This is a genomic window from Nonomuraea sp. NPDC005983 (genome assembly GCF_040614375.1).
In the GTDB taxonomy this organism is placed as follows: Bacteria; Actinomycetota; Actinomycetes; order Streptosporangiales; family Streptosporangiaceae; genus Nonomuraea.
In genome coordinates, this window is record NZ_JBEXUP010000022.1 from 1 (window position 1) to 54,933 (window position 54,933).

At 69.4% G+C, this 54,933-nt stretch carries 58 protein-coding genes (1 of these 58 only partly in view); 26 read left to right on the forward strand and 32 right to left on the reverse strand.

Annotated elements, in window-relative coordinates:
- Positions 1 to 786: 786 nt before the first annotated feature.
- Positions 787 to 1,239, reverse strand: coding sequence for an Lrp/AsnC family transcriptional regulator (locus ABZ297_RS12990; protein WP_355344021.1), 453 nt, complete (start codon positions 1,237 to 1,239; stop codon positions 787 to 789).
- Positions 1,240 to 1,368: 129 nt separating this feature from the next.
- On the opposite strand from ABZ297_RS12990, the gene ABZ297_RS12995 reads away from it, so the two are divergent.
- Positions 1,369 to 2,256, forward strand: a complete 888-nt coding sequence (locus ABZ297_RS12995; protein ID WP_355344024.1) for a phenylalanine 4-monooxygenase — start codon at positions 1,369 to 1,371, stop codon at positions 2,254 to 2,256.
- Positions 2,257 to 2,627: 371 nt separating this feature from the next.
- Positions 2,628 to 3,362, forward strand: coding sequence for a serine hydrolase (locus ABZ297_RS13000; protein ID WP_355344027.1), 735 nt, complete (start codon positions 2,628 to 2,630; stop codon positions 3,360 to 3,362).
- On the opposite strand, the gene ABZ297_RS13005 is transcribed toward ABZ297_RS13000, so the two are convergent.
- The 5 genes from ABZ297_RS13005 to pstS are packed head-to-tail and all read right to left on the reverse strand — an operon-like array spanning position 3,331 to position 7,807.
- Positions 3,331 to 4,029 carry a response regulator transcription factor gene (locus ABZ297_RS13005; RefSeq protein ID WP_355344030.1) on the reverse strand — a complete coding sequence of 233 codons (699 nt, stop codon included), beginning with the start codon at positions 4,027 to 4,029 and terminating at the stop codon, positions 3,331 to 3,333. The two genes, ABZ297_RS13000 and ABZ297_RS13005, sit on opposite strands and share 32 nt — an antisense overlap.
- A gap of 26 nt (positions 4,030 to 4,055) precedes the next feature.
- Entirely contained in the window at positions 4,056 to 4,832 is a 777-nt protein-coding gene (gene pstB / locus ABZ297_RS13010; RefSeq protein ID WP_355344033.1) for a phosphate ABC transporter ATP-binding protein PstB, read from the reverse strand.
- A 15-nt stretch (positions 4,833 to 4,847) separates the two neighbouring features.
- Positions 4,848 to 5,723, reverse strand: a complete 876-nt coding sequence (gene pstA, locus ABZ297_RS13015) for a phosphate ABC transporter permease PstA (RefSeq protein ID WP_355344036.1) — start codon at positions 5,721 to 5,723, stop codon at positions 4,848 to 4,850.
- The gene (gene pstC, locus ABZ297_RS13020; protein WP_355344039.1) at positions 5,720 to 6,700 is read right to left on the reverse strand and encodes a phosphate ABC transporter permease subunit PstC; all 981 of its coding nucleotides are present in this window, start codon (positions 6,698 to 6,700) and stop codon (positions 5,720 to 5,722) included. The genes pstA and pstC overlap by 4 nt, the downstream gene beginning before the upstream one ends.
- Before the next feature lie 6 nt (positions 6,701 to 6,706).
- Entirely contained in the window at positions 6,707 to 7,807 is a 1,101-nt protein-coding gene (gene pstS / locus ABZ297_RS13025) for a phosphate ABC transporter substrate-binding protein PstS (RefSeq protein WP_355344042.1), read from the reverse strand.
- A gap of 121 nt (positions 7,808 to 7,928) precedes the next feature.
- On the opposite strand from pstS, the gene ABZ297_RS13030 reads away from it, so the two are divergent.
- Both ABZ297_RS13030 and ABZ297_RS13035 read left to right on the forward strand, forming a co-directional pair.
- Entirely contained in the window at positions 7,929 to 8,402 is a 474-nt protein-coding gene (locus tag ABZ297_RS13030; protein WP_350808221.1) for a low molecular weight protein-tyrosine-phosphatase, read from the forward strand.
- Entirely contained in the window at positions 8,389 to 9,174 is a 786-nt protein-coding gene (locus tag ABZ297_RS13035) for a fructosamine kinase family protein (protein ID WP_355344046.1), read from the forward strand. The genes ABZ297_RS13030 and ABZ297_RS13035 overlap by 14 nt, the downstream gene beginning before the upstream one ends.
- Here ABZ297_RS13035 and ABZ297_RS13040 read toward each other — a convergent pair.
- Entirely contained in the window at positions 9,171 to 10,004 is an 834-nt protein-coding gene (locus ABZ297_RS13040; RefSeq protein WP_355344049.1) for a TetR/AcrR family transcriptional regulator, read from the reverse strand. The two genes, ABZ297_RS13035 and ABZ297_RS13040, sit on opposite strands and share 4 nt — an antisense overlap.
- A gap of 68 nt (positions 10,005 to 10,072) precedes the next feature.
- On the opposite strand from ABZ297_RS13040, the gene ABZ297_RS13045 reads away from it, so the two are divergent.
- Entirely contained in the window at positions 10,073 to 11,776 is a 1,704-nt protein-coding gene (locus tag ABZ297_RS13045; protein WP_355344246.1) for a right-handed parallel beta-helix repeat-containing protein, read from the forward strand.
- A 7-nt stretch (positions 11,777 to 11,783) separates the two neighbouring features.
- Here the strand turns inward: ABZ297_RS13045 and hisN are convergent, their stop codons facing one another.
- Positions 11,784 to 12,575 carry a histidinol-phosphatase gene (gene hisN / locus ABZ297_RS13050; RefSeq protein ID WP_355344052.1) on the reverse strand — a complete coding sequence of 264 codons (792 nt, stop codon included), beginning with the start codon at positions 12,573 to 12,575 and terminating at the stop codon, positions 11,784 to 11,786.
- A gap of 90 nt (positions 12,576 to 12,665) precedes the next feature.
- Between hisN and ABZ297_RS13055 the strand changes: the two genes are divergently transcribed.
- Positions 12,666 to 13,121: a DUF4442 domain-containing protein gene (locus ABZ297_RS13055; protein ID WP_355344055.1), complete on the forward strand. Its 456-nt coding sequence runs from the start codon at positions 12,666 to 12,668 to the stop codon at positions 13,119 to 13,121.
- Positions 13,122 to 13,155: 34 nt separating this feature from the next.
- Positions 13,156 to 13,662 carry a GNAT family N-acetyltransferase gene (locus ABZ297_RS13060; protein ID WP_355344058.1) on the forward strand — a complete coding sequence of 169 codons (507 nt, stop codon included), beginning with the start codon at positions 13,156 to 13,158 and terminating at the stop codon, positions 13,660 to 13,662.
- A 3-nt stretch (positions 13,663 to 13,665) separates the two neighbouring features.
- Here ABZ297_RS13060 and rsgA read toward each other — a convergent pair whose 3' ends face one another.
- Both rsgA and aroA read right to left on the reverse strand, forming a co-directional pair.
- A complete protein-coding gene (gene rsgA / locus ABZ297_RS13065; protein ID WP_355344249.1) occupies positions 13,666 to 14,727 on the reverse strand; it encodes a ribosome small subunit-dependent GTPase A in 1,062 nt (353 codons plus the stop codon).
- A gap of 163 nt (positions 14,728 to 14,890) precedes the next feature.
- Positions 14,891 to 16,180 (reverse strand): 3-phosphoshikimate 1-carboxyvinyltransferase, encoded by a 1,290-nt coding sequence (gene aroA, locus ABZ297_RS13070; RefSeq protein WP_355344061.1) that lies wholly within the window; start codon positions 16,178 to 16,180, stop codon positions 14,891 to 14,893.
- A gap of 127 nt (positions 16,181 to 16,307) precedes the next feature.
- Here aroA and ABZ297_RS13075 point away from each other — a divergent pair, with 127 nt between their 5' ends.
- Complete coding sequence (locus ABZ297_RS13075; protein ID WP_355344064.1) at positions 16,308 to 17,123, forward strand: SOS response-associated peptidase; 816 nt, start codon at positions 16,308 to 16,310, stop codon at positions 17,121 to 17,123.
- Positions 17,124 to 17,273: 150 nt separating this feature from the next.
- Positions 17,274 to 17,606 (forward strand): TraR/DksA family transcriptional regulator, encoded by a 333-nt coding sequence (locus ABZ297_RS13080; protein WP_355344067.1) that lies wholly within the window; start codon positions 17,274 to 17,276, stop codon positions 17,604 to 17,606.
- 46 nt (positions 17,607 to 17,652) lie between these two features.
- Here ABZ297_RS13080 and ABZ297_RS13085 read toward each other — a convergent pair whose 3' ends face one another.
- Positions 17,653 to 18,393, reverse strand: a complete 741-nt coding sequence (locus ABZ297_RS13085; RefSeq protein ID WP_355344070.1) for a methyltransferase domain-containing protein — start codon at positions 18,391 to 18,393, stop codon at positions 17,653 to 17,655.
- A gap of 121 nt (positions 18,394 to 18,514) precedes the next feature.
- On the opposite strand from ABZ297_RS13085, the gene ABZ297_RS13090 reads away from it, so the two are divergent.
- The 7 genes from ABZ297_RS13090 to ABZ297_RS13120 all read left to right on the forward strand — a co-directional run bounded on the left by ABZ297_RS13090 (position 18,515) and on the right by ABZ297_RS13120 (position 24,992).
- Positions 18,515 to 19,231: a sigma-70 family RNA polymerase sigma factor gene (locus tag ABZ297_RS13090; RefSeq protein ID WP_350808231.1), complete on the forward strand. Its 717-nt coding sequence runs from the start codon at positions 18,515 to 18,517 to the stop codon at positions 19,229 to 19,231.
- The gene (gene rsrA / locus ABZ297_RS13095; protein ID WP_355344073.1) at positions 19,228 to 19,494 is read left to right on the forward strand and encodes a mycothiol system anti-sigma-R factor; all 267 of its coding nucleotides are present in this window, start codon (positions 19,228 to 19,230) and stop codon (positions 19,492 to 19,494) included. Before ABZ297_RS13090 ends, rsrA begins: the two co-directional genes overlap by 4 nt.
- Positions 19,495 to 19,503: 9 nt before the next feature.
- The gene (locus ABZ297_RS13100) at positions 19,504 to 20,442 is read left to right on the forward strand and encodes an NAD-dependent epimerase/dehydratase family protein (protein ID WP_355344076.1); all 939 of its coding nucleotides are present in this window, start codon (positions 19,504 to 19,506) and stop codon (positions 20,440 to 20,442) included.
- A gap of 227 nt (positions 20,443 to 20,669) precedes the next feature.
- Positions 20,670 to 22,019, forward strand: coding sequence for an HD-GYP domain-containing protein (locus ABZ297_RS13105; RefSeq protein ID WP_355344079.1), 1,350 nt, complete (start codon positions 20,670 to 20,672; stop codon positions 22,017 to 22,019).
- A complete protein-coding gene (locus tag ABZ297_RS13110; protein WP_355344081.1) occupies positions 22,016 to 23,272 on the forward strand; it encodes an HD domain-containing phosphohydrolase in 1,257 nt (418 codons plus the stop codon). Before ABZ297_RS13105 ends, ABZ297_RS13110 begins: the two co-directional genes overlap by 4 nt.
- A 91-nt stretch (positions 23,273 to 23,363) precedes the next feature.
- Positions 23,364 to 24,737, forward strand: coding sequence for a biotin carboxylase N-terminal domain-containing protein (locus ABZ297_RS13115; RefSeq protein WP_355344084.1), 1,374 nt, complete (start codon positions 23,364 to 23,366; stop codon positions 24,735 to 24,737).
- 42 nt (positions 24,738 to 24,779) lie between these two features.
- Positions 24,780 to 24,992: a biotin/lipoyl-binding carrier protein gene (locus ABZ297_RS13120; protein ID WP_355344087.1), complete on the forward strand. Its 213-nt coding sequence runs from the start codon at positions 24,780 to 24,782 to the stop codon at positions 24,990 to 24,992.
- Here ABZ297_RS13120 and ABZ297_RS13125 read toward each other — a convergent pair.
- A complete protein-coding gene (locus ABZ297_RS13125) occupies positions 24,982 to 25,362 on the reverse strand; it encodes a thioesterase family protein (protein ID WP_355344090.1) in 381 nt (126 codons plus the stop codon). The two genes, ABZ297_RS13120 and ABZ297_RS13125, sit on opposite strands and share 11 nt — an antisense overlap.
- Positions 25,363 to 25,597: 235 nt before the next feature.
- Between ABZ297_RS13125 and ABZ297_RS13130 the strand changes: the two genes are divergently transcribed.
- Positions 25,598 to 27,193, forward strand: a complete 1,596-nt coding sequence (locus tag ABZ297_RS13130; protein ID WP_355344093.1) for a protein kinase — start codon at positions 25,598 to 25,600, stop codon at positions 27,191 to 27,193.
- 3 nt (positions 27,194 to 27,196) lie between these two features.
- Here ABZ297_RS13130 and ABZ297_RS13135 read toward each other — a convergent pair whose 3' ends face one another.
- The 6 genes from ABZ297_RS13135 to ABZ297_RS13160 form a co-directional block, all read right to left on the reverse strand.
- The gene (locus tag ABZ297_RS13135) at positions 27,197 to 28,843 is read right to left on the reverse strand and encodes an acetolactate synthase (protein ID WP_355344096.1); all 1,647 of its coding nucleotides are present in this window, start codon (positions 28,841 to 28,843) and stop codon (positions 27,197 to 27,199) included.
- Between the two features lie 40 nt (positions 28,844 to 28,883).
- A complete protein-coding gene (locus ABZ297_RS13140; RefSeq protein ID WP_355344099.1) occupies positions 28,884 to 29,663 on the reverse strand; it encodes an SAM-dependent methyltransferase in 780 nt (259 codons plus the stop codon).
- Between the two features lie 39 nt (positions 29,664 to 29,702).
- Positions 29,703 to 30,476, reverse strand: a complete 774-nt coding sequence (locus tag ABZ297_RS13145; RefSeq protein WP_355344102.1) for a hypothetical protein — start codon at positions 30,474 to 30,476, stop codon at positions 29,703 to 29,705.
- Positions 30,473 to 31,126 (reverse strand): response regulator transcription factor, encoded by a 654-nt coding sequence (locus ABZ297_RS13150; protein WP_355344105.1) that lies wholly within the window; start codon positions 31,124 to 31,126, stop codon positions 30,473 to 30,475. Before ABZ297_RS13150 ends, ABZ297_RS13145 begins: the two co-directional genes overlap by 4 nt.
- Positions 31,117 to 32,277: a histidine kinase gene (locus ABZ297_RS13155; protein WP_355344108.1), complete on the reverse strand. Its 1,161-nt coding sequence runs from the start codon at positions 32,275 to 32,277 to the stop codon at positions 31,117 to 31,119. The genes ABZ297_RS13150 and ABZ297_RS13155 overlap by 10 nt, the downstream gene beginning before the upstream one ends.
- Before the next feature lie 89 nt (positions 32,278 to 32,366).
- Positions 32,367 to 33,335: a hypothetical protein gene (locus ABZ297_RS13160; RefSeq protein ID WP_355344111.1), complete on the reverse strand. Its 969-nt coding sequence runs from the start codon at positions 33,333 to 33,335 to the stop codon at positions 32,367 to 32,369.
- Between the two features lie 98 nt (positions 33,336 to 33,433).
- Between ABZ297_RS13160 and ABZ297_RS13165 the strand changes: the two genes are divergently transcribed.
- Entirely contained in the window at positions 33,434 to 34,015 is a 582-nt protein-coding gene (locus ABZ297_RS13165) for a hypothetical protein (RefSeq protein ID WP_355344114.1), read from the forward strand.
- Positions 34,016 to 34,116: 101 nt separating this feature from the next.
- On the opposite strand, the gene ABZ297_RS13170 is transcribed toward ABZ297_RS13165, so the two are convergent.
- Positions 34,117 to 34,836 (reverse strand): GntR family transcriptional regulator, encoded by a 720-nt coding sequence (locus ABZ297_RS13170; RefSeq protein ID WP_350808247.1) that lies wholly within the window; start codon positions 34,834 to 34,836, stop codon positions 34,117 to 34,119.
- A gap of 437 nt (positions 34,837 to 35,273) precedes the next feature.
- Between ABZ297_RS13170 and ABZ297_RS13175 the strand changes: the two genes are divergently transcribed.
- Positions 35,274 to 36,743, forward strand: coding sequence for a histidine kinase N-terminal domain-containing protein (locus tag ABZ297_RS13175; protein ID WP_355344118.1), 1,470 nt, complete (start codon positions 35,274 to 35,276; stop codon positions 36,741 to 36,743).
- Between the two features lie 80 nt (positions 36,744 to 36,823).
- Here ABZ297_RS13175 and ABZ297_RS13180 read toward each other — a convergent pair whose 3' ends face one another.
- The 3 genes from ABZ297_RS13180 to ABZ297_RS13190 form a co-directional block, all read right to left on the reverse strand.
- Positions 36,824 to 37,078 (reverse strand): WhiB family transcriptional regulator, encoded by a 255-nt coding sequence (locus ABZ297_RS13180; RefSeq protein WP_350808249.1) that lies wholly within the window; start codon positions 37,076 to 37,078, stop codon positions 36,824 to 36,826.
- 276 nt (positions 37,079 to 37,354) lie between these two features.
- Positions 37,355 to 38,314: a diacylglycerol kinase family protein gene (locus ABZ297_RS13185; RefSeq protein ID WP_355344121.1), complete on the reverse strand. Its 960-nt coding sequence runs from the start codon at positions 38,312 to 38,314 to the stop codon at positions 37,355 to 37,357.
- A gap of 35 nt (positions 38,315 to 38,349) precedes the next feature.
- A complete protein-coding gene (locus ABZ297_RS13190) occupies positions 38,350 to 39,639 on the reverse strand; it encodes a hypothetical protein (protein WP_355344124.1) in 1,290 nt (429 codons plus the stop codon).
- An 88-nt stretch (positions 39,640 to 39,727) separates the two neighbouring features.
- Between ABZ297_RS13190 and ABZ297_RS13195 the strand changes: the two genes are divergently transcribed.
- The gene (locus ABZ297_RS13195) at positions 39,728 to 40,111 is read left to right on the forward strand and encodes a hypothetical protein (protein WP_355344127.1); all 384 of its coding nucleotides are present in this window, start codon (positions 39,728 to 39,730) and stop codon (positions 40,109 to 40,111) included.
- On the opposite strand, the gene ABZ297_RS13200 is transcribed toward ABZ297_RS13195, so the two are convergent.
- The 3 genes from ABZ297_RS13200 to sodN all read right to left on the reverse strand — a co-directional run bounded on the left by ABZ297_RS13200 (position 40,108) and on the right by sodN (position 41,860).
- On the reverse strand, positions 40,108 to 40,887 hold the full coding sequence (locus ABZ297_RS13200; protein ID WP_355344130.1) for an RNA polymerase sigma factor SigF: 780 nt from the start codon (positions 40,885 to 40,887) through the stop codon (positions 40,108 to 40,110). The two genes, ABZ297_RS13195 and ABZ297_RS13200, sit on opposite strands and share 4 nt — an antisense overlap.
- A gap of 17 nt (positions 40,888 to 40,904) precedes the next feature.
- Positions 40,905 to 41,279 carry an anti-sigma factor gene (locus ABZ297_RS13205; protein WP_355344252.1) on the reverse strand — a complete coding sequence of 125 codons (375 nt, stop codon included), beginning with the start codon at positions 41,277 to 41,279 and terminating at the stop codon, positions 40,905 to 40,907.
- A gap of 179 nt (positions 41,280 to 41,458) precedes the next feature.
- Positions 41,459 to 41,860, reverse strand: a complete 402-nt coding sequence (gene sodN / locus ABZ297_RS13210; RefSeq protein ID WP_355344132.1) for a superoxide dismutase, Ni — start codon at positions 41,858 to 41,860, stop codon at positions 41,459 to 41,461.
- Positions 41,861 to 41,877: 17 nt separating this feature from the next.
- Here sodN and ABZ297_RS13215 point away from each other — a divergent pair, with 17 nt between their 5' ends.
- Positions 41,878 to 42,246 carry a S24 family peptidase gene (locus ABZ297_RS13215; protein WP_355344134.1) on the forward strand — a complete coding sequence of 123 codons (369 nt, stop codon included), beginning with the start codon at positions 41,878 to 41,880 and terminating at the stop codon, positions 42,244 to 42,246.
- Here ABZ297_RS13215 and ABZ297_RS13220 read toward each other — a convergent pair.
- The 4 genes from ABZ297_RS13220 to ABZ297_RS13235 form a co-directional block, all read right to left on the reverse strand.
- Positions 42,216 to 42,638 (reverse strand): CGNR zinc finger domain-containing protein, encoded by a 423-nt coding sequence (locus ABZ297_RS13220; RefSeq protein WP_355344137.1) that lies wholly within the window; start codon positions 42,636 to 42,638, stop codon positions 42,216 to 42,218. The genes ABZ297_RS13215 and ABZ297_RS13220 overlap by 31 nt on opposite strands.
- Positions 42,639 to 42,714: 76 nt before the next feature.
- The gene (locus tag ABZ297_RS13225; RefSeq protein WP_355344140.1) at positions 42,715 to 43,458 is read right to left on the reverse strand and encodes an amino acid ABC transporter ATP-binding protein; all 744 of its coding nucleotides are present in this window, start codon (positions 43,456 to 43,458) and stop codon (positions 42,715 to 42,717) included.
- Complete coding sequence (locus tag ABZ297_RS13230; protein WP_355344143.1) at positions 43,455 to 44,282, reverse strand: amino acid ABC transporter permease; 828 nt, start codon at positions 44,280 to 44,282, stop codon at positions 43,455 to 43,457. Before ABZ297_RS13230 ends, ABZ297_RS13225 begins: the two co-directional genes overlap by 4 nt.
- Before the next feature lie 3 nt (positions 44,283 to 44,285).
- Positions 44,286 to 45,131 (reverse strand): ABC transporter substrate-binding protein, encoded by an 846-nt coding sequence (locus ABZ297_RS13235; protein ID WP_355344146.1) that lies wholly within the window; start codon positions 45,129 to 45,131, stop codon positions 44,286 to 44,288.
- Positions 45,132 to 45,407: 276 nt separating this feature from the next.
- Between ABZ297_RS13235 and ABZ297_RS13240 the strand changes: the two genes are divergently transcribed.
- The 4 genes from ABZ297_RS13240 to ABZ297_RS13255 all read left to right on the forward strand — a co-directional run bounded on the left by ABZ297_RS13240 (position 45,408) and on the right by ABZ297_RS13255 (position 48,580).
- Positions 45,408 to 46,589, forward strand: a complete 1,182-nt coding sequence (locus ABZ297_RS13240) for an NADP-dependent malic enzyme (RefSeq protein WP_355344149.1) — start codon at positions 45,408 to 45,410, stop codon at positions 46,587 to 46,589.
- A gap of 119 nt (positions 46,590 to 46,708) precedes the next feature.
- Positions 46,709 to 48,058 (forward strand): hypothetical protein, encoded by a 1,350-nt coding sequence (locus ABZ297_RS13245; RefSeq protein WP_355344152.1) that lies wholly within the window; start codon positions 46,709 to 46,711, stop codon positions 48,056 to 48,058.
- Between the two features lie 41 nt (positions 48,059 to 48,099).
- Positions 48,100 to 48,330: a type II toxin-antitoxin system prevent-host-death family antitoxin gene (locus tag ABZ297_RS13250; protein WP_355344155.1), complete on the forward strand. Its 231-nt coding sequence runs from the start codon at positions 48,100 to 48,102 to the stop codon at positions 48,328 to 48,330.
- A gap of 43 nt (positions 48,331 to 48,373) precedes the next feature.
- On the forward strand, positions 48,374 to 48,580 hold the full coding sequence (locus tag ABZ297_RS13255) for a hypothetical protein (protein ID WP_355344158.1): 207 nt from the start codon (positions 48,374 to 48,376) through the stop codon (positions 48,578 to 48,580).
- Between the two features lie 12 nt (positions 48,581 to 48,592).
- On the opposite strand, the gene ABZ297_RS13260 is transcribed toward ABZ297_RS13255, so the two are convergent.
- The 3 genes from ABZ297_RS13260 to ABZ297_RS13270 form a co-directional block, all read right to left on the reverse strand.
- Entirely contained in the window at positions 48,593 to 50,077 is a 1,485-nt protein-coding gene (locus ABZ297_RS13260) for a hypothetical protein (RefSeq protein WP_355344161.1), read from the reverse strand.
- Positions 50,078 to 50,259: 182 nt separating this feature from the next.
- Positions 50,260 to 51,801: a hypothetical protein gene (locus tag ABZ297_RS13265; RefSeq protein WP_355344164.1), complete on the reverse strand. Its 1,542-nt coding sequence runs from the start codon at positions 51,799 to 51,801 to the stop codon at positions 50,260 to 50,262.
- Positions 51,802 to 52,238: 437 nt separating this feature from the next.
- Positions 52,239 to 53,768, reverse strand: a complete 1,530-nt coding sequence (locus tag ABZ297_RS13270) for a hypothetical protein (RefSeq protein ID WP_355344166.1) — start codon at positions 53,766 to 53,768, stop codon at positions 52,239 to 52,241.
- Between the two features lie 616 nt (positions 53,769 to 54,384).
- Here ABZ297_RS13270 and ABZ297_RS13275 point away from each other — a divergent pair.
- Positions 54,385 to 54,933, forward strand: the 5' portion of a protein-coding gene (locus ABZ297_RS13275; protein ID WP_355344169.1) for a LysR family transcriptional regulator. The gene runs 375 nt beyond the window's last position; only the first 549 of its 924 coding nucleotides appear in the window; it begins with the start codon at positions 54,385 to 54,387; its stop codon lies off the right edge, out of view.

The following is a 54,933-nucleotide window of genomic DNA, read 5'->3' on the forward strand; positions in this document are numbered from 1 at the left end:
CCGGAAGTTAAGCTTCCCTGCGCCGATGGTACTGCACTCGGGAGGGTGTGGGAGAGTAGGTCACCGCCGGACAATCTTTTGGTGAGGGCGGGAAGGGGATCCCTTTGTGGGGTTCTCTTCCCGCCCTTTCTGCTTTGCGGGGAAGTCCGGTTCTCAGGCGAGGAGCCGTGGCCCCAGTTGGCAGGTATCCCGCTGCTCGTAGCCGGCGCCGCACTTGATGTCGGCCCTGGCTGACATCAACGTCTCGGCCCTGGTCTCCACCATTCGGCCATGGGTTTCGCCATGGATCGCGACAGGTCGGCTGGGGAGCGCAACAGGTCACGAGCGCTGCGCCGCCCTCTGATGCGCGGCGGTGGTGCCGTCCCTCGTGCATGGAGTCCCAACACCACTGTCGGCAGGGCGTGTTGCGTGGTCGCCGTGTAAGCCCCCCCATGGTGCTCACGGCAGCCTGAGTGCGCTTGAGGCAGGCCACGAGCGCACGGTGTGACTAGGTAGGGGGCGCGTTGGCCCCGTGCTGTGTGTTGTGGGCGAGGGCCCGTGACGGCGCTCTGCTCTTCGGCTAGGCGTGCATGTGGAGCGCCCGCAGCAGCGTCACGTCGTTCGGCAGGTGCCGTCCAGGGCGACGCGCGGGCTGTGGGCTCTTCGAGGCTGCGGTGGTCTTTGTGTGGCCGTTGCGCGTGTGTCGTTTCAGCGGGTTGAAGATGTCCGCTCGTCATCGGGTAGCCGCGGCTCGGTCGGAAGGGCGGGTTACTGGCCGAGGCCAGGCGCGGGTGGGTGCGTTGGTGGTCAGCGGGACGTCAGCAGGGGTTCGACGCGGTACGGGATCTGGGTTGAGAGCGCGATCGTGGTGTCCGTCCGCTGGACGGCGGGGGAGGCCAGGATGCGCGCGATGACCTCCTGGAGGTGGTCGGTGCTGCGGGCGACCACCCGGCAGAGCAGGTCATGCTGGCCGCTCGTGCCGTACACCTCCAGGATCTGCGGGACGGCGCGAAGGGCCTGGACGGCTTCGTCCAGGCGTCCCTGGGCGATTTGCAGGGACACGAACGAGAGGATCGGGTACCCGGCCGCGGTGGTGGAAACGGTCGGGCCGAAGTCGGTGATCACGCCGCGCGCCGTCAGCTTCTCCACGCGGGCCTGGACAGTGCCTCTGGCTACGCCGAGCAGCCGGGCCAGTTCGGTGAGCCCGATGCGCGGGTGAGCCCGCATGGTCACGAGCAACTTGGCGTCCAACTCGTCCATGGGCGGCCTCCCTCGAGACTGTGCGATTCGACCAGGAGAATGGGGTTATAGGCGTACCTGAGCTAGCGTATCGCTCAGGAGAACTGGGCGCTCTTGCCAGGAAATTTCGGATTTGCTGTTATCTGCTCCATGTTCGAGGAAGCACAGTACTTCGCCCCGGTCGCGGCCAAGGATGACGGTTCGGTGGTGGTCGAGCTGGCCGCGTCGCACCCTGGTTTCGCCGACCCGGTCTACCGGGCCAGGCGCAACGCGATCGCGGGGCTGGCGGTGAACTACCGACGCGGGACGCCGATCCCGGTCGCCGAGTACACCGAGCAGGAGCACGGCATCTGGGCGCTGGTCACCAGGGAACTGGCGGTCAAGCACGACAAGTACGCCACGGCGGAGTACCTCGACGGCGCCGCCAGGCTCGGGCTGCCTCAGGACAGGATCCCGCAGTTGGAGGAGGTCAGCCGGCTGCTCGAGCCGCTGACGGGCTTCCGGTACCTGCCGGCCGCCGGGCTCGTCCCGCTGCGCGACTTCTACGGCGTGCTCGCCGACGGCTACTTCCACTCGACGCAGTACATCCGCCACCATTCCGTGCCGTTCTACACGCCCGAGCCGGACGTGATCCACGAGGTGATCGGGCACGCCAACGCGCTGGCCAACGACCGGTACGCAGCCCTCTACCGGCTGGCAGGGGAGGCGGCACGGCGGGTGGAGAGCGAGGAGGCGCTGGAGATCGTCTCGAAGGTGTTCTGGTTCACGCTGGAGTTCGGCGTGATGTCGGAGGGGGCCGAGCTCAAGGCGTACGGGGCCGGGATCCTGTCGTCGTACGGGGAGATCGAGGAGTTCTGCGGCATGGACATCAGGCCGCTGGACCTGCGGGCCATGAGCACCACCAAGTACGACATCACGAAATATCAGGATGTGCTGTTCCGGGCGGACTCGCTCCAGCACCTGGAGGATGTCGTGGGCGGCTTCTGGGCCACCTGCGACGACGAGTCGATCGCGAAAATGGTGCACGTTTCCCGCTAGCACCGATGTCTGGTTTCTCGCGATAATTCGCGGAAAATCATGAGAAGGGCGGGGACGTGTTATCGCGATTGATCACTGCTGTGGCCCTTCTCCTGCCGATGACCGGGTGTGGCAGCGGCGCCCAGGCGACGGTCGGGCAGCCTGGGGCCGCCGGCCTCCAGCACGCATCGCCCGTCGAGGGGGAGACACGGGCTGAGGAGTTGATCACAAGCCAGGTAGGTGTGAAAAGGGCCGATGGGGCGAAAAGCCCTGAGAGCCTGATGAGGGCTGTGGAAGCGGAGAACCCTGAAGGGCTGACGACAGCTGAGGGGGCCAGGAGCCCAGGGGTGATGGAGGGGGCCGGAGGGCTTGTGGCGAGGGTGGCGCCCGGCGTGCCCAAGAAGATCACCGAGCGTCTGAACCACTACCTGGCAGGACGTCCGGGGCCTGTCACCGCCATGGTCCAGGACCTGGGCACCGGCCGCCTGTATCGCTATCACCGCAACGAGCGTCTGATCACCGCGAGCACCGCCAAGGTGCAGATCCTGATGGCCCTGCTGCTCAGAACGCCGTGGCGCAAGCTCTCCAGGGCGACCAGGCACGACGCCGACCTGATGATCCGCTACAGCGACAACCACGCCGCCGACCGGCTCTGGCTCCGGGTCGGCGGCGCCTCCGGTTTCACCAGGGCGGGCAGGCGGTTCGGCCTGCGCCACACCCAGGGTGTCCCCGGCGACTGCCTGGACCTGTACTGCTGGGGCATCACCAGGACGTCAGCGGAGGACCAGGTCCGCCTGATGAAGGCGCTGGTGTCGAAGAAGAGCCCGCTCCCGGCCAAGGACCGGGCGCAGGTGCTCAGGCTGATGGGCAAGGTCGTCGACGGCCAGAACTGGGGCGTCAGCGCCGCCGCCTGCAAGGGCGACCGGGTGGCGCTCAAGAACGGCTGGCTGAAGCGCGTGTCGACCAAGCGGTGGGCCGTGGTCAGCGTCGGGGTGATACGTGGCCACGGCCATGACTACGCGGTCGCCGTCCTCAGCGAGGGGAGTGCCGAGGTGGGGTACGGCATAGCGACGGTGGAGGGCGTCGCCACGCGCATTATGCGGTCGTTCCGGAAATGCCGGGCGTGACGAGGCGGTAGCCCACGCCGCGGACGGTCTGGATGAGCTGGTCGTCGTTGTCACCGAGCCGGTGACGCAGCCGTTTGACGTGCACCGCGATCGTGTTCGTCGAGGTGTTGGCCGCCGCGTGCCAGACGTGCCGCATGATCTGCTCGCGGGTCACCGTCCGGTCGGCGTTGCGCATCAGGTAGTGCAGCAGCTCGAACTCGCGCAGCGGCAGGTGCACGGCCCGCCCGTCCACCCTGACCTGGTAGGCCTGGATGTCCAGCTCGACGGGGCCGACCGCGAGCACCTTGCGCCCCTCGGGGGAGGCGGCCTGGATGAACGGGAGCAGTTCGGGCACCCGGTACGGGCGGGCGACGCAGGCCGCGGCTCCGGCCGCGAGGGCCGCCACGGCCTGCTCCGCGTGCCCTTCACCGACGCCCAGGAGCACCGGTACGGCTCGTGAGAGCCGCACCGCGCGGACGAACTCCACCGCGTCGATGACCGGCAGGGTGGCGGCGACCAGTACCACGTCGGGCTGCAGCGCTCCTGCTTGCAGCAGCCCCTGGGCGCCGTCGCCGACGCCCGTCACGGCCACGCCCTCGCGTTCGAGAACCGCGGCCACCTCCTCCACGACGGCCCAGTCGGGGTCGGCGATGAGCAGTACGGGCTTGGTCCTCGTGTCCCCGTTCACCGTGGATGCCGCCTGCTGGTGGATCATCAGCCGAAGCGCCCGGTGATGTAGTCCTCGGTCGCCTTCTGGGTGGGGTTGGTGAACATGCGGGAGGTCTCGTCCATCTCGATGACCTTGCCGGGCTTGCCCTGCGCGGCGAGGTTGAAGAAGGCGGTCCTGTCGCTGACCCGGGCGGCCTGCTGCATGTTGTGGGTGACGATGACGATCGTGAACTCGTCCTTGAGCTTGGCCATCAGGTCCTCGATGGCCAGCGTGGAGATCGGGTCGAGGGCGGAGCACGGCTCGTCCATGAGCAGCACCTCCGGCTTGACGGCGATCGCGCGGGCGATGCAGAGCCGCTGCTGCTGGCCGCCCGACAGCCCGGCGCCGGGCTTGTTGAGGCGGTCCTTGACCTCGTTCCAGAGGTTGGCGCCCTTGAGCGACTCCTCCACGACGCCGTCGAGCTGCGACTTGGCGACGCGGCCGTTGAGCCGGAGCCCGGCGGCGACGTTCTCGTAGATCGACATCGTGGGGAACGGGTTTGGACGCTGGAAGACCATGCCGATCATCCTGCGTACCGAGACCGGTTCGATGCTGGGGGCGTACAGGTCCTCGCCGTCGAGCAGCACCTTGCCCTCCACCCGCGCGCCCGGGATGACCTCGTGCATCCGGTTGAGCGTGCGCAGGAACGTCGACTTGCCGCATCCGGACGGGCCGATGAAGGCGGTGATCGAGCGCGGCTCGATGGTCATCGAGACGTCCTCGATGGCCTTGTGCGACCCGTAGTAGGCGTCGAGGCCCGAGACCTGGATCTGCTTAGACATTTCTGCGGATACCCCCTATCGGCCCCTGGACGGCGCTCGCCACCGGGCGATGAGGCGCGCCACCAGGTTCAGCAGCATGACGATCAGGATGAGCGTGAGGGCTCCGGTCCACGCCCGGTCCACGGCGGTGTCGTTGGGACGTCCTGCCTGGTCGAAGACGAAGAGGGGAAGCCCCATCTGCGGCCCGTTGAACGGGTCGTTGTTGATGGAGTCGGTGAAGAACACGGTCAGCAGCAGCGGCGCGGTCTCGCCCGCGACCCTGGCCACCGCGAGCATGACACCGGTGACGATGCCGGTGAAGGCGGTCGGCAGGACGACCCGCACGATCGTTCGCCACTTGGCGACGCCCAGCGCGTACGAGGCTTCGCGCAGGTCGTTGGGGACCAGGCGGAGCATCTCCTCGGCCGATCTGACCACGGTCGGCATCATCAGGATCGACAGGGCGAGCGCGCCGGCGAAGCCGGAGAACGGCATCCCGAGGAACAGGATCCAGAACGCCAGGATGAACAGGCCGGAAACGACAGAAGGGACGCCGGTCATGACGTCCACGAAGAAGCTGATGTATCGGCTCAGCCGGTCGCCGTTGCCGTACTCGACCAGGTAGATCGCGGTGAGCAGGCCGATCGGGACGGAGATGAGTGAGGCCAGCAGGACCTGTTCGAGCGTGCCGATGATCGCGTGGTAGGCGCCGCCGCCCGCGTCCCGCGCGCCGATGTTGCGCATCGAGTGGGTGAGGAACTCCAGGTCGAAGCGGGCCAGGCCGTTCTTGATGACGAGCCAGAGCACCGAGACGAGCGGCACCACCGCCAGCGCGAACGCGAGGTAGACCAGCCCTTGGACGATGCGGTCCTTGATGCGTCGGCTGGTCGAGATGTGCTGGATCGTGGTCATGCGCCGGCCCTCGCGAACTCCTTGCGGCGGTTGATGACGAAGCGCGCGCCCATGTTCACGAGCAGGGTGATCAGGAACAGCACCAGGCCGGAGGCGATCAGCGCGCCACGGCCGATCGGGGTGGCCTCGCCGAAGCCGTTGGCGATGTTGGCTGCGATGCTGTTGGCGTGCGGGGTGAGGATCTCGAAGGTGATGTCGAAGGTGGCGGGGAAGATCAGCGCGACCGCGATGGTCTCGCCCATCGCCCGGCCCAGGCCGAGCATCGCGGCGCTGATGACGCCGGGGCGGCCGAACGGCAGCACGGCCATTCTGATCATTTCCCAGCGGGTGGCGCCGAGTGCGAGCGCCGCCTCCTCGTTCATCTTGGGGGCCTGGAGGAAGACCTCGCGGGAGATGGCCGCGATGATCGGCAGGATCATGATCGCCAGCACGATCGCGCCCGCGATCATGGTCTTGCCGCCGACGGCGCCCTCGCCGGCGAACAGCGGGAACCAGCCGAGGGTGTCGTTCAGCCACTGCGACGGCGTCTTGAGCAGGGGAACCAGGAAGGTGATGCCCCACAGGCCGTAGACCACGCTGGGGACGGCGGCGAGCAGGTCCACCAGGTAGCCGAGCGGGCCGGCCAGGCGGCGGGGCGCGTAGTGGGAGATGAACAGGGCCACGCCGACCGCGATCGGGGTCGCGATGACGAGCGCGAGTGCCGAGCTGAGGATCGTGCCGAACGCCAGCGCGGCGATGCCGAACACCTGGCTGCCGTTGGGGTCCCAGATCAGCTCGGTGAAGAAGGAGCCCTTGTTCGCCTGCAGGGCGGGGATGGCCTCGCTGATGAGGAAGACGGCGATGGCCGCCATGATCGCCAGCAGGACGATGCCCGCGCCGGTGGCCGCGAACCGGAAGGGACCTTCACCATGGCTGCGCCGCGAGGCGGGCCGGCCCGTGGCCGGCCCGCCCCCGCGGGTACGGACGTTTGTCGTCATGAGTTGTTAGGAGATCGCCTCGACAGCGGAACGAACCTTGGTGAGCAGGGTGCCTGAGAGCGGGGCGTAACCCAGGTCCTTCAGCGCGGCCTGGCCCTCGTCGCTGGCGGTGTAGGTGAGGAAGGACTTGACCAGCTTGGCCTGGTCGGCCGGCAGGCCCTTCTCGCAGGTGATCTCGTACGTGACCAGGACGATCGGGTAGGCGCCCGGGGTCTTGGTGGCGTAGTCGATGCTCAGCTTGAGGTCGTTGCCGGTGCCCTTGATCTCGGCGGTCTCGACCGTCTTGGCCGCGCTTTCGGGCGACAGCTCGACGAACTCGCCGGCGCCGTTGGAGACCTTGGCCTTCTGCAGCTGGGAGTTCTCGGCGTAGGCGAGGTCGACGTAGCTGATGGCGCCCTCGCCGCCCTTGACGCTGGACGCGATCTGGTCGGAGCCCTTGGCGCCCTGGCCCTTGGCCTCGGCGGGCCACGCCTTGGCCGGCTCGTACGGCCAGTCAGCGGTCGCCTTGAGGAACTTGGTGAAGTTGTCGCTGGTGCCGGACTCGTCCGAGCGGTGGAACGCCTGGATCGGCGTGGAAGGCAGCTTGGCCTGCGGATTGTCGGCCTTGATGGCCGCGTCGTCCCACTTGGTGATCTTGCCGTTGAAGATGGCGCTGAGCGTCTTGGGCGACAGCTGCAGGCCCTCGACACCGGGCAGGTTGTAAACGATCGCGATGGGGCCGGTCACCATCGGGATGTTGATGGCCTTGCCGGTCTTGCACCGGGCGTCGGCCTGGGCGGGCTCGCCCTTGTCGTCCTTGAGGGCCGAGTCGGAGCCCGCGAAGGCGACCGTTCCCTGGATGAAGGCCTGCACGCCCGCGCCGGAGCCGCTGGGCTGGTAGTTCAGGCTGACCCCAGGGTTCTTGGCCTGGAAGTCCTTCTTCCACTGGTCGATCGCGGGGCCCTGGGCAGAGGAGCCCGCGGCGTTGATCGTGCCGCCGTTGTCGTTGCCCTGGGCGGTAGCGGCAGAGGTGCTCGTGCCACCAGTGCCGTTGTTGTCTGTGCCGCACGCAGCGAGCGAGAGCGCGCCGACTACGGCGACGGCGGCGAGCCGGCCTGCATACTTCACGGTTGGGTTCCTCCCACTTGGTCCTTAGTCGACTCAGAAATTACGCAGGCAAAGTGACTCAAGCCCCCCATCGAGGGTGAACGTTCGGTGAACGCGCCCGGTCACCGTCATGATGGGCTCTATGACCTACCGCGTGATCCTGGTGTGCATGGGAAACATCTGCCGTTCACCCATGGCCGAGGTGGTGCTCCGCAGGAAGCTGGCCGACCACGGGCTCGGGGACCGGGTTCTGGTCGAGAGCGCCGGAACCGGCGGTTGGCACGCCGGCGACCCGATGGACGAGCGGGCCCTGCAGACCTTGTCCGAGCACGGATACGACGGCTCGGCGCATCGGGCCAGGCAGTTCACCGACGACTGGTTCGACCGCTACGACCTCGTGCTGGCCATGGACCGCGACAACCTGCGGTTTCTGCGGCGGATCGCGCCCGGCGACGCCGAGGTGCGGCTGCTGCGGTCGTTCGACCCTGACGCCCCCGAAGGGGCCGAGGTGCCCGATCCGTACTACGGCGGGCGGGAGGGCTTCGAAGAGGTGCTGCGCCTCGTGGAGGCCGCGTGCGAGGGCGTCGCCAAGCATGTCGCCGATGAGATCGACTGAGGATCTTGGCTCGTCGCACGGCTGGCGGCTGCGGCGCGGCGTGCTGGACGACGGTCGCGAGGTGTTCGTCAAGGACGGGGCCCCGCCGCCGCTGATCGCGTCCGAGGCCGCGGGGCTGCGTTGGCTGGGTGAGGCGATCGCGGTGCCCGAGGTGGTCGAGGCCGACGGTGACCGGCTGGTGCTGTCGTGGGTGGCGGAGGAGCCGCCGACCGCCGCCGCTGCCGAGCGGTTCGGGCGTGATCTCGCGCGGCTGCACCTCGCGGGCGCGCCCGCCTTCGGCGCGCCCTGGCAGGGGTTCATCGCGGAGCTGCCGATGGACAACTCGCCCGCCGATGACTGGCCGGACTTCTACGCCTCCCGCCGCGTCCTGCCGTTCCTTCGGCGGGCGCGCCTGTCGTCCGGGGACGCCGGCCTGGTCGAACGGGCTGTGGAGCGGTTCGCCGAGGTCGCGGGGCCGCCGGAACCGGCGGCGCGCGTCCACGGCGACCTGTGGAGCGGCAACGTGCTGTGGTCGGGCGGCACCGGGGTGGTCGTTGACCCGGCGGCGCACGGGGGGCACCGGGAGACCGACCTGGCGATGCTCGCGCTGTTCGGTGCGCCGTTCCTGGACCGGGTGCTGGGGGCCTACCAGGAGGTGGCGCCACTGGCCGACGGGTGGCGGGATCGGGTGCCTTTGCACCAGTTGCACCCGCTGCTCGTCCACGTCGTGCTGTACGGCGGGACGTACCGGTCGAGCCTGATGCGGGCGGTCTCGCAGGTGCTCGCCCTCTAGGGGGTGGCGCGCTTGCGGTAGGCGCGCTGCTGGCAGGCGCGCGAGCAGTACCGGCGGGGCCGTCCGGACGGGGCGCCCTCCAGAACCGTGCCACAAACCCGGCAGGTTTCATCACGCTTTTCATCACGCTCTTTGATGAGCACCTCGATGCCGTCCAGCACGCGCCGCAGGCCGAACTCGAAGGAGTCCTCGGGCTGGTCGTACCCGCCCGCCTCCCACAGGTAGGAGAGCGTCGGGTAGCGGTCGAGCCGCTCGTAGAGCGAGTCGCGGGCGCCCCACCACTCCTCCTCGCTGACCCCGCTGTGCCGCTCCTCCCTGGACGTCTCCACCAGCACCAGGGCCTCGGCGTCGATGAAGCGGCCGACCAGGCCCACCACGGCGATCATCTCGGCGGGTCTCAGCCCGGTGCCGGCGACCGTGCTCAGCATGTACTCGTAGAGCGCGACGGCGTTGGGGCCGGGCACGTGACGGGTGCCGCGCACCTCGGCCAGCCACGGGTGCCGCCTGCGCAGGTCCCAGGCCGCGCGGGCGCACGCCTCCAGCCGGGCCCGCCAGCCGCCCTCCTGCGGGCCCGTCAGGGGCTGCTCGCCAAGGACCGCGTCGCGCATGAGGTCGACGAGCTGGTCGCGGCCGGGGACGTGGCGGTAGAGCGACATCGTGGTGAAGCCGAGCCGGTCGGCCACCTTGCGCATGGACAGGCCCTCCAGGCCCTCGGCGTCGGCCAGCTCGATGCCGGCGCACACGATCCGGGCCAGGCTCAGCCCTGGGCGGGGCTCGCGGCCGCCTTCGTGCCACAGCAGCTCGACGACGCGGTCCGGATCTCTCGTCATGTGTGCGCTCCTCTCGTTTATGGTGCACTACTACGTGTACGCCATATACAGCAAAGGTGATGTCTGTGATGTTCCATTTCCACGTCGCCCCTTCGGGTGACGACTCCTGGCAGGGAACCCAGGAGCGGCCCTTCGCCACCCTGGAGCGCGCCCAGGCCGCGGCCCGTGAGGTTACCGGTGACGTCGTCGTCCACCTCGGGGCGGGTACGTACGCGCTGTCCGCGCCCCTGGAGTTGACCGAGGCCGACTCCGGGGTCGTCTACCAGGGCGACGAGCGCGGCGAGAGCGTCATCAGCGGCGGGCGGGAGATCGGCGGCTGGCGGGAGCGCGACGGCGTGTGGCTGGCCGACGTCGGCGACCTCGAAACCCGCCAGCTCTACGTCGACGGCCGCAGGGCCGAGCGGGCGGCCGTCGACGCCCTCCCCGGCACGGTCGCCGTAACCGAGACGGGCTACACGACCGACAGCACGGACCCGCAGGGCTGGCACAGCCCTGGCGACGTCGAGTTCGTCTACCGGGGCGTCTACCCCTGGACCGAGGCCCGCTGCGGCGTGGCCGCCGTCACCGGCGACGCGCGCTCCACCGTGATCACCATGGCGCAGCCCGCCTTCGGCTGGGCGGCCGAGCTGTACAACGCGGTCTGGGGTGGCCAGTCGTCACGCGGCTTCGGCCTGCCCACCAGGGTGGAGAACGACGCGAGCTTCCTGACCGAGCCCGGCACGTTCGTCCTGGACCGCTCGTGTCCCGGGCGGCACGTCCTGCGCTATCTTCCCCGGCCAGGCGAGCACCCCGAGCGCACCCGGGTGGTCGCGCCGGTGCTGGAAACGCTGCTCCGCGCCGCCGGCACCCGGAACGTCCGCTTCGAGGGGCTGATGTTCGCGGACGCCACCTGGTTGCGGCCGAGCCGCCCGGAGGGCTTCCTGCACTACCACGGGAGCGGCTACTACGACGGCGGCGCCATCGACCGGGTGACCTTCGGCGAGGACGCGTCCGTGACGATTCCCGTCGAATCGTCTACCATCCCGGCCTGTGTGGTGCTGGAGGACACCGCCGGGATGGGGTTCGAGGGGTGCCACTTCACCCGGCTGGGCGCCACCGGGCTGGGCCTGTCCGGGGGCGGCGACGTCACGGTGCGCGGGTGCGACTTCGACACCCTCTCCGCGTCCGCCGTGGCCGTCATCCGGAGCCGTGACGTGCTGATCGAGGACAACCGGATCCGCCGGATCGGCCTCGACTACCCCGGCTCTCCCGGCATCACGCTCTTGGGCACACGCCGATGCACCGTCGCACAGAACGAGGTCAGCGACGTGCCTTACTGCGGGATCGTGGCGGGCCCCGGCGAAGGCACCCGCATCCTGCGCAACCTCACCGCCGACACCATGACGGTGCTGGCCGACGGCGGCGGCGTCTACCTGTCCGGCCCCCAGGGCGACTCCCACGACAACGGCGCCGTCATCCGGGGGAACGTGATCAAGGACACGCGCACGCCGTACAACTTCGCCCTCTACACCGACTACGGCGCCTCCTGGGTCACGGTGGAGGAGAACGTGGTCATGCGCGCAGACAACACCTCGGTGCTGCAGGTCAGCCCGCCGTTGGAGCACGTCGTCTACCGGGGCAACTTCTGGGACGCCGACCCGCTCGGGCACGACAGCCCGCCGGAAGGCGTCACCTACGAGGGCAACACCACGATCGCCGACGAGCGGAAGCTGAACGACGTCACGGCCGCCATCCAGGAGCGTGCCGGGCTGTTGCGGCGCCGGGAGCCGTGAGCCGGGCCTAGTGCGCGGTGCCGCCGAGCCGCTTCAGCACCTCGTCGTGCAAGGAGCCGTTGGTGCAGACCAGGCTGCCGCCCTCCAGGCTGGGGACGCCCGCGACGTCGGTCCAGACGCCACCGGCCTCCTCGACGATCACGGTGAGCGCCGCCATGTCCCACGGCGACAGCTCGGGCTCCGCGGACACGTCCACGGAGCCCTCGGCGACCATCATGTGCGACCAGAAGTCGCCGTACGCCCGGGTACGCCAGCAAGCGCGGCCGAGGTCGAGGAAGTTGCCGAGCTTGCCGGCCTTCTCCCAGCCGCCGAAGCTGGAGTAGGAGAAGGACGCGTCCTCCAGGGCGGCGACCGAGGACACCTGCATGCGGCTGGCCTTGGTCAGGCTCTTCCCGGTCCAGGCACCCCCCTCGGCCACGGCCCACCAGCGCCGCCCGAGCGCCGGGGCCGACACCAGGCCCACCACGACCTTGCCGTGCTCCATCAACGCGATCAGGGTCGCCCACACGGGGACGCCGCGCACGTAGTTCTTGGTGCCGTCGATCGGGTCGATGATCCACGACCTGGCGCCCCAGCCGGTCTTGCCGAACTCCTCGCCTACGACGGCGTCCCTGGGACGGGCGCGCCGCAGCGTTCCGCGGATCGCCTCCTCGACCGCGCGGTCGGCGTCGCTGACCGGGGTAAGGTCCGGCTTGGTCTCGACCTTGAGGTCGACCGCCTTGAACCGGCGCATGGTCAGGTCGTCGGCGGCGTCCGCCATGACATGCGCGAGGCGTAGATCGTCGTTGTAACCCTGCACGGTTAGTCACGCTACCGTGCCCAGTGTGCCGAACATCAGTCAACCGGGGTGCCTTTCTGGTAAGTCCGATTCCGGTTACTCGCCAGTAGCATGGGGAGCATGTCATTCGATGTCGGCGGTTTCCTGCTCCAGACCGTGCCCTTCGCCCGCACGCTGGGCATCACGTTCGACTCCGCCGGCGACGGCCGCGCCATCTGCCGCCTGCCGGACCGTCCGGACCTGCACAACCACGTGGGCGGCCCGCACGCGGGCGCGCTCTTCACGCTCGCCGAGTCGGCGTCGGGCGCCGCCATGCTGTCGGCGCTGGCGGACCAGCTCTCCCGCGCGGTTCCGCTGGCCACCACGGCCGTGATCCACTATCGCAAGCTGGCGATGGGGGAGGTGGTGGCCGAAGGACGGCTGCTCGCCTCGCGCGAGGAGGTGCTCGCCGATCTGGACGCGGGAAAGCGGCCGGAGTTCGACGTGGCGGTGGACGTCAAGAACGCCGACGGCGTCGTGGTCGCCGCGCTCACCGTCACCTGGACCCTCCGTCCCAACAGAACCTGACCACCGACGATCACCGATGAGGCGACCAGACGTCATGAACGCCATCAGAGCCCAGGCCCTGCAGACCGACCGGCTGCTGCTGGTGCCGCTGCGGGTCGAGCACGCGGAGGAGATGGCCGAGGTGCTCGCCGACCCGGCCCTGCACACCTTCATCGGCGGCGCCCCTGAGACCCCGCAGGGCCTGCGCTCCCGCTACGAGCGGATGATCGCGGGATCTCCCGATCCGGGCGTCTCCTGGTGCAACTGGGTCATCCAGCTCCGCGACCCGGCCTGCCTGGCGGGGACCGTCCAGGCCACGATCGGCCCCTCGGAGACGGGGCTCACCGCCGAGATCGCCTGGGTGGTGGGCACGCGCTGGCAGGGCATGGGCATCGCCACCGAAGCGGCCATGGAACTCGTCGCCTGGCTCCGCCGGCAGCAGGTGGACGCAGTCATCGCCCACATCCACCCGGACCATCACGCCTCGGCCGCGGTCGCCAGGGCCGCGGGGCTCACGCCCACGGACGAGTGGCAGGAAGGCGAGGTCCGCTGGCGGCTGTGACCCCTACGGATGTGCCTCGTCGGGTGCGCCCTCACGGCCGGAGTCGGGTGCGCCCTCGCGGCTGGCCAGAAGACGGCGCAGCGACTGGAGCCGAGCCTGGTCGGCGTGGCCCTCGGTCACCCACGCGTCGAGGGCGCAGCCGTCGCTCAGGTGCGTGCAGCCCTTGGGGCAGTTGACCGTGCCCTCCACCAGGTCGGGGAAGCCCGCCAGGACCGTCTCCACCGACACGTGGGCGAGGCCGAAGCTGCGCACGCCCGGCGTGTCGATGATCCAGCCGCCCTCCGGGAGTTCGAGCGCCACCGCCGAGGTGGACGTGTGGCGGCCCCGCCCCGTGACCGCGTTCACCTGGGAGACGGCCCGGTTGGCGTCGGGGACGAGCGCGTTGACCAGGGTGGACTTGCCGACCCCCGAGTGACCCACCAGCACGCTGACCCGGCCGGCGAGATGGTCGTGCAACTCGGCCAGTGAGCCGCCCTTGTGGACGACGACGTGCGGCACCCCGAGCGGCTCGTACAGCGCCACCAGCTCGTCGGGCGGCGCGAGGTCGGACTTGGTGAGGCAGAGCAGGGCGTCGATCTCGGCGTCGAAGGCCGCGACCAGGATGCGGTCGATCATGCGCGGCCGCGGCGGCGGGTCGGCGAGCGCCGTGACGATCACCAGCTGGTCGGCGTTGGCCACCACCGGACGCTCGATGCCGTCGGTGTCGTCGGTGTCGTCGGCGGAACGGCGCAGCATCGAGCTGCGCGGCTCGACCCGCACCACCCTGGCCAGCGTGTCGGGACGCCCGGACACGTCGCCGACCAGGGCGACCCGGTCGCCCACGACGATGCCCTTGCGGCCCAGCTCGCGCGCCTTCATGGCGACGACCAGGCGGCGTTGTTGCTGCTTGCGCTTGGCGCCCTTCGCCCGCTCCGGCTCGACCAGCGTGGTGTAGCGCCCCCGGTCGACGGCCACCACGAAGCCCTCGACCGCGTCCTCGTGCGCAGGACGGATCCGGGTCCGCGGCCGGGACCCCTTGCCCGGCCTGACCCGTACGTCGTCCTCGTCGTACTCCCGCTTCCTCAGCGGACTGCTCCCATGCGATCACCCAACCTGCTCGAACCCCGTCGTGACTCCTGTTGTGGCCCCTGTCGTGACCATCGTGCACCAGACGCGCCCGGACCAGCGGGCGCCGCGCTTCCCGTGCCCACGCCGGCGACGCCTACACGGTTCGGGCCGGAGGTCGGGGTCACGAGCCGTCCAGCAGGGACAGCCACATCTGGTCGAACCCTGGAAGGGTCTTGCCCGTCGTCGCGATGTTCTCCACCTCGACGCCGGGGACCGCCAGCCCGATCACCGCGCCCGCCGTGGCCATGCGATGGTCGTCGTAGCTGTGGAAGACGCCGCCGTGCAGCGGACGCGGGCGGACGACCAGCCCGTCGTCGGTCTCCTCCGCGTCGCCGCCCAGCCGGTTGATCTCGGTGACGAGCGCGGCCAGGCGGTCGGTCTCGTGGCCGCGCAGGTGCTCGACGCCGCGGATGCGGCTCGGCGTGGACGCCAGCGCCGCCAACGCCGCGATCGTCGGCGTCAGCTCGCCCACCTCGCGCAGATCGGTGTCGATGCCCTCGATCCGCCCCGAGCCGCTGAGCACGAGATCGGCGCCGCCGTCGGCCGTCTCGCGGAGTTCGACGGCGGCGCCCATCTCCGACAGGAGGTCGCGCAGGGAGTCGCCGGGCTGGGTGGTCAGCAGGGGCCAGCCCGGGACGGTGACCGTGCCGCCCGTGACCATCGCCGCCGCCAGGAACGGGGCCGCGTTGGACAGGTCGGGCTCGACCACCCACTCCCTGGCGGCGATCGGGCCGGGCTCGACGCGCCACACGTCGGGCTCGCTGTCGTCGACGGTGACGCCCGCCTCCCTGAGCATCTGCACGGTCATCTGGATGTGCGGCTGGGACGGGACCGGCGGGCCGACGTGGCGGACCGTGACGCCCTTCTCGAAGCGGGCGGCGGTCAGCAGGAGGCCGGAGACGAACTGCGAGGAACCCGAGGCGTCGAGGGTGACCTCGCCGCCCGTCAGCGGGCCGTGGATGGTGAACGGCAGGGCGTCGTTGTCGACGTGGGCGCCCAGGGCGCGCAGCGCGTCGAGGATCGGGCCCATCGGGCGCTTGCGGGCGTGCGGGTCGCCGTCGAAGGCGACCGGGCCGTCGGCCAGCGCGGCGACCGGCGGGACGAAGCGCATGACCGTGCCCGCCAGGCCCGCGTCGATCTCGGCGCCGCCGCGGATCGGGGCCGGCCTGACGTGCCAGTCGACGCTCGTGTCGGTCTCGTCGGCGGCCACCAGGATGGGCCCGAGGGCGCCGAGCGCCGCCACCATGAGGTTGGCGTCGCGGCTGCGCAGCGCCCGCCGCACGACGCTCGGCCCGTCGGCCAGCGCGGTGAGCACCAGCGCGCGGTTGGTCATCGACTTGGAGCCGGGCAGGCGGACCGAGGCGGCCACGGGAGTGGTCGCGGTCGGGGCGGGCCAGTGCGGAACGGGCATGGTCAAAGCCTACTGTCCCTGGTATGTGGGGGTCACAGCCTGTGGACGAGCGCCGTCAGGGCGTCATGGGCCGCGCCGACCCGTCACCAACGAGGCACCCAGCCGCCTTCCGTGGCAGTGTGGTGGCATGTGCGGTAGATACGCGTCGGCGCGGAACAAGCACCAGCTGCTGGAGGAGTTCCAGGTCGAGCTCGACGGCGACCCCGACAAGGAGCTGGGGCCCGACTACAACGTGGCGCCGACCAAGAACGTCTACGCCGTCCTCAGCCGGGTGCCGAAGGGCGCCGAGCGGGGGGTGCGGCAGCTCAGGATCATGAAGTGGGGCCTGGTCCCCGCCTGGGCGAAGGACCCGTCGATCGGATCGCGCATGATCAACGCCAGGATGGAGACGGTGGCCGAGAAGCCGTCCTTCCGCCAGGCGTTCGCCAAGCGCAGGTGCCTGCTGCCGGCCGACGGGTACTTCGAGTGGATGCCCGTTGAGCCGGAGCGCAGGAGCTCGGGCGGAGAGAGCGAGGAACGAGCCGACGAGGACCGAAGCGGGCGCGACCGTAAGAACGCCAAGAAGAAGCAGCCGTACTTCATCCACCCGGCCGATGGCGGGGTGCTGGCGATGGCGGGGCTCTACGAGTTCTGGAAGGACCCGTCCCGTGCCGACGACGACCCGCTGAAGTGGCTGGTGACGTGCACGGTCATCACCACCGACGCCGAGGACGACCTCGGGCGCATCCACGACAGGATGCCGATGATGATCGAGCGCGGGCGCTGGGCCGAGTGGCTCGACCCCAAGCTCAGCGACCCGAAGCGGGTGTCCAGCCTGCTGGTGCCCGCCCAGTCGGGAGGGCTGGTCGCGGACCCCGTCTCCACCGACGTCAACAACGTCCGCAACAACGGCCCGGACCTCATCAAACCTCGGGACCCCGACGAGGAAACCGCTCTCTCCTAAGGTGTAAAACACCCGCTAACCGGGCATCCGCTGAGGAAAGCGATGCATCCGTTCACACGGAGTCACCGCCACAGATGTCCCAAAAGCGCGCCGGGCGGACTGCCGGGGAGTCTCGCCCCAGGCTTTCCCCTTACCCGGAGGTGCGGATTCGTGAACGGCGCGACCGCTCGTGAGCGGCTTCAGGTGATGCTCGCCGAACTGGACCGATCGATCGGGGTCCTGCGGGGGGACCCGGTGGCGGTCCGCGAGCACTCCGCCGCGGACGCGGGCTCCGACCTGACCGACGCGGACCGCGCCCAGGCCATGCTGACCGTGGCCACCACCCAGCGCACGGCCGTGCTCGCCGCGCTCAAGCGGCTGGACGAGGGCTCGTACGGCCAGTGCGTCGACTGCGCCGGGGCGGTGCCGGAGGGCAGGCTGGAGGCGCGCCCGGAGGCGGCTCGCTGCGTGCAGTGCCAGGGCAAGACGGAGCGCCGCCGCTAGCGACAGGCCGGCCCCGACGGGCGCCGGCCTCGGGCGGCCCGTGTGGCTAGCTCTTGCGGACGCTGGCCACCAGGTGGATGCCGACCGTGTCGTCGTCGTCAGGGTGCGCCTCCAGCTCGGTGCGCACCAGCCAGGCCAGCGACCTGGAGTCGGAGCCGAGCACGTGGTCGACCGTCGAGGGCGACAGGACCGTGCGCGGGCGCATCCACTCGACCTCGAGCCCGGCGCCCAGCACCAGCTCGCGCAGCTGCCCGCTGCTGAAGCAGCGCGTGATGCTGCCGTCGGGCCACGGCACCAGCATGACCTCGCCGGTCTGCCGCAGGTGCTGCCACTGCTCCTGCTCGGCCAGGATCGCCATGCCGAGCACGAGGGAGTCGACGCAGACCAGCGCCCTCCCGCCCGGACGCAGCACCCTGGCCACGTCGCTCATGGCCGACTCGGCCATCAGCTCGATCGACATGGCCCGCTCCTCGGCGAGCACCGCGTCGACGCTCTCGTCGGGGAGGAAGGCGAGGTCGTCGGCGCGCACGTGGCGCACGCGGTCGGCGTCGCGCAGCCGCGACTGCCCCTCGACGGTGCGGCGGAAGTCGAGCACCTCGATCACCCGGTGGCCGGCCCTGGCCGCGTGGCCGGACCAGCGGCCACGGCCGCCCGACAGGTCGAGTATCACGGAGGACTCACCGGGTAGCCATCGGCTCAGCTGCTCGGCGACGACGGCACGATAGAAGGTCCAGTACGGCCCGAGGGTCCCTGAGCCGTTCAGTTCCTCGGCCGGAATGGGCAGCACACGCGACTCCTGGGTTCCGGAAATTGGCTACCAGCCGGTACGTATGGTTTTCCCCGCACCGGGGCGTTCGTCACTTCTATCTTGCGGGAACAGACGAGCACGCGGGTGTGTTGCGACGAGCATGCTCACATTGCTCGGCCCCCTCCCCAGTGACCGGCCGGTCGCTGACGAGCGGGTATTCTCCCCTGAGTACGGTGTACCGCCAAAGCCGGCCACCGGTGATCTTAGGGGGGTGGGTCCGGTGCCCGCGACAGGCGCGGAGACTCTGGAACAGCGAGGCGAGCGGTTCGAGCGCGAGGCGATGCCTTACCTCGAGCAGCTCTACTCCGCCGCGCTCCGGATGACCCGGAACCCCGCTGACGCGGAGGACCTGCTACAGGAGACCTTCGCCAAGGCGTTCGCGTCGTTCCATCAGTTCCAGGAGGGCACGAATCTCAAGGCGTGGCTCTACCGGATCCTGACGAACACGTTCATCAACAGCTACCGCAAGAAGCAGCGTGAGCCCAAGCAGTCAGGCACCGAGGAGATCGAGGACTGGCAGCTCGCGCGTGCCGAGTCGCACACCTCGACCGGCCTGAAGTCCGCCGAGGTCGAAGCGCTCGAGCACCTGCCCGACGGCGACATCAAGCAAGCGCTCGCCGCGCTGCCGGAGGAGTTCAGGATCGCGGTCTATCTGGCCGACGTCGAAGGATTCCCGTACAAGGAGATCGCCGACATCATGGGCACCCCGATCGGTACCGTGATGTCCAGGTTGCACCGTGGTCGCAGGCAGTTGCGAGGGCTCCTTGAAGACTATGCCCGCGAGCGTGGCCTGGTCCCGGCGGAGGGATCGAAATGAGCTGTGGCAAGCCGCACGACACCGACTGTCGCGAGGTGCTGGACAAGGTCTACGCCTACCTTGACGGTGAGCTGACCGAGGGCGACGTGGCCGAAATCCGCGTGCACCTCGACGACTGCGGTCCGTGCCTGAAGGAGTACGACCTCGACAAGGTGATCAAGCAGCTCGTGGCCAAACACTGCGGCTGCGACCCGGTGCCCGCCGACTTGAGATCGAAGGTGCTTGCCCGCATCGCGCGAGTGAGATCGGAGCTGTCCGACTAAGATTCCCCCATGCGCGTGCTTGTCACCGGGGGTGCCGGGTTCATCGGGTCGAATCTCGTCGATCGTCTGCTGTCGGAGGGGCACGAAGTCGTCGCCGTCGACGACCTTTCCACAGGGAGCAGGGAGAATCTCAGCGAGGCCGCCAAGAGCGATCGTTTCCAGCTGCACGAGCTCGACATCCGCGATCCGGCGCTGATCGGGCTGGCCACCGAGCTGCGCCCCGAGGTGATCTGCCATCTCGCGGCGCAGATCAGCGTCCGCAAGAGCGTCGCCGACCCCGTGCACGACGCCAGGCTGAACGTCGAAGGCACCGCGTCGGTGCTCACCGCGGCCCACCAGGGCAACACGCGCAAGGTGCTGTTCGCCTCGTCCGTCGCGGTGTACGGCAGGCCGTCCGCGATCCCGGTGCCCGACGACGCGCCGGCCGACCCCCGCTCGCCGTACGCGGCCTCGAAGCTGAGCGGCGAGACCTACCTCGCCACGTTCCGCGCCCTGTACGGCATCGAGTACACCACGCTGGTCCTGTCCAACGTGTACGGCCCGCGCCAGTCGCCTGACGGCGAGGCGGGCGTGATCGCGATCTTCACCGACGGCCTGCTCAGCGGCACGCCCACAGTCGTCTACGGCGACGGCACGCAGACCCGCGACTACGTCTACGTCGAGGACGTCGTCGACGGCTTCGTCAGGGCCAGCGGCCAGGGCGGCAACGGCCGCAGGTTCAACCTCGGCACCGGCATCCAGACCACCGACCGCAGACTGCACTCGCTCATCGCCGACGCCGCGGGCTCCCCCGACAAGCCCGGCTTCGCGCCGCCGCGGCTGGGCGACCTGCCCGCGATGGCCGTCGATCCGGTGCCCGCCTTCGACGGGCTCGGCTGGCAGCCCCGCGTCGACCTGTCGACCGGCCTGAAGAACACCGTCGAGTGGGCGCGGAGTCGCCCCAGGTAGTGGCTTGATTACGCTTTGCTTGCGATTCGCGACTCGGCAGGTGCCTCACGTCTCGCCTTCTGTAGCGTGTGCCACAGAAAACGACGTGGAGGCAGGTGGATCTTGAAGGCTATGGTCGCGCGGCTGATCACCGCCATCGTGCTGGTCACCCCCGTGGTTCTCCTGATCGGTGGCGGCGGGGTCTTGCCACCCGGGGTGTCCTGGACCTGAAATCGTTAGGGGCCGCAATGCGTGATCTGCCGTGGCCTGCGAGGGTCTACCTGGTCGCCGTCATCGGGGCGGCGGCCGCGCTCATCGCCCGCAGCGTGGTCACGTCCGGGCACCTGGTCACCCAGGACGACCTGGGCGTCCTGCTGGTGCTCGCGCTGCTGTTCCTGGTGTGCGAGTCGATGCCGACGTTGCTCAACGTGGAGCAGTTCGCGGTGTCGGTGAGCTTCTCGGCGTCGCTCGCCGCCGTGGTGCTGATCGGGCCGGAAGGCGCGGCGCTGGTGGGCCTGACGGCGGTGCTGAGCGTGCGTCCGGGGCTGCCGCTGATCAAGCGGCTGTTCAACGGGGCGCAGTTCGCGATCTGCGGGTACGCCGCCGGCTGGGTCTACCAGTGGCTCGGCGGCGCGGTCGGCGTGCCGCAGGTCAACCAGTTCGACCGCCTCATCGGCCCGTACGCCGCCGCGACCGCCGTGTTCGTGCCGCTCAACATCCTGCTGACGCTGACCATGATCGGTCTGGCCACCAGGGTGATGGAGGTGCCGATGCGGGGCATGGTGCAGTTCCTGCTGTCGTACCTGGGGTACGGCACCTTCGGGCTGCTGGTGGCGGGGCTCTGGGCGACGGTGGCGTCCATCTCGGCGGTGCTGGTGCTGCTGCCGCTGTTCGTCGCGCGCTGGGCGTTCGGGCAGTACCACGCGCAGCAGCGCTCGTACGACGCCACGATCGCGGCCCTGTGCCAGGCGGTCGAGACCAAGGACTACTACACGCGCGGCCACTGCACCCGGGTGTCGCTCGCGTCCACCATGATCGCCCAGGAGGTCGGCATGGGCCTGGAGCGGCTGCGCGCCATCCGCTACGCGGGCATGCTGCACGACGTCGGCAAGCTCGGCGTGCCCACCAAGGTGCTGCAGAAGGACGGCCCGCTCACCGAGGAGGAGTTCGCCGCGATCCAACTGCACCCGATGCGCGGGCTGGAGATCGTGCGGGGCATCGACTTCCTGGACGAGGCGTACGCCGGGATCATGCACCACCACGAGCGGCACGACGGCAAGGGTTACCCGATGGGGCTGGCAGGCGACGAGATCCCGGAGTTCGCCAGGGTGATCGCGGTGGCCGACGCGTTCGACTCGATGACCTCCGACCGCTCCTACCGCGGCGCCCGGCCGGTCGAGGTGGCCGTCCAGGAGCTGCACAAGGGCGCGGGCACCCAGTTCGACCCGGTCATGGTGACGGCGTTCACGCGGGCGCTGGAGCGCGAGCCGTGGCAGCCGCCACGCCGCGTCGAGCCGCCGCCGCCCGACGCCGCCGAAGCGCCGACCAAGGACCACGACGACCCGACGATGCCCATCCAGGTGGTGAGCGGGCCGTGACCCGCGCCTTCCGGGGTCTCGACTCGGGGCAGTTGCTGCTCATCTGCGCCGCGGGTCTGGTGGCGGTCGCGGGCGTCGCCCAGACGGCCGCCGTCGGGCTCGACCGGCCGGAGATCGCGGTCGGGTTCGGCGCGCTGATCGCGGTCGGCGAGCTGGCCAGGCTGACCATGCCGGGCAACAGGGAGGTCGCGCCGATCGGGGCCGCCGCCGCGCTCGGCTACACGCTGCTGCTCGACCTGAGCCAGAACCCGCTGCGGCACTCCGCCCTCCAGGTGGTGGCCGTGATCGCGGTCGGGATGATCGCGGGCGCGCTGCCGCACCTGGCGGTCGGTCGCCCGCCGCGGCTCGACGCGATGGCCCGCCGCCTGCTCACGGGCGCGATGCTCGCCTTCGCCTTCCGCCCGCTGGCCGACCCGCTCTACCGGCTGACGCAGCCGCCCGCGTCGACCTGGTGGCCGGCGCTCGCCGTGATGGTCGCGCTGATCACGGTGACGCTGCTGGTCGACGTGCTGATCGCGGCCATGCTCCGGGCCGAGCAGGTACGCACCGCGTTCAGGGTGGCGGTGCGCGACGAGCTCAACATGGCCTTCCCGCTGGGGGCCGCGGTGGCGTCGTCGGGCGTGCTGCTGGCGCTGGCCACGCACAGCATGGACCTGGTCGCGCTGCTGGTCTTCGCCGCGCCGCTGCTGGTGACCCAGGTGGCCTTCCGCAAGTACGCCGGGATCCGCGCGACCTACCTGCAGACCGTCCGCGCCCTGTCGCGGGTCACCGAGGTCGGCGGGTACGTCGAGCCGGGGCACTCGCGCAGGGTGAGCCGCCTGGCGGTGGCGATCGGCCGCGAGCTGGGCATGGCCGAGCCGGAGCTGCTGGAGCTGGAGTACGCCTCGCTCATGCACGACATCGGCCAGCTCTCGCTGCGCGACCCCATTCCGGGGGGCGCCACCGTCCTGACCGAGCCGGAGCAGGCGCGGCGCATCGCCGAGCTGGGGGCCGAGGTGATCAAGCAGACGGGCGTGCTCGACCGGGTGGCGGAGGTGGTGCGCCGCCAGTGCGACATGATGGCCGACGAGCCGCCGCTGTCGAGCCGGATCATCAAGGCCGCCAACGCCTACGACGACCTGGTCGGAGGGTCCACCGACCGCGACCGGGCGAGCGCCGCGCTGGAGCGGCTGCGCCTGGCGGCCGGTGCCGCCTACGATCCCGATGCGATCGAGGCGCTGTCCCGCGTCGTCGACCGAGCCGTCCGGCTGTGAAGGTCGTTGTGGGATTTCTACAGATCGCGCTCTCCGGTTCGGTGATTTAGGGGGAAGGGAATGACGGGGTCGCGGCCATAAGGTGGTCGGCGTGCTTAGTGACACGCTTGGACCCGTTCTGATCGCCAACCGCGGAGAGATCGCGCGGCGCATCATCCGCACGGTCAAGGCGCTGGGGCTGCGCGCCGTCGCCGTGTACTCCGACGCGGACGCCGACCTGCCGTTCGTGCGCGAGGCTGACGAGGCCGTCCTCATCGGCCCGGCCAACCCGGCGCAGAGCTACCTCGACACGGACAAAGTGCTGCGGGCCGCCCGCGACACCGGAGCGAAGGCCGTACACCCCGGCTACGGTTTCCTGTCGGAGAACGCGGCGTTCGCGAGGGCCGTCATCGACGCCGGAATGGTGTGGATCGGCCCGTCTCCCGAGTCCATCGACCAGATGGGCGACAAGATCAATGCCCGGAACCTGATGGAGGACGCGGGCGTGCCGGTCGCGGCGGGCACCCGCGAGCCCGTCACCGACCTCGGCCTGGCGCTCGAAGCGGCCGAGCGCATCGGCTACCCCGTCATGGTGAAGACCGCGGGCGGCGGTGGCGGCATCGGGATGTCCGTCGCACGCGACGAGGAGGGCCTGGGCAAGGCGTTCGAGCAGGCGGCCCGGGCAGCGGCCAGGTTCGCGGCGGCCGCAGGCGGCGAGGGCGGCGCGCTCGCCGGTCCCGCGATCCTGCTCGAGCGCTACATCGAGCGGGCCCGCCACGTCGAGGTGCAGATCCTCGGGCTGCCCGACGGCAGGGTGCTGGCACTGGGCGAGCGCGACTGCTCGGTGCAGCGGCGCCACCAGAAGGTGGTCGAGGAGTCGCCGTCGCCCGGTATCACGCCCGAGCTGCGTGAGCGCATGCTGGCCGCGGCCGTGCGGGCCGGCGAGGCCGTCGGCTACCTGGGCGCGGGCACCGTTGAGTGCCTGGTCGACGCCGACAAGCAGGACTTCGTGTTCCTCGAGATGAACACCAGGCTCCAGGTGGAGCACCCGGTCACCGAGCTGGTCACCGGGCTCGACCTGGTCGAGCTGCAGCTCAGGGTCGCCGCCGGCGAGAGCCCGGAGGTGCGGGTGGTGCCGAGCGGGCACGCCGTCGAGTTCCGCGTCTACGCGGAGGATCCCAAGCGTTTCTTCCCCGGGCCTGGCAGGATCACCGCATGGTCCGAGCCGTCAGGCAGCGGTGTCCGTGTCGACTCCGGCTACGAGGAGGGAAATACGGTCACGCCGTTCTACGATCCGCTCATGGCCAAACTCTGTGTGTTCGGCGCGAACCGCGTGGAAGCACTGGAGAACGCCCGGAAGGCGGTCGCGGAGTTCATCGTGGAGGGGCCGAAGAACAACCTGCCGTTCTGCGCGGAACTGCTGGAGGACGCCGAATTCCGCAGCGGCGACTACGACACGGGCCTCGTCGGGCGAATGCGGGCCTAACGGACATGGCATTCTTGGATCAACAGGACGAGGGGAGATTCGGTGGCTGAGATTCACGCGGAGATGGTGGCCAACGTCTGGAAGGTCGTCGCCAAGGAGGGCGACCAGGTCTCGGAGGGCGACACGCTGGTCATCCTCGAGTCGATGAAGATGGAGATCCCGGTTCTGGCCGAGGACGACGGCGTCGTGGCGCAGATCAAGGTGAACGAGGGCGACGTGATCCAGGAAGGCGACCTGATCGCCGTCATCGAGTAGCGCGTTCGAGGAACCTGGCACGGTCGACGACCACCCGCTCGATCGTGCCCTGGCCCACGACGGCGTGCATGTCGCGGGCCTGGAATCGGAAGACCAGCCGCCGGCCGTCGACCTCGGTCAGCTGGGCGCTGATCTCGACGTGCGTGCCCAGCGGGCTCGGGGCCAGGTGCTCCAGCTCGACCCGGGTGCCGACGGACGTCTCTCCCTGCGCGAGGTGCGGGCCCACGGCTTCGACCGTGGCCCTCTCGGCGAGCGCGAGCAGCCGGGGCGTGGCGAGAACGGGCACGTCGCCGCTGCCGACATTCTGCGCGGTGTCCTCCCTCTCGACCATGATGAGCAGCTGGGAGCGGAGACCCGGAGCGAGCGTCATGGCGAGCAGCCTACTGGGGCTCGGCTGATCTCCGGGAAACCCGGACAAGTCCCGCCGTCAGCCCGCAAGATATGTTTGTACAGCTTGCAGCTATTCAAGTGGCATATGGGACTCGTGAGCCGTACACTCTCGAAGTTCCGTGACCTCTGCGTTACCTCACCGCGACACAAGTTCGCTTAGTTAAGAAAACCCTGGGGTGGGAGAGGTTGTAGAGGTAGGGGGTAACGGGGGAGTCATGGTAGCCCAAGGGACGACGCTGGCGGGGCGGTATCGTCTGGATACCCGCATAGGCGCCGGAGGCATGGGCGAGGTGTGGCGGGGCGAGGACATCGTCCTTGCCCGCACCGTCGCAGTCAAGGTGCTGCTCCCGGGCCGCATGGACGATCCCGGCTTCGTCGCCCGCTTCCAGGCGGAGGCGCGGGCGATGGCGACGATCAACCATCCGGGGGTCGTCGACGTCTACGACTACGGCGTCAGCGGCGACACCGTCTACCTGGTGATGAAGTTCGTCGACGGCGAGCCGCTCGACAGGCTGCTGGCGAGGCTCGGCCGCATCCCGCCACAGTCGGCCATGGAGCTGATCGCGCAGGCCGCCTCGGCGTTGCAGGCGGTGCACGACCAGGGGATCGTGCATCGTGACGTGAAGCCGGGCAACCTGCTGGTGCAGCGCGACGGCACGCTGGTGCTGACCGACTTCGGCATCGCCCGCTCCGACTTGGCCAACCGGCTCACCGACGCCGGCATGGTGCTCGGCACGGCCGCCTACTGCGCGCCCGAGCAGGCCGAGGGCGCGCCCGTCACGCCGGCCGTCGACGTCTACGCGCTCGGCGTGGTCGCGTACGAGTGCCTGGTGGGGCAGCGGCCGTTCGACGGCGACAGCGCCGTCACGATCGCGCTCAAGCACATCCGCGAGGCGCCGCCGCCCCTGCCCGCGGAGATTCCGCCGCCGGTGCGCGCGCTGGTGGAGCGGGCGCTGTCGAAGGACCCCGACAGGCGACACCCGAGCGCCAGGGCGATGAGCGAGGCCGCGCGGCAGGCCGCGGCAGGCCAGCCGGCCACGCCGGAACCGGTCGCGCCGGTCACGGGCGCCACGATGGCGCCGCCGGTGGAGGCGTACCAGACGGGCGCCCACCAGGCGGCCCCTGAAGAGGCGGTGGCGACCGTCGCGGGGGCGAGGCAGCCCGGAAGCAGGCGCGCGGCCAAGGCGCGCCGCAGGGGCGGCCTGGTGGCCGGGCTCGCCGCGGCGGTGGTGCTCGGTGCGGGCGCCACGGCGATCGCGCTGACCGGCATGACCACCGAAGGCGACCCCGATCCCACGAAGACGGCGAGCAACGCCGCCGCGTCCGAGAGCATCACGCACGCCCCCGCGCGGACCAAGACCACGAAACCGGCGCCCAGAGAGACTCGCGAGGAGGAGCCGACGCCCACCGCGAGGGAGGCCGATCCGGAGCCCGATCCGCCGACCCGCAGGCCGACACGCACCACGACCAGCACTCCTACCAGCACTCCCTCGGCCACTCCGTCGACGACGAAGAAGCCGACGAGCACGCCGAGCGCCACGAAGAAGCCGGTCACGAAGAAGCCGGTGCCGGCCGTGGTGGACCTGCCCTACCTCGACGCCAGGAAGATCGTCCTCGACGCCGGGTTCACGATCAAGACGGACGACCAGACCCAGGGCAAGACACCGCCGGAGTGCCTGATGGTGGGCGAGACGTTCCCGAAGGCGGGCGAGCAGTTGGAGGAGCGCAAGCCCGTCAGTATGGTCCTCATCCCGGCCGTGTCGTGCCCGACGGGTGCGCCGTCGCCCTCCGCGACGGGCACCGTCAAGTAGGCGTCAGACGCCGGTCGTGTTGCGGGGGTAGGCGACCTGCGGGTCCGTGGCGATGTTCACCAGGTACGGAACTCCCGAGTCGAAGGCCCGCCGCAGCGCCGGCCCGATCTCCGACGGCCTGGTGACCAGCTCGCCGCCGCCGCCCAGCGCGGTCACCACCTGGTCGTAGCGGGTCTGCGGGCGCAGCTCCGCGGCCACGTCGTAGCCGTACAGCAGCTGCATGGGGTGCTTCTCCAGCCCCCAGATGCCGTTGTTGCCGCAGACCATCACGACCGGGAGGTTGTGCCGCACCAGGGTGTCGACGTCCATCAGGGAGAACCCTGCGGCGCCGTCGCCCAGCAGCAGCACCACCTGCGAGGACGGCCTGGCCAGCCGGGCGGCGATCGCGTAGCCGAGCCCGGTTCCGAGGCAGCCGTAGGGGCCGGGGTCGAGCCAGTTGCCCGGCTGCTTCGGCTCGACGTACTTGCCCGCGTAGGAGACGAAGTCGCCGCCGTCGCCGATGACCACGGCGTCGTCGGCGAGCACCTTGGCCAGCTCGCCGTAGATGCGCATGGGGTGGATGGGGTCGCTGTCGGACGCCAGCAGGCCGGCGTCTCCGGCGATGGCCGCCGCTGCCGTCTCGGCGAGCCTGGTGACCCAGGACGAGTACCGCGTCGGCTTGACGCCCACGTCGCCGCAGGCGGCGCCGAGGCTCCACAGCACCACCGACAGGTCGCCCGCGGCCGAGGCGACCGGCTGCATGTGCGTGGCGAGCTGCGACGGCGCGTCGGCGAGGTGGACCACCTTGGCCAGCGGGGCGCCGTCCTTGCCGCCGAACCAGCCGTAGCCGAGGCGGAAGTCGAGCGGCGTGCCGACGACGATGACCAGGTCGGCCTGGGAGAAGGCGAGCCCGCGGGCGCGCGTGACGAGCAGGTCGTGACCGGCGGGCAGGATGCCCCGGCCCTGGCCGTTGGGGATGACCGGCAGCCGCCAGGCCTCGGCGAAGTCGCGGGCGGCCTCCTCGGCCCGGTCCATCCACACGTCCGAGCCGTACACCAGCACCGGACGTTCGGCCTCGGCGATCAGCCCGGCGATGACGCGCAGCGCGTCGGGGTCGGGCTCCAGCGGCGACGGCGACTGGGTACGCACCTCGTGCGCGGGCGAGGGGGCGAACAGGTGGTCCATGGCGACGTCGAGGAAGACCGGGCCGCGGTGCGGCGCGACGGCCGTGCGGAAGGCCATCTCGACGTCCTGCCCGACCGAGTCGGCGGCGCTCGCGGTGAAGGCCAGCTTGGTGATGGGGCCGAGCAGCGGCGGGTGGTCCAGCTCCTGCAGGGCTCCGCTGCCCCAGCGCGACTGCGGCGCCCGCCCGCCCATGACGACCACGGGGGAGCCGTTGAAGTGGGCCGTCGCGACTCCGCTGACCCCGTTCGTGATACCCGGGCCGGCGGTCAGCACGGCCAGCCCCGGAGCCCTCGTCAGCCGGGCCGTCGCCTCGGCGGCGAACACGGCACTCTGCTCGTGACGCACGTCGAGGATGCGCATGCCCTCGTGCACCGCGCCGTCGTAGAGCGGGAAGACATGCCCTCCTGAGAGGGTGAACATGGTCTCGACGCCGTAGGCCTTGGAAACGGCGACAGCGGCGTCGCCGGCGTGCTTCGCAGACTCCATGCCCGGGTACTTACCAACGAGTCACAGGAGTAAACAGACCTTAAGGCTTACGTCCAACCGCGCCATAGCCGTCGACCTCGGCGGGCTCGCGGATGCCCAGGGGGCGCCAGCGCGAGACCGACACCAGACCGGGCTCGATCAGCTCCAGGCCGTCGAAGAAACGGGCGATCTGCTCGGGGCTGCGCTGGACGTACGGCAGCGCCCCGCTCTCGTTGTACTCCTGGTGCGCCTGCTGGTTGGCGGCGCTGTGGACGTTGCTGCCGTCGTTGAGCGCCAGGTAGCTGCCCGGCGGCAGCGCGTCGAGCAGGTGACGGACGATCGCCAGCGCCTGCTCGTCGTCCGCGACGTGGCCCATGATGCCGCTCAGGTTGAGCGCGATCGGCCGGGCGAAGTCGAGCGTCGCGGCGGCGGCGGCCAGGATCGCGCCCGGGTCGCGCACGTCGGCGTCGACGTAGTCGGTGGCGCCCTCCGGCGCGCTGGTCAGCAGGGCGCGGGCGTGGGCGAGCACGAGCGGGTCGTTGTCGGCGTAGACGACGCGCGACTCGGGGGCGACGCGCTGGGCGATCTCGTGGGTGTTGTCGGCGGTGGGCAGGCCGGTGCCGATGTCCAGGAACTGCCTGATGCCGGCCTCGCCCGCCAGCCAGGCGATGGTGCGGGTCAGGAAGGCCCTGGACGCGAGAGCGCCCTCGCGCATGCCCGGGAAGATCTGCAGGAACTGCTCGCCCGCGATCCTGTCGACCTCGTAGTTGTCCTTGCCCCCCAGCCAGTAGTTCCAGATGCGCGCGGAGTGGGGGACGCTGGTGTCGATCGTGCCGGCCATCGGGCTCCTTTGCTCGTCTGCCCCCAACCTAGACGATCTTCACTGGTGGCAGCAGACGAAGACCGAACCGTCGGGCGTCCGAGCGATGATCTTCCTGGCGGAGCCGGGCTCTCTCTTGACGTCGATCCTGCTTCCCTCGGCGTCCGACGTGACGTCGTAGGAGCCGCCGGGCACCGACAGGTTCACGTCGCCCGAGGCTCTGATCACCGCCTTCACGCTGGTCGGCCTGGTGCGGAAGGACAGGTCCACGCTGCCTTCGCCGGTCTCGGCGTCGACCTGGCCGCCGCTGAGCTCGCGGGCCTTGATCTCGCCCGTGCCGCTCCGGGCCCGGACCGCGCCCGCGACGCTGATCAGAATCAGGTCGCCGGCGGTCGAGGTGACGCGGACGTCGCCGTAGAGGCCGGACACCATGAGCGGATTGCTGCCCGTCGTGGCCTCGACGGACGCCTCCGGCGGGACGAAGACGTCGTAGAAGACCTGGCAGAGAGGCCTGGAGCGCCGGTCGGAGCCGGAGCAGGCGGCGTCGAGCCGCAGGGTGCCGTTCTCCCATTTCTCGGTGCTGACGGGCTTGTCGCGGGACCATCTCATGGTCCGGTCGACCACCACCTGTCCGGCCTTGCCGGCCAGGACGTTGAGACCGATGTCGCCCTCACCCACCTCGATCTTGAGCGAGGCGGCCCGGAACGGGATGGACCAGCCCGCGGCCTCGGTGGGCAGGCCGGCCTTGGCGAAGCCGTTCCAGATCGCCGCGGTGGACAGCAGCAGGGCGAGCGCGGTCGTCACGGCGCCCAGGACGAGCCAGACCGCCCTCATGGCAGACTCCTGATCTTGAGAAAGCGCAGCACGGCGAGCACCCGGCGGTGGTCGCCCTCGGCGGGGGAGAGGTCGAGCTTGCTGAAGATGTTGCCGATGTGCTTGCCCACCGCCCCCTCGCTGAGCACCAGTTCCTGGCCGATGCCCGCGTTGGAGCGGCCCTCGGCCATCAGCTTCAGGACCTCGCGTTCCCTGGGCGTCAGCCGGTCGAGCGGGTCGCTGTGGCCGCGCAGCAGCAGCTGGGAGACCACCTCCGGGTCGAGGGCGGTGCCGCCCGCCCCCACCCTGCGCAGCGCGTCGATGAACTCGGCCACGTCCGCCACCCGGTCCTTCAGCAGGTAGCCGACGCCGCCGGTCGCCGAGGCCAGCAGCTGCGCGGCGTAGCGCTCCTCCACGTACTGCGAGAGCACCAGCACGGCCAGGCCGGGCTGCTGGCGGCGCAGCACGAGCGCGGCCCGCAGGCCCTCGTCGGTGTGCGTGGGCGGCATCCGCACGTCGGTGACGACCAGCTCGGGCCGGTGCTCTTCCACGGCGCGCAGCAGCCCCTCGGCCTCGGCCACGGCGGCGACCACCCGCATGCCCGCGGCCTCGAGCAGCCGGATCAGGCCCTCGCGCAGCAGGACGGAGTCCTCGGCCAGCACTACTCGCACGGCAGTTCCACCTCGATCGTCGTGGGCCCGCCGAACGGGCTGCTCAGCCGGAACGTCCCGTCGACGGAGTCGATGCGCTGGGCCAGGCCGCGCAGCCCGGTGCCGCCGTCGAACCCGGCGCCGCCGCGGCCGTCGTCCCAGACCAGGACGTGCAGCCGGTCGCGCTCGCGCCGCACGTCCACCTCGGCCTTGGTGGCCGCCGCGTGCTTGGCGATGTTGGTGAGTGCCTCTGACACGATGAAGAACGCCACCGCCTCGATGGTCGGAGAGGTACGCCGCTCGATGTCGACGCGCAGCCGTACCGGGATGGGGGCCCGCGCGGCGACGCCGGAGAGCGCCGCGTCCAGGCCCTGGTCGTTGAGCACGGCCGGGTGCAGGCCGCGGACGAGGTCGCGCAGCTCCTTGAGCGCCTGCTTGGCCTCCTCGTGCGCCTGGGCGAGCGCCTCACGGGCCGGTTCCGGCAGGTCGGTCAGCGTGGCGCGGGCCAGGCCCAGGTTCATGGCGAGCGAGACCAGCCGCTGCTGCGCGCCGTCGTGCAGGTCGCGCTCGATGCGGCGGCGCTCGGCGTCGGCGGCGTCGATCACCCCTGCGCGGCTCTCGGTGAGCGTCTCGATCCGCCGGTCCAGCTCGTCACGGCTGGGCCCGAGCAGGGTGCGGGCCACCGCCAGGTCGAGCGCGGCCATCGCCCGTGCCAGGACGGGCGCGAGCAGCAGCAGCACGAGCCCGGCCGCGGCGTAGGCGGCGGCCACGACCGGGTTCCTGAGGTCGAACAGGAACACCATGGGCGGCGGGTACAGCAGCGGCTGGGCGAACCCCGTCAGCCCCACCACGGCCGCCCCCCACGCGACCGCGACCAGGACGGCGCCCACCAGGCCCACCACGGGGGAGAGCAGGTGGTAGCCGAGCTGCCGCCACGTGGCGCGGGCGCGCCAGTCGGCGGGCGCCTCGATGCGTGGGATGTCCGCGCCGAGGAAGGCGGCGAAGCGGGAGCGCTGCACCGAGGTGAACCAGGGCAGGCGGCGGCGCAGGACGCGGGGCGCCACGGCGAGCACGATGGTCAGCCCGCACAGGACCACGGCGACGGGCAGCCCGATCACCACGTGGGCCGTGTCGAGCCAGGCCCGGGAGGACCACGGGCGGGGGACTTTCATGTCCCCCACGGTATGGACTCGCCGGGCCCGCTCGACAGGGGCCTGGTGGGCGAGGCGATGGTGGGGCTACCCCCACCGTCACAGCACCGTCACATCGGCGGTACCGACCAGCCCTTCGCGCCGAAGAGCGGAGCGTGCTCGGCGTTGACGAACAGGCGGTCCTCCGGGTTGGGGACGCGGAAGTAGCTCTGCGGGTGGAGCAGCTCCTTGGCGTTGTCCGACAGGTCGATCAGGTAGCGGTCCGGGGCCCGGCGCTGGGCGAGGAAGCGCAGCTCGAACGGGAGCAACATGAGCGGGCCCGCGTGGTCCCAGAGGCCGAGCCCGGCGTCGCGGGCCTGCCGCACAGCCTGCCTGGCCCTGCCCAGCGCGCCGGACTCGGCGAGGGCCCTGACGTCGCCCGGCGCGGGCACCGCGTCGGCCACCCGGTCCTGCTGGCGGACGAACGGGTCCACGTTGGGCCAGATGAAGTACGGGACGACGTGCCCGGCCGCCAGCAGCCGCTCGTTGTAGGCGGGCGGGCGCGGCGGCTGCTTCTGGTCGCGGTTGACGTAGCAGAGCAGCCGGCCGTACCGGTCGAGGATCTCGTGCGCGAAGGCCAGCCTGATCTTGAAGGTGGTCTCGTCGAGGCCCTGCTCGGTGATGTCGAGCTTGATCATGTCCTTGAGCGCGCGGGTGGCGGGGGCCGCGTGCGCGGCGTGGTTGGCGGCCGTCTGCGGGCCCAGCCTGGTCAGCAGGTGGGCGCGCAGGGCGGAGCGCAGCTCGAGGTCCTGGTAGCCCTTGGCGAACGGGTCGGTGAGGAAGGTCGTCCAGGCGGGGTCGCCGATGTCGACGAAGCCCTTGGGGAAGTCGGGGAAGTTCGGGTTGCGGGGCAGCTCGAAGCTGACCTCGGGGGCGTCCACGCCGAGCAGGCGGACGCCGAAGTTGCCGTCGGCCGCGATGTTGATCGTGTCGCCGTCGTGCACGATCCTGTCCACCGGCTGGGCCGCGCCGTTGGCGCGGGCGAGCAGCGCGTGGCCGACGGTGATGCCGGGGACGGGTTGTTCGAGGGCCTTTGCCATGCCTGCATCATCACCCCGCCTTGCTAATAAGTCCCGAAATAGGCGAACGAGTTGGGGGTGTCTTGCATCTCATGGGATGAGAACGGGGAGGGTGAGAGATGCTGCCATTAAGTGTGGCTGTCGCGGCGGTACTGGCGGGGACGGGCCTGACGGGCGGGATTCCTCAGGGCACGCTGTTCCTGGAGTCCCACCCGCCGGCGAAGCCGGGGGAGACCTATCAGGTGAGCGACTCCAGGACGGTGCCGCTGGCGCTGAACCCCTGCTTCCGCCGCCTCCGCGCCGACAGCGGCCGCCTGGAGGCCAGGACGGCCTCCTACAGCGCAGAGGACCGGTGGAAGTCCGAACAACTCGTCGTCTACAAGGACGTCGCCCACGCGAAGAAGGCCCTGCGCGTCCTGCGCGCCGACCTGAGGAGATGCGCGGACGTCGGGAGAGGCCACGACCACTACCGGTGGTTCACCAAGCCCCTCGCCGTGGGAGACGAGGGGCTGCGGGCGGGGAGCCGCTTCTTCGAGAGCGGCGAGCAGGCGGTGGCGACGCGCAGGGGCAGCGCGCTCTACATCGTGGAGGAGAGTGCCTGGCCGTCGAAGAGCCTGCCGATCAAGCGCTTCCGCGGCCTGATCGCCCAGGCCGAGGAGATGACCGTGAAGATCTGCGCCCTACCGGAGGCCGCCTGCTAGAGCCGTTCACAGGCGGTTCACGGGCGGCGTCGGATGGTTCACGGGCGCAGGCGCGTTCCTCGCGGGCGGCGTCGGATCGCTCATGGGCGCAGGCGCGTCACTCACGGGCGGCGCAGGCGGGTGACGAACTTGTAGCGGTCGCCGCGGTACAGCGACTGCGCCCACTCCACCGGGTTGCCGTCGGCGTCGAAGGCGTGGCGGGTGAGCAGGAGCATGGGCAGGCCCACGTCCACGCCCAGCGCCTTCGCGTCGTACGGCGTGGCCAGCACCGTCTCGATGATCTCCTCGGCGTCCGTCAGCCGCACGTTGTAGGCGTTGTGCAGCGTCTCGTACAGCGAGGAGTGCACCTCCAGCTCGCGGCGCAGCCTCGGGAAGCGGCGGGCCGACAGGTGGGTCGTGTCGATGGAGACGGGCTCGCCGTTGGCCAGCCGCAGGCGGTGGATGCGCAGCACGCGCCCGCCCGGGTTGATGGCCAGCCGCCGCGCGAGCGCCTCGTCGGCCGTGACGTAGCCGATCTCGAGGATCTTGGTGTCGGGCTCCAGGCCCGCCGTGCGCAGGTCGCCGATGTACGACGTGAGCTGGAGGACCTGCGCCACCTTGGGCTGGGCGACGAACGTCCCCTTGCCCTGGATGCGCAGCAGCCGGCCCTCGACGACCAGCTCCGTCAGCGCCTGCCGGACCGTGGTGCGCGAGGTCTCGAACCGGACGGCGAGGGTCCGCTCGGGCGGCAGCGCGGTGCCCGGAGACAGCGTCTTCGTGAGTTCGAGCAGGCTCCGTTTCACGTCGTAGTACTTCGGTACGCGCGGGCCGTCGTCTGTCACGCTCTCACCTTCACTTCTGCCACGGCGGTGAGGGCGTGTCTGGTCACCGCGAGATCATCGGAACTCAGGTTGGCCCGAGCGGTCAACTGCGGGCAGGACCGCACAGGGGGAGGGCCGTCCGTTTCCAGATCGAGTGCGCGGCCCGTCACGGCAGTCCCACTCGCCCTGGCACGTACGATTCCAGGTAGCTCAGGCTGATTGCGAAGGATATACACAGCGGAGTGCGCGGCGGCAATCGAGGTCCGTGCCGCTTCTCCGCCGGTCTCGAGAAACGTATCGATCATCTCCTCTGTGATGCTTCTCACCTTGTGAGATTCCCGAAAAAGGCCCGTTGAGCGCACGCAGCCGCGCCAGAAGTCCCGCCATCGCGTCCGTCTTGGGCGCTGGGCCAGGGGGCCGGTTTGGTTCTCGCGGCGGAAAGCACGCATGATGCACTCGTGCCGACTCTCAGCGACCTCGTCGTCCGTCACACCGCGCTCGACGCGGCGGACCTTGACTGGCTGCACTCGCTGGTCTCCGACTGGCAGCTGCTGGCCGACCTGTCGTTCGCCGACCTCGTCCTGTGGGCGCCGCTGCTGGACGAGGGCGGCTGGATCGCGATCGCGCAGATGCGTCCCACCACCGGGCCCACCGTCTACCACGACGACGTCGTCGGCACCGTCGCGGCCAAGGGCGAGCGCCACCTGATCGACACGGCCTGGGACGAGCGGCGCATCTGCCGAGAGGGCGACCCCGACTGGTCCAGCGGCGTGCCCGTCCGCGAGGAGACCATCCCGGTGCGGCGCGCGATCACCAGCGGCGAGGGCCGCCTGATCGGCGTGATCCAGCGCTCCACCAACCTGTCGTCGGCCCGCACCCCGTCGCGCCTGGAGCTGACCTACCTGCAGAGCGCCTCCGACCTGGCGCAGATGGTGGCGGAGGGGCGCTTCCCGTTCTCCGGCGAGGAGCCGATCCTGGTCCGCTCGCCGCGCGTCGGCGACGGCCTGCTCAGGCTCGACAGGGCGGGCCGGGTGACCTACGCCTCGCCGAACGCGCTGTCGGCCTACCGCCGGCTCGGCCTGCACGCCGACCTGGTCGGCGCCGAGCTCGGACGGGTGACCGCGACCCTCTGCTACTCCGATGAGCCGATCAACGAAGACCTGATGATCGTCGCGAGCGGCCGCGCGGCCAAGGAGACCGAAGTCGAGTCGGGCGGCACGATCGTCCAGCTCCGCGCGATCCCGCTGATCGTCGGTGGCGGGCGCATCGGCGCGCTGGTGCTCATCCGCGACGTGACCGAGCTGCGGCGGCGTGAGCGCGAGCTGATGACCAAGGACGCCACGATCCGCGAGATCCACCACCGGGTCAAGAACAACCTGCAGACCGTGGCGGCGCTGCTGCGGTTGCAGGCGCGGCGGCTGCGCGTCCCCGAGGGGCGTGAGGCGCTGGAGGAGGCGGTACGGCGGGTCGGCTCGATCGCGATCGTGCACGAGACGCTCTCCCACACGCCGGAGGAGTTCGTGGACTTCGACGACATCGCCGACCGCGTGATCGCGATGGCCGGGGAGGTGTCGGCGCCGGAGGCGGCTGTCACGCCGCGCCGGGTGGGCGCGTTCGGGGTGCTGCCTTCGCTGATCGCCACCCCGCTCGCGATGGCCCTCACTGAGCTGCTGCAGAACGCCCTCCAGCACGGACGTCCCAAGCGGATCCAGGTGGTGGTGCAGCCCGAGAGCGACCGGCTGCGCGTGGCCGTCTGGGACGACGGTCAGGGCCTGCCCGACGGCTTCGAGCTCGACAGCTCCACCAACCTCGGCCTGCAGATCGTGCGCACCCTGGTGGAGGGGGAACTCTCCGGCAAGCTGTCCATCGAGCCGCGGGTGGGTGGGGGTACCGAGGCCACGCTCGCGATCCCGCTTCCGTCAGCCTGAACGCCGCGTCCCGTCAGGACGCGGCGCGGTCCTGGCGGAGAACGCGTCACGCCAGGCTGGTCGGCTCACTCGGGAAGGGGTCAGGCGGTGGCGCGGGCGCGGGCGCGAGCGGTGCGGCGCTTGAGCGCGCGACGCTCGTCCTCGCTGAGGCCGCCCCAGACACCGGCGTCCTGTCCGGACTCCAGCGCCCACTTCAGGCACGCCTCGACGGCCGGGCACGACCGGCAGACCTGCTTGGCCTCCTCGATCTGCAGGAGAGCGGGGCCGGTGTTGCCGATCGGGAAGAACAGCTCGGGGTCCACGTCACGGCAGGCAGCTCGGTGGCGCCAGTCCATGCGTCCACTCCTTAGTAGATGGAGCCGTTGGTGGGCTCCGTGCGGCTACTGCTTTGTGAAGACTTTCACTAACTCAGTCAGACAACTCCCCGGATCCTTTGTGGGACCGGGGTTGTCCGCTGATCGCCGGAACGACCTTGGGGTTTGGTTAAAGGTCCTACGTTCCGACGTCAGTCTTGAGCCTGTCAGCCACGGAGAGTGCACGCAAGAGGGTTGGCCCGAAGTTTTGGCCTAGATAGATGTCGGATGCGTCACACAATGACCGAATGTAACCGGCTAGACCAGAACTTGTAATGCGTTCGGTGTAGAGCGAAATGTGACGGACTCCCGTTCTCCCAGGTAGTCCCCGTCCAGCTGGAAGGCCAGCGGCCGGTCGGCGGAGAGGGTGAACTCGGCCTCGTCATGCAGCTGCACCAGGTGCCGGCCGGCCGGAAGGCTGTCACTCTCCGTGAGAATCTGCCGGATCAGGGTCGTCAGCGAGACCAGCCCCATGCGCTTGAGCCCCAACAGGTCGAGCCCGGTCTCGAAACTCGCCCACGGCGTGGGCCTGACGGGGTGGGCGCCGACGTACGTCCAGGGTGAGGTGTTGGAGATGATCGCCATGAACACCCCCTCGACCGTGGGGATGCCCGGCCCGGTCAGCGTCATGGCCGGCTGCCGCTTGTCGGTGGCGAGGTAGTGCCGCAGCGCGGTGTTCACGTAGCGGGCGGGAGTGGCCTTCCGCCCCGTACCGCGCAACCCCTCCACTGCCCGGACGACCTCCGCGTCGTACCCCAACCCCGAGCAGAAGGTGAAGTACCGGCTCTGGCCCTCCCAGAGCGCCTGCCCCAGGCCCACGGTCCTGCGCCGCCCGTCGCGCAACGCCTCCAGTACCGCGCCCGTCGCCTCGACGGGATCGTTCGGAAGGCCGAGGGCCCGCGCGAACACGTTCGCGCTGCCGCCGGGGATGACCGCCAGCGTGGGACGGTGGGCGCTGGGGTTCTCCTCGTCGCCCTCGTCGCCGACGGCGGTGAGCAGCCCGTTGACGGTCTCGTTGATCGTTCCGTCGCCGCCGAGCACGGCCACCATGTCGTAGCCCTTGGCCCGCGCGGTGCCGGCGAGTGACGCCGCGTGCCCCCGGTACCCGGTCTCCTCCACGGTCAACTCGACGGCGGCGCCGAGCGCCCGGATCAGCACGTCACGCGTCCGGGTGTTCGTGGTCGTGGCCTTGGGATTGACCAGGAGCATCGCGCGCATGACACCAGCGTATCCATGATGGATATCCGACCTAATCAGGACTTTGTACGCCAGAGCGCCGCGATTCCGTTCGGGTCATCTGTGCCGTCCATGTCGAGTTCCTTGCTGAGGAACCCGATGGCGTACACCTCGTCGGACCCCGGCCGCCGCACCAGCTGGATCGAGTACGCGTGCCGTCCCTTCGCGGCGGGTAGCCGTTCCCTGGTCCAGCGTTCGCCGGAAAGATGCCACAGCTCGTCCGCCTTGTACTCCTCGTCCGAGAGCACCCACAGGCCGCCTCTGCCGTCGAGTTCGGCTTGCTCGAACGTCCGGTGCATCGGGCCCCAGGAGCACCGCCAGGATGATCCGTTCCAGTGCAACAGCACGGGGCGGCTGCGCCGCGGCTGGTCCTCGTAGTCCTCGTTGTCCATGTCCCAGCCCGCGTAGCCGACCACCCAGGCGTCATCCCGGCCCGCCACCGCCACATCGGTCAGGACGAAGTCCGGAGAGCTGCCGAGCGCTCGCCCGCCGGGCTTGGGCAGGTCCAGACGCCGCCAGTCGCGGCCCTCGCGGCGCAGCACCGCGTCGCGGCCCTCTCCTCTGAGCAGGACCCAGACGTTCTCCCCCGCGCCGTCCACCGCGGTGATCGCGGTCCCCTCGGGCATGCGGTGGCTGTGCCAGACTCCGCCCTCCTGCAGCAGGAGGACCTGCCCGATGGCAACCGTTCCGGGGCCGCCGGTGATGACATCGCTCCAGCTGAGCCCGCGCGCCTCCGGGCTGGTGAACACCACGTCCCGCCACCGTCCGTCCTCGAACGTGCCGAGGAACGCGCGCTGGATCCCGGTGCCCGTCTCCTCGGCGCTCGGCGCGGTCACGCCGGCCGCCCAGGCCCTTCCCGCTGAGTCGGCGACCAGTGCGTACACGCCGTCGAAGCTGCCCGGCCCGATGGGCTGCCGGGGGAAGCCCCGCCAGGCCCGTCCGTCCCAGCGGCGGACCTCGCTGAGGCCGTCTAGCCGCCGCCACGACTGCACCCAGACCGCCCCGTCGGGGGCGACGGAGGGATGCTCGAACCGCTTGGACGCGGGGTCGGTCGAGAGCGTCGTCCAACCGGAGCCGCGTACCGGCCGCATCTGGTCGACCTTCAGTGAGGGAGGCACGCACTCACGCGGGGAAGCGGCCACAGGCCCGAGCGTGGCCGTCCGCGCCATCTCCGGCAGCGGCACCTGGGTCCCGTACGTCACCTCCTGGCTCGGGGCGGCGGCGGGAATCGGCGACGACCTGGGCGTCTGCGTACATCCCGCGGCGGCCAGTGCCAGCACGGGAAGGGCGACACACCAGCGACGCATCCATGCCTCCCGGGTCGGGACCACGTTCATGGTGGATCATACGAAGGCGGAGCACGGGCCGGAGCGCTGGGCGGATAGGGTTCCGGGTGTGTCCCAGCGTCCGCTTACTCTGATCATCGCCGCCGCCGTCGTCGCCCTGGAAGGGCTGGTGGCGCTCGGTCTGGGCCTCTACGTGGCGGTGGAGACCTTGCTCGGCAAGCCCGAGAATCTCACCAGCGCGCTCGCCGAAGCCGCGTTCGGGGTGCTGATCGGGGCCGGGCTGCTCTGGGTCGCGGGGGGCGGGTTGTTCCGGGTGGAGCGGTGGGGGCGGTCGCCGGGCGTGCTGGCCCAGATCTTCATGATCCCGGTGGCGATCACGCTCATCCAGTCGGACAAGCCGCTCATCGGGATCCCGCTGATCGTGGTCGCCCTCGTCGGGCTCGGCACGCTCCTCGCGCCTCCCACCACCACCGCCCTCTACGGCGACGACTAGTCTTCCGCCGTCAGACCCTCGCGCAGCTGGGCCAGCGTGCGGGCCAGCAGCCGCGAGACGTGCATCTGCGAGATGCCCAGCTCGGTGGCGATCTGCGACTGGGTCATGTTGCCGAAGAACCGCAGCAGCAGGATGCGCTTCTCCCGCGGCGGCAGGCGCTCGAGCAGCGGCTTGAGCGACTCGCGGTACTCGACCCCCTCCAGCGACTCGTCGACGATGCCCAGTGAGTCGGAGACCGCCGGCGCGTCGTCGTCGCCGGAGTCGGGCGCGTCGAGTGAGACCGTCGAGTAGGCGTTGGCCGACTCAAGGCCCTCCAGCACCTCTTCCTCGGTCATCTTCAGGTACGTGGCCAGCTCGGCGACGGTCGGCGCGCGCCCCTCACGCTGCGACAGCTCGCTGATCGCCTTGGTCAGCGAGAGCTTGAGCTCCTGCAGGCGGCGCGGCACGCGCACCGCCCAGCCCTTGTCGCGGAAGTGCCGCTTGATCTCGCCCACGATGGTCGGCGTGGCATAGGTGGAGAACTCCACGCCCCGGTTGAGATCGAAGCGGTCGATTGACTTGATCAGACCGATGGTGGCGACCTGGGTGAGGTCGTCGAGCCACTCGCCCCGGTTGCGGAAGCGACGGGCCAGGTACTCGACCAGGGGAAGGTGCAGCTCCACCAGCTCATCCCTGATGCGCTGGCGGCGCGGCTCCCCGGGACCCAGCTCGGCCAGCTCGGCGAAGAGCATGCGGGCACGCACCCTGTCGGGCACGGCGTGTTCGCTGGTGGCCATGGCTCCAGTCCTTTCCGTCACGCCGGCCTCGCCGCGCCTCGGCGCTTATGCAGGACGATCGCCATGCGGTCGGGGGAGTCGGTTACCGCGTCGACGTCGTCGGCCAGCGCGGTCAGCACCATCCAGGCGAAGTCGTCGCGCTTCGGCGCGGAGCTGCCGACCGTCGCCACCTCGACCCTGACCTGCATCTCATGCCCGGTCAGCTCGAACTCGGCGGTCAGATCGGTGCCCGGCACCGCTTCGCTCAGCAGCATGGCGCACGCCTCGTCGACCGCGATCCGCAGATCCTCGATCTCGTCCAGCGTGAAGTCAAGCCGCGCGGCCAGCCCGGCGGTAGCCGTACGCAGTACGGACAGGTAGGCGCTCGCGGCCGGGAGCCTGATGCTCACCATGTCGCGGATGCTGGACCCGCCTTCCGTACGCGTCTCGGTGTCCTCGGTCACGTTCCTCCTCGCATACACGACGCTGACTGCAACTTACCGCCCCTGGGAGGTGGTTGGCTGATTCAGACTCGCCATCAACGGAAAAGGCTCTGCGCGGATTCCCACCGCACAGAGCCTAATGTGCCGTTTTAGGCGGCCTTGGTCTCCCAGAAAATCTTGGCGATTTCGTCGATCTTGCCCAGCAGGTCCTCCGCCTTGGCGACGTCGACCGTGCCCTTGGCGCCGGCGGCGCCGGCCAGCTTCGTGGCGTCCCAGAAGAGCTGGTGGAGCTGGGGGTACTGCTCGAGGTGCGGCGGCTTGAAGTAGTCGGTCCACAACACCCACAGGTGGTGCTTGACGAGCTCGGCGCGCTCCTCCTTGATCGTGACCGCGCGGGCACGGAAGACAGGGTCCTCGTTGCCCGCGTACTTCTCCATGATCGCCTTGACCGACTCCGCCTCGATGCGGGCCTGGGCCGGGTCGTAAACCCCACAGGGCAGGTCGCAGTGGGCGGAAGCGACATGCTTGGGTCGTAGCAGTCGTGCGAGCATCAGAAAGTCCTTCCTTGATGCTGAATCAGCTTGGTCCACATCCGACCTTACTCGTGTCCAAACGCCTGCGGAGGAGGGGGTCACAGCCCATGAGAGTGCGTGTCGAGGGGGACTCGATGCTTCCCGCGCTGGTTCCCGGTGACTGGCTCTTCGTCTGGAGAGGCGCCACCGTCCACCCGGGAGACCTCGTCGTCGCCAGGCTCCCGGACGATCCCGACCGGCTCATCGTGAAACGGGCGCAGTGGCACAGCAAGGAGGGCTGGTGGCTGGAGAGTGACAACCAACGGGCCAGCGGCCGGCGCGACAGCTGGGACTTCGGCCCGGTCGAAGACATCGTCGGGCGGGTGGTGCTGCGCTACTGGCCGTTGCTCCGCCGGGCCCGGTAGGCGGCGACGTTGGCCCGGCTGGCACAGCGCGCCGAGCAGTAGCGGCGGGAGCGGTTGGAGGAGGTGTCCAGGAAGGCGCGCGAGCAGCGGGCGTCCTGGCAGCGTCCGAGCCTGTCTGCGCCCAGCTCGGCGACCACCGCGGCCAGGCCCATGACGGCACAGGCGGCGGAGTCGTCGGCCAGATGCAGGTGCCAGCGCTGGCCGTCGTGCCCCGAGAGCTGCGGACGTACCGGGTAGCGCACGAGCAGCGCGTTCAGCCTGGCCACCAGCGTGTCCTCGTCGGCCGAGGCGAACACGGCGACCAGCTCGTCGCGGAGCCCGCGGAGCTCCGGCGGCGGGTCGGGGTCGTTGACCAGGCGGACGGCCCACTCCGCGTAAGAGGTCAGGTCCATGCAGGAGTATTACACGCGACCGCGGGGGCGCCCGGCATCCGGGGCCCCCGCCGTCGCGCGTCAGCCGGACGGCCGGTCACTCCTCCGGATGCAGGACCCGCCTGAGGAACGAGCGGGTCCTCTCGTGCTGGGGATCGCCGATCACCTGGGCGGGCGGGCCGTCCTCGACGATGACGCCGCCGTCCATGAACACCACCCGGTCGGCCACCTCACGCGCGAAGCCCATCTCGTGCGTGACCACCAGCATGGTCATCCCCTCCTCCGCCAGCTTGCGCATGACGGTGAGGACGTCGCCGACCAGCTCCGGGTCGAGCGCCGAGGTCGGCTCGTCGAAGAGCATCAGGTCGGGGTTCATGGCCAGTGCCCTGGCGATGGCGACCCGCTGCTGCTGCCCGCCGGACAGCTGGCCGGGGTAGGCGTCGCACTTGGCGCCCACGCCGACCTTCTCCAGGTTCTCCCTGGCGACGACCTCGGCCTCCCGCTTGCCCCGCTTCAGCACCCGGCGCTGGGCGATCATGACGTTCTGCAGGGCCGTCATGTGCGGGAACAGGTTGAACTGCTGGAACACCATGCCGATGCGGCGCCTGACGGCGTCGATGTCCGCGTCGGGGTGGCTGACCTCGACACCCTGGACGAGCACGCTGCCCTTGGTCGGCTCCTCGAGCAGGTTCACGCAGCGCAGCAGCGTGGACTTGCCGGACCCGGACGGCCCGATCACGCAGACCACCTGACCCGGCTCGACCGTGACGTCGATCCCCTTGAGGACCTCGTTCGCGCCGAAGTGCTTGTGCAGGTCCCTGATCTCGATGGCGTGCGTCATCGGCCCATCCCCTTGCGCTTCTCCAGCCGGGTCGCGAGGTAGCCCAGCGGGATGGTGACGATCAGGTACGTGATGCCCGCGACCATGATGGGCGTGGCGTTGGCGTACTGGGAGGCCAGGTCGTTGCCGAACTTGGCCAGCTCCACGTACTCACTGGACACGCCGAGGAAGAGTACCAGCGAGGAGTCCTTGAGCAGGGCCACGAACTGGTTGGTGGTCGGCGGGATGACCAAGCGGAGGGCCTGCGGGATCACCACGCTGAACTGGGCGCGGGTGGCGGACATGCCCAGCGACCTGGCGGCCTCGGTCTGCCCCTTGGGGACGGCCTGCAGCCCCGCGCGGAACACCTCCGCCTGATAGGCCGCCCCGATCACGCCGAGGCCGAGGGCGACCTGGCCGTAGGTGCCGAAGGGCACCTGGAAGCCGGGCAACGCCAGCGGCAGGAAGGTGATCATGATGAAGATCAGCAGCGCCGGCAGGCCACGGAAGATCTCGATGTAGACGATCGCGATCCAGCGGTAGGGCCGGACCGGCGACAGTCGCATGAGCGCCAGCACCAGGCCGACCACGAACGCGAAGACGAACCCGCTGACGGTGTAGATGATCGTGTTCCGCAGGGCGATGGTGAACAGCTCGGGCAGCGCCTTCTGCGCCACGTCGGGCTTGGCGAAGTTCTGCGCCAGGCCGCCCCAGTCGGTCCACACCACCACGGCGATGAGTGCGACGACCAGGACGGCGTACTGGATGCCCCGGCTGATCTGCTGCTTCTTCCGAGGGCTGAGCCTGGCGCGGGCAGGCTCAGCCGTCTTCGGCTGGTCGGCCATGGATCAGCCCAGCTCGCCGGGCTTCTTGCCGAACCACTTCACGTAGATCTTCTCGTAGGTGCCGTCGGACTTGGCCTGGGTGATCGAGTCGTTGATCGTCTTGAGCAGGGTGGGGTCGGAGCCCTTCTTCAGGCCGACGCCGTACTGCTCGCCGGTGTTGAGGCTGGCGATCATCTCGAACTTGGCGGCGATGTCGGGCTTCTTCAGCCAGGTGAGCACCACGGGCAGGTCCTGGACGATCACGTCCGCCTGCCCGGCCTGCAGGGCCAGGAGCTCCTTGGCCGAGTCGGCGTACTCGGTCGGGTTGAGGCCCTGCTTCTTGACGTACTCGAGGCCGGTGGTGCTGGCCTGCGCGCCGAGCTTCAGGCTCTTCGCCTTGACGTCGTCCAGCGACTTGGCGCCCGTGCCCTTCTTGGCCAGCAGCGCCTGCGTGGCGTCGAAGTACGGCTCGGAGAAGTCGATGTTCTGCTTGCGCTCCGGAGTGATCGTCATGCCGGCGGCGGCCACGTCGCACTTGCCGGCGGCCATGGCGGCGCCACTCTTGATGACCGCGAAGTCGATGTCGACGATGTCCTGCGTGACGCCCAGCTTCTTGGCTGCCAGGTCCACGATGTCGACGTCGAAGCCGACGATCTTGCCGCTCCCGTCCTTGAACTGGAACGGCTCGTACGGGATGTTCGTGCAGACCGTGAGCTTGCCGGGATGCACCAGCTTCACGCCACCTGCGGTGTTGGTGGAGGCTGAGGTCGAGCCTCCACCTCCGCTACCGCACGCACTCAGCGCGAGAGCGGCGGTCAGTGCGAGCGCGCAGGCGACGTAGCCACGGCGGCTCGTAGTACTGAGGGCCATGTGCGGCCTCCTCGAAGTGCTTTGCCACGAAAGACGGGTTTTGTGAAGTTTAGATGGCCGTTCGAGGCGCTCTGTCATCTGGCAATTAACAATGCGTCAACGGAACGGCGTCGGCTCCGACACCATCGTCGTCTCACCATGTGACAATATGAGGCAACGGGTGACCCCCGTACACCCTCACGAGACGATCGTCGAGGTGAACCTGGCGGCTACCGAAGCCAGGCCTCCCGCGCCCGTCTGCCGAAGGTCTTCCGTCCGACGATTACTGGGGTCTCTGTGGCTACCACACCCGCTTCTTCCTCTCTCGACGCCGATCCCGCGTTCGCGCTGCACCGCGGCGGCAAGCTCGAGGTCCGCTCCACCATTCCGGTGCGCGACGCCGACGACCTGTCGCTCGCCTACACGCCCGGCGTCGCCCGCGTCTGCACCGCCATCGCCGAGAATCCGGCCCTGGCCGCCGACTACACCTGGGTCTCCAACGTGGTCGCCGTCGTCTCCGACGGCACCGCCGTGCTCGGCCTGGGCGACATCGGCCCGTCGGCCGCCATGCCGGTCATGGAGGGCAAGGCGCTGCTGTTCAAGGAGTTCGCCAACGTCGACGCCGTCCCGATCTGCCTCGACTGCACGGACGTCGACGAGCTCGTCGAGACCGTGGTGCGGCTCGCGCCCTCGTTCGGCGGCATCAACCTGGAGGACATCAGCGCGCCCCGCTGCTTCGAGGTCGAAGATCGGCTGCGCACCCTGCTCGACATCCCCGTCTTCCATGACGACCAGCACGGCACCGCCATCGTGGTGCTCGCCGCGCTGCAGAACGCGGCCCGGCTGACCGGCCGGCCGCTCGGCGACCTGCGCGCCGTCGTCGCCGGAGCCGGCGCGTCGGGCGTGGCCGTCACCAGGATCCTGCTGGAAGCGGGCATCGGCGACATCGCGGTCTCCGACTCCAAGGGCATGATCTACTCCGGCAGGGAGGGGCTGAACCCCGTCAAGGAGGCCCTGGCGCGCGACACCAACCGCGCCCACCACACCGGCTCGACCGAGGAGGCGCTGGCGGGCGCCGACGTGTTCGTGGGCCTGTCGGGCTCGACCGTCTCCGAGGCCGCCATCGCGTCGATGGCCCCCGACTCGATCGTGTTCGCGCTGTCCAACCCGACGCCCGAGGTGCTCCCGTCGGTGGCCGCCCGGCACGCCAAGGTGGTCGCCACCGGCCGCTCCGACTTCCCCAACCAGATCAACAACGTGCTGGCCTTCCCCGGCGTGTTCCGCGGCGCGCTCGACGTCAGGGCCACCACGATCACCGAGAACATGAAGGTGGCGGCGGCCGACGCGCTCGCCGGCGTCGTGGGCGACGACCTCGCGGCCGACTACGTCATCCCCAGCCCGTTCGACAAGCGCGTCGCCCCCGCGGTGGTCGCCGCCGTGGCCGCCCAGGCCCGCGCCGACGGGGTCGCCCGCCTCTGACGCCTTCGCTCCCTCGTCAAGGGATCGTCATGTAACGGTCACCATTAGGTTACTCTTAGTGGTATAACAGAAGCTCTCTGTAAGGACAGCGGGCACCGACACCTGTGGCGAGGTGAGCGATGGAACGCCAGCCCAACCGGCTGCTACAGCAGCTCATCGCGGAGGCGGCCTTCTCACACAAGGGGCTGGCCAGGCGCCTCGTCGATCTGGGAGCCGCGCGAGGCACTCCCGGCCTCAAGTACGACCACAGCTCCGTGCTGCGCTGGATCGGTGGTCAGCGGCCGCGAGATCCGGTGCCATGCCTCCTTACCGAGATCTTCGCGCTCCGGCTGGGCAGGCCGATCACCACTGACGACCTGGGCATGCCGGCCATCAGGACACCCCTCGATCTCGGGCAGGTGTTCCCGCACACGTGGCAGGAGGGGGTCTCGACCGTGACGGCGCTGTGGCGGGCGGACATGGAAAGACGGCAGTTCCTCGTCGACTCGACGTTCGCGATAGGGGCAGGGTCCGTCGGGGCCGTGCGCTGGCTGACGTCCCCGGCGGAGGGGCGGGTCGGCGGCACGGGCGGCCGCCGCGTGGGCAAGGCGGACATCACCGCCATCCACGAGGTCACCCGCGCGTTCGGAGAGCTCGACAACCGGTTCGGCAGCGGGAGGGTCCGCTCGTTCGTGGTCAAGTACCTCGACACGGCCGTCTCACCGCTGCTCAAGGACGGCACATACGGCGAGGCCGCCGGCCGGCAACTGGCGGCGGCCGCCGCCGAGCTGACCCGGTTGGCCGGCTGGATGGCCTACGACCTGGAGCAGCACGGGCTCGCCCAGCGCTACCTCATCCAGGCGCTGCGCCTGGCCAGGGGGGCCGACGACCACGCGCTGGGCGCCGAGATCCTCGCGGGCATGGCGCACCAGGCGATCTACATGGGCCAGCCGGCCCACGCCCTCGACCTGGCCAGAGCCGCCGCGCTCTCGGCTGAACGGGCGAACGTCCCGACCCTGCTGGCGTCCAGCCACGTCCTGGAGGCGCACGCGCACGCCGGCCTCGGCGACGCGCGCTCCTGCGGCACCTCGCTGCACCAGGCCGAGCTGGCCTTCGACGCACGCGAGCCCGGCGCGGAACCGGCGTGGCTGAGCTACTTCGACGAGGCGTACCTGTCGGCCAAGTTCGCGCACTGCTTCCGCGACCTGGGGGAGGGGGAGCGGGTCGTCCGGCAGGCCAGGCGCTCCCTCGACATGGACAACCGCTACGTCCGGGGCCGCATGTTCAACCTGTCGTTACTGGCGGCCGGGTTATTACAGTGCGGCGAGCTGGAGGAGGCCTGTACCACGGCCGCCCAGGCGCTGGCGCTGGCGGGGGAGCTGCAGTCGGCGAGGTCCCGGTCGTACGTGGCCGACCTGCGCAGGCGGCTGGAGCCGTACAAGCGCGAGCGCGCGGTGATGGCGCTGAACGCGGAACTCGCGCCCGCGTGACCACGGGTGCTCTTCCGGCGGACTCCGGTCATTCCGCAACGGTGGGGGTCGCCGAAGCAGGCAAGACCTTGTCCCGGCTGATCGACCGTGTCGAGGCGGGTGAACAGATCACCATCACCCGAGGGGGGCGTCCAGCGGCTGTGCTGATGCCTGTCCCGCGACCGGTGTTCCCTGATCAGCCCACGGGACATCTGCTCATGCAGTGGTTCGACCAGTTCGGCGCGGATCCGGAATTCGCGGCCGACATCGACGAAGTCATCCGAGAGCGTTAAGCGTCGGGCCGACACTCTCGCTGGTCTCATCAGCAAACTCTTCGTGGTCGGGTTCACGACCCGGACCGCTGCCGCTTATTCCACGCTCAATGCGTCGGCGCGGTCCAAAGGTAAGGAAGGGTGGCGTACGGACGTGCTCATCGCGGCATCGGCGATGGAACATGACGCGAGCCTGCTGACCAACGATCGGGGCCTGGTAAGGCTCCAGGAGGTCAGCAGGCTCAGGGTGTTGCGTCCGGACGATCTGTGAGATCGGTCCGGGTTACTTGAGCATTTCGCCGTTCGGGCCGACGATCTTCCCGGTCTCGGCGTAGTTCGCCTTGTTGTAGACGTCGGCGGTCTCGCCGTCGAAGTAGGCCGAGCTGATGAAGTCGACCCGGCCGTTGCCGTCCTGGTCGTGGAACATGCTGGTCACGCCGTTGACGTAGCCGGTGCGCTTGTTGTTGTCATACTTGAGCAGCCAGGGGCCGCCGTCCGCGCCGCCGGTCATCGAGCACTTGAGCACCTGGTGGGTCTCGACCTTGAAGGTGTTGACCTGGTAGGTCTTCGTGCCGGTCTTGCCGGAGCACCACTTCGGCGTCACGCCGGTGTAGGGCTTGTCGCCGTCGGGGTGCGGGTCGCCGGGGTAGCCGAACGCGGTGACCTTCTGACCCATCGGCTGGTTCCAGGCGACGCCCTGGCCGCCGACGGCGTCACCGAGCGGTCCCATGTCCTTGGCGATGCCGATGATGTACTCCGCCATGTAGTACTTCCGGGACGTGCCGGGCTTGACCCACTTCTGCGTGTAGTAGTGGGTGATGGTGTAGTTGCCGACCGCGTCGGTTCCCTTCTTGCCCAGGCCCTTGTACGCGTCCGACTGGTCCTTGGTGACGTTCTCCGTCACCGGCTCGCCGAACTTGAAGCCCTGGCCCCTGCCGGTCTTCGCGTCCTGGTACGCCTTGTCGTCGACTTCCACCTTCTCCAGCACGGCGCCGGGGTACTCGGGGCCCACGAGGTCGGCCGGCTTGTCCTCACCCTCCGACCAGCACTCGCCCAGGTTCAGCACGCACTTGGCGAAGTCCTTGGCGTCGATCTCACGCGGCTTGATCCACTTGTCGCCCGCCCACTCCTGGAACTCGCGCTTCGTGACCTGCTTCTCGCCTGGGAGGGTGAAGCCGTTGTGCACCGCGACGAAGGCGAAGTCGCCGTCGTAGTCGTCGTAGGTGTCGAGGTCGTAGGTGGTGAACGCGTACGCGCCCGCGAAGACGCCCCAGGGGGCCCTGCCCTGGTAGTAGCCGGGCACGAAGACCCACTTGGAGAAGACGTCCTTGCCGTTCTCGTAGACGCAGTGGCCCGCGGTGGCGACCAGGTTGCGGTGCCTGGACTGGATCGAGGTGGCCGAGCACCAGCGGTAGTTGCCGGCGTGGTCGAGGAAGAAGACCTTGCCGATCGTCTTGGGCAGGTTGACGTTGCCGGACTTGGAGGCGGCGGGCGCGCTTGTGGGCGCGGTCATACCGGGCTTGCCGTCGTCGGGGGCCTTGGCCCCGGTCGCGACGATCTTGGAGATCTGCTTGGCGTCCCAGTGGTACTGGGTGGCCTTGCGGAGCGCGGCTCCGTTGGCGTCGAGCCAGAAGTAGGCGTTGCTGTACGCCTCGGAGGGCTTGGGGGCGAGAGGGTCCGTCACCCAGCTGGGGGCGGCGTTGGCGGGCAGGGTCAAGGCGGCTGCACTCAGGCTGGCGGCGGCGAGGGGGATGAGCAGGCGCTTCACGGAAGGCTCCACAACGTTAACAAAAAGGGTGTAAAGACCCTATCGGCCCTTTGGTCGCTCTGGTAACAGAACTTTTCGAATTTCGCCGGAAAATACTGAAGGGCCCGGCCTAAGGCCGAGCCCTTCAGGTGAAGCTAGGTTTGAGCTGAGGTTTGGACCCCCGGCTCAGGGATCACTCCGACTTACTTGGGAAGCGGGGTGAGGTTGCCCGACCACACGTTGGCCGCAGCGGTGTAAACCGCGTTGGTCTCACCGTCGAAGTACGGCGAGGACATGTAGTCCCAGCGGTCGTTGCTGTCCGTGTCGTACAGAACGCTGGTCACGCCGTTGACGTAGCCGAGGCGCTTGGCGTTGCTGTACTTGAGGAGCCACGGGGCGCCGTTGTAGCCGCCGGTGACGGCGCACTTCAGCGAGATGTGCTCCTCGATCTTCAGCGAGGCGACCTTGGTGGCCTTGGAGCCGGTCTTGCCGTAGCACCACTTCGGCGTAACGCCGGTGTAGGGCTTGCTGCCGTCGGGGTGCGCAGCGTACGGGTAGCCGAAGGTCCGGACGTACTGACCGGTCTTCTGGTTGTACGCGAAGCCCTGCCCGCCGACGACGTCACCGAGGCGACCGACGTCCTTGAGGTCGTGGGAGACGACGAAGTAGTCGGTACGGATGTACTTCGTGACCTTGCCCGGCTTCCACCACTGCTGGGTGTAGTAGTGCGTGATGGTCCAGTTGCCAGCGGCGTCCTTCGCCACCTCGCCCGGCCACTTCGCGCCGTTGATGCCCGCCTTGGAGTTCTTGTAAGCCTGGGCCTGGGCCTCGGTCACAACCTCGGTCACGGGCTCGCCGAACTTGGCGCCGTTGGCCTTGCCAACCGGAGCCGAGTCGTAGACGCCCTTGACGACCTCGTTCTTCTCGACGACGGCACCAGCGAAGTCCGGACCGGTCTTCTCGGCGGCCGCAGCCGGGTCGACGGAGTAGTACTGCACCGCGTTCGGGTCAAGGATGCCCTTGTCGAACTCGTCCTTGGTGACCTCGACCTGCTTGCTGTACTTGGCCCCGTTGTAGGCCTTGTAGTCAGCGATGCTGACCTTCTTCGACGAGTTGGCCTGGCCACCGATGCCGTTGTAAACGGTGACGAAGGCGTAGTCGCGGTCGAAGTCCTCGTACACGCTGAAGTCGTAGTGGGTGAAGGCCTGCTTACCCACGTAGATGCCGTAAGGCGCCTTGCCCTGGTAGTAACCCGGGACGAAGACCCAACGGGAGACCATCTCGTCGTTCTTGTCGATGTCGTAGACACAGTGACCGGCCGTGGCGACCAGGTTGTGGTACTTCGACTGGATCGACGTGCCCGAGCACCAACGCAGGTTGCCGGAGCGGTCCTCGAAGAACACCTTGCCGATGGTCTTCGGCAGGTTCACGTTCTGCGACTTGACCGCGACCTTCTTCTCAGCGCCGATGGGCTCGGACTGACCCGGCTTGCCGTCCGCGACGTAGCCGCCCTTGGAGACGACCTTGTCAACAGCCTTGGCGTCCCAGTAGTAGGCCGTGGCCTGCTTCAGGGCAGCGTTGTCGGACTTGGTCCAGAAGTCGACGATCGCCGCGGCGTCGGCCTGGCTCTTCGCCAGAGCGGCGTCCGTGACGGTGTCGGTGGCCTGGGCGGTACCGGCGAGGCCGGCGGCCAGGAGACCGGTGGCCAGAACGGCACCACCGGCGGGGAGGAGGATGCGCTTCAAGGTAACTCCTTGCGCTGTCGTGGAACGCTTCTTGCGTCCCATGCGTCAGTAAAGGGATAGCCAGGAACATACAGTGTCGATCTTGAGCTCGGGTAGCTGCTTTGGCAGGAAAAGATGCGATAAGCCGGGCGTGATCGTTCTGTGATGTTTAAGGAAGTGAAGCGCGGTATGCCGGTGGGGTCGGCCTTGGCGGCGTCTTTGCAGATCAACATAAGCGTGTTGTCAGTGGGGCAGTCGAGCCGCGAGTGTCGATCAAGTCGAGGGCTGTTCGGTGGGTGTGATGCAGATCACATCGCCTTGATGGCACCGTCTGCGCGTCCCGTGCGTCAAAACGCCTTCAGATTCGGGCCGGGAACGCCGAAGGGCCCGGCGATGCCGGGCCCTTCGGGTAGAACAGGGTGACGATCAGCGTTGAGCCGGTCGCCGACAGCTACTGCTTAGAGGATCTTGCCGGACCACACGTTCGCAGCGGCCTTGTACACCGTGTTGGTCTCACCGTCGAAGTACGGCGAGGAGATGTAGTCAACACGGTTGTTGCCGTCCTGGTCGTTGAAGGTGCTCGTGACACCGTTCACGTAACCGAGACGCTTGGAGTTGCTGTACTTGAGGAGCCAAGGGCCACCGTCGGCGCCCTCGGTCATCGCGCACTTGAGCGCGACGTGCTCCTCGATCTTCTTGGCGGCCGAACCAACCAGCTTCTTCGTGGTCTTGCCGTAGCACCACTTCGGCGTGATGCCGGTGTAGTTCTTGTGGCCGTCGGGGTGCGGCGCGGCCGGGTAGCCGAACACGCGGACGTCCTTGCCGGTGGGCTGGTTCCACGCGAAGCCCTGACCGCCGACGTTGTCACCGAGACGACCGGCGTCCTTGGCGACACCCTCGACGATGATGTAGACGGTCTTGTAGAACTTCGTGTCAGTGCCCGGCTTGACCCACTGCTGGGTGTAGTAGTGGGTGATGGTCCAGTTGCCACGGGGGTCCTGAACCACCGAGGCGGGGTACTTGTCCGCCTCCTTCTCCTGCTTCGCCTTGTAGGCGGCAGCCTCGGCGTCGGTCACGATCTCGGTGACGGGCTCACCGAACTTGGCGCCGTTGGCCTTGCCAACACGAGCCGCCTGGTAGACGTCCTTCGTGACTTCCTTCTTCTCGACGACGGCGCCGGGGTAGTCCGGGCCGACGTTCTCGGACTTGCTGCCACGCTTGACCCAGCAGGACGTGATCGACGTCGGGTCGAGCTTGCACTTGCGGAACTCGTCCCGGGTGATCTCGACGTCCTTGGCGTCCTTGACACCCTGGTACTTGTCCCAGTCAGCCTTCGAGACCTGCTTGGCGGTGCCACCGCCGAGCTGGATGCCGTTGTACACGGTCACGAACGCGTAGTCGCGGTCGTAGTCCTCGTACACGTCGAAGTCGTAGTGCGTGAAGGCCTGCTTACCGACGTAGATGCCCCACGGGCTCTTGCCCTGGTAGTAACCCGGGACGAAGACCCACTTGGACATGACGTCCGAGTTGGTGCCGGTGTCGTAGACGCAGTGACCGGCCGTGGCGACCAGGTTGCGGTACTTCGACTGGATCGAAGTGGCGGAGCACCACTTCTTCTCGCCCTTGGCGTTGACGAAGAAGACCTTACCGATCGTCTTCGGCATGTTGACGTTCTGCGACTTGGCGGAGGTCTTCTTCTCCTCGCCAATCGGCGCAGCGGTGCCGGGCTTGGTGTCGGCGCTGTAGCCGCCCTTGCTCTGCAGCTTGGCGACGTCCGACTTGTCCCAGACGTTCGACTCGGTGGCGGCCTTGAGGGCCGCGCCGTTGGTGTCCGCCCAGAACTGTGCGATCGCCTTGGCGTCGGCGGCGCTCTTCGCCATCGGGTCGGTGGCGACGTCGCTGGCGGCCGAGGCGGTACCGGCCAGGCCGGCAGCCAGAAGGCCGGTAGCCAGGATGGCGCCACCGGCGGGGATGAGGATGCGCTTCAAGGGAACTGCTCCTTGGTCTGTCGTGAGACGCAACTTGCGCCCCATGCGTCAGTAAAGGGATAGCAAGGAACATAGCGCGGCGATCTTCGCAGGTAAAAGCCGTCTTGCCCCATCTGGTAGCCCGCCCTGCCGACGTGACCGTTCCGTTATCAGTCAGAGACAATCGCGCATTGTGATCATTTGGCGACGTTTTTGCTGGGTGTGGCGGGGGCGTGGCAGATGGGACGAAAGCGGCGTTAGTGCGCATGTGCGGAGAGTGGTTGGCTGAATGTGATTCAGATCACAGGAACCAGATCGAGGCTCACCCCGTCTAAGTTGGCCAAATTCTCACAGGTGATCTTCAGGTTCGGCGTCATCCGCCCAGATTTCCGGCCTCGCGGCGGCCCTGCCTACCGTCCGGAGGCCCCTCTAGGGGGTCTCGTTTCCGAGCACCGCTCGGATCTTTGGGGGCGATTCTGTGACGGGAGAGAGCTCTGTCTGTCGCTGGTCCTGAACGTCAACAGGTAGGGGCCATGGCGCAGATAGTTCCTGCGGCGTTGGCCGTGCAGTCGCTGACCGGCAGCAACGCCCATTCGCGCTGGTGCGCGTCGGTGATCAGGCTCATACGCTTGGTCACGTGTTGAGTAGTAACCGGCTGCGTGTCCTGCTTGAGGTGTTCAGGACGGGCAGCATTGCCGGTGCGGCAAGGGTGTTGAAGTTGTCGCCGTCCGCCGTGTCCCATCAGCTGTCCCGTCTGGAGCAGGAGGCGGGGGTCGGCCTGGTCGAGCGCAACGCGCAGAGCCTGCGGCTGACCGAGGCGGGACGTCGCCTCGCCATCCGGGCGCAGGAGGTCGTCGACATCATCGAGGCGGCGGAGAAGGATCTGCTCGCCCAGGCCAGGGTGGACGCCGGTGAGCTGCGCATCGGCTTCTTCGCCTCCGCCGGCTACCGGCTGCTGCCGCTGGCGCTGTCGCGGTTCGCCTCCAGGTACCCCAAGGTGGCGCTCGATCTGGTGGAGGGCCAGCCGTACGAGCTGCTGCCCGATCTGGAGCGCGGTGCGCTCGACGTGCTGGTGGTCTTCGAGCACGCCCTCGACCCGTGGCAGTGCCCCGAAGGGGTGGAGGTCGTCCACCTGTTCGACGAGCCGCAACTCCTGGTCCTGCCGACCGGCCACCCCGCCGCCCAG

Coding starts and splice junctions, on each gene's coding strand:
- ABZ297_RS12990 (WP_355344021.1), bottom strand. CDS start 1,239: ATGGACGAGTTGGACGCCAAGTTGCTCGTGACCATGCGGGCTCACCCG.
- ABZ297_RS12995 (WP_355344024.1), top strand. CDS start 1,369: ATGTTCGAGGAAGCACAGTACTTCGCCCCGGTCGCGGCCAAGGATGAC.
- pstB (WP_355344033.1), bottom strand. CDS start 4,832: ATGTCTAAGCAGATCCAGGTCTCGGGCCTCGACGCCTACTACGGGTCG.
- pstA (WP_355344036.1), bottom strand. CDS start 5,723: ATGACCACGATCCAGCACATCTCGACCAGCCGACGCATCAAGGACCGC.
- pstC (WP_355344039.1), bottom strand. CDS start 6,700: ATGACGACAAACGTCCGTACCCGCGGGGGCGGGCCGGCCACGGGCCGG.
- ABZ297_RS13030 (WP_350808221.1), top strand. CDS start 7,929: ATGACCTACCGCGTGATCCTGGTGTGCATGGGAAACATCTGCCGTTCA.
- ABZ297_RS13035 (WP_355344046.1), top strand. CDS start 8,389: ATGAGATCGACTGAGGATCTTGGCTCGTCGCACGGCTGGCGGCTGCGG.
- ABZ297_RS13040 (WP_355344049.1), bottom strand. CDS start 10,004: ATGACGAGAGATCCGGACCGCGTCGTCGAGCTGCTGTGGCACGAAGGC.
- ABZ297_RS13045 (WP_355344246.1), top strand. CDS start 10,073: ATGTTCCATTTCCACGTCGCCCCTTCGGGTGACGACTCCTGGCAGGGA.
- ABZ297_RS13055 (WP_355344055.1), top strand. CDS start 12,666: ATGGGGAGCATGTCATTCGATGTCGGCGGTTTCCTGCTCCAGACCGTG.
- ABZ297_RS13060 (WP_355344058.1), top strand. CDS start 13,156: ATGAACGCCATCAGAGCCCAGGCCCTGCAGACCGACCGGCTGCTGCTG.
- aroA (WP_355344061.1), bottom strand. CDS start 16,180: ATGCCCGTTCCGCACTGGCCCGCCCCGACCGCGACCACTCCCGTGGCC.
- ABZ297_RS13075 (WP_355344064.1), top strand. CDS start 16,308: ATGTGCGGTAGATACGCGTCGGCGCGGAACAAGCACCAGCTGCTGGAG.
- ABZ297_RS13090 (WP_350808231.1), top strand. CDS start 18,515: ATGCTCACATTGCTCGGCCCCCTCCCCAGTGACCGGCCGGTCGCTGAC.
- rsrA (WP_355344073.1), top strand. CDS start 19,228: ATGAGCTGTGGCAAGCCGCACGACACCGACTGTCGCGAGGTGCTGGAC.
- ABZ297_RS13100 (WP_355344076.1), top strand. CDS start 19,504: ATGCGCGTGCTTGTCACCGGGGGTGCCGGGTTCATCGGGTCGAATCTC.
- ABZ297_RS13105 (WP_355344079.1), top strand. CDS start 20,670: ATGCGTGATCTGCCGTGGCCTGCGAGGGTCTACCTGGTCGCCGTCATC.
- ABZ297_RS13125 (WP_355344090.1), bottom strand. CDS start 25,362: ATGACGCTCGCTCCGGGTCTCCGCTCCCAGCTGCTCATCATGGTCGAG.
- ABZ297_RS13130 (WP_355344093.1), top strand. CDS start 25,598: ATGGTAGCCCAAGGGACGACGCTGGCGGGGCGGTATCGTCTGGATACC.
- ABZ297_RS13135 (WP_355344096.1), bottom strand. CDS start 28,843: ATGGAGTCTGCGAAGCACGCCGGCGACGCCGCTGTCGCCGTTTCCAAG.
- ABZ297_RS13140 (WP_355344099.1), bottom strand. CDS start 29,663: ATGGCCGGCACGATCGACACCAGCGTCCCCCACTCCGCGCGCATCTGG.
- ABZ297_RS13145 (WP_355344102.1), bottom strand. CDS start 30,476: ATGAGGGCGGTCTGGCTCGTCCTGGGCGCCGTGACGACCGCGCTCGCC.
- ABZ297_RS13155 (WP_355344108.1), bottom strand. CDS start 32,277: ATGAAAGTCCCCCGCCCGTGGTCCTCCCGGGCCTGGCTCGACACGGCC.
- ABZ297_RS13160 (WP_355344111.1), bottom strand. CDS start 33,335: ATGGCAAAGGCCCTCGAACAACCCGTCCCCGGCATCACCGTCGGCCAC.
- ABZ297_RS13165 (WP_355344114.1), top strand. CDS start 33,434: ATGCTGCCATTAAGTGTGGCTGTCGCGGCGGTACTGGCGGGGACGGGC.
- ABZ297_RS13180 (WP_350808249.1), bottom strand. CDS start 37,078: ATGGACTGGCGCCACCGAGCTGCCTGCCGTGACGTGGACCCCGAGCTG.
- ABZ297_RS13185 (WP_355344121.1), bottom strand. CDS start 38,314: ATGCGCGCGATGCTCCTGGTCAATCCCAAGGCCACGACCACGAACACC.
- ABZ297_RS13190 (WP_355344124.1), bottom strand. CDS start 39,639: ATGCGTCGCTGGTGTGTCGCCCTTCCCGTGCTGGCACTGGCCGCCGCG.
- ABZ297_RS13200 (WP_355344130.1), bottom strand. CDS start 40,887: ATGGCCACCAGCGAACACGCCGTGCCCGACAGGGTGCGTGCCCGCATG.
- ABZ297_RS13205 (WP_355344252.1), bottom strand. CDS start 41,279: ATGGTGAGCATCAGGCTCCCGGCCGCGAGCGCCTACCTGTCCGTACTG.
- sodN (WP_355344132.1), bottom strand. CDS start 41,860: ATGCTCGCACGACTGCTACGACCCAAGCATGTCGCTTCCGCCCACTGC.
- ABZ297_RS13215 (WP_355344134.1), top strand. CDS start 41,878: ATGCTGAATCAGCTTGGTCCACATCCGACCTTACTCGTGTCCAAACGC.
- ABZ297_RS13220 (WP_355344137.1), bottom strand. CDS start 42,638: ATGGACCTGACCTCTTACGCGGAGTGGGCCGTCCGCCTGGTCAACGAC.
- ABZ297_RS13225 (WP_355344140.1), bottom strand. CDS start 43,458: ATGACGCACGCCATCGAGATCAGGGACCTGCACAAGCACTTCGGCGCG.
- ABZ297_RS13230 (WP_355344143.1), bottom strand. CDS start 44,282: ATGGCCGACCAGCCGAAGACGGCTGAGCCTGCCCGCGCCAGGCTCAGC.
- ABZ297_RS13235 (WP_355344146.1), bottom strand. CDS start 45,131: ATGGCCCTCAGTACTACGAGCCGCCGTGGCTACGTCGCCTGCGCGCTC.
- ABZ297_RS13245 (WP_355344152.1), top strand. CDS start 46,709: ATGGAACGCCAGCCCAACCGGCTGCTACAGCAGCTCATCGCGGAGGCG.